The sequence below is a fragment of the Streptomyces sp. NPDC046349 genome (assembly GCF_055587885.1).
Genome location: NZ_JBVJFK010000011.1, coordinates 1 through 54829, shown reverse-complemented (window position 1 = coordinate 54829; position 54829 = coordinate 1). Strand labels below are relative to the sequence as shown.

At 72.0% G+C, this 54829-nt stretch carries 59 protein-coding genes (1 of these 59 cut by a window edge); 36 read left to right on the top strand and 23 right to left on the bottom strand.

Features of this window, described 5'->3' with window-relative positions; translation table 11 throughout:
• From ACZ6JS_RS25215 to amaP, 8 genes are all read left to right on the top strand, one after another.
• Positions 1-1149: the 3' portion of an ABC-F family ATP-binding cassette domain-containing protein gene (locus tag ACZ6JS_RS25215; protein WP_469301165.1), read on the top strand. The gene continues 450 nt to the left of window position 1, outside the view; 1149 of the gene's 1599 nt are visible here — the last part of the coding sequence; its start codon lies off the left edge, out of view; the stop codon is at positions 1147-1149.
• Positions 1150-1544: 395 nt separating this feature from the next.
• A complete protein-coding gene (locus ACZ6JS_RS25210) occupies positions 1545-1766 on the top strand; it encodes a helix-turn-helix domain-containing protein (protein WP_030010789.1) in 222 nt (73 codons plus the stop codon).
• Positions 1767-1922: 156 nt separating this feature from the next.
• A complete protein-coding gene (locus tag ACZ6JS_RS25205; protein ID WP_469301163.1) occupies positions 1923-2702 on the top strand; it encodes an enoyl-CoA hydratase/isomerase family protein in 780 nt (259 codons plus the stop codon).
• A 137-nt stretch (positions 2703-2839) separates the two neighbouring features.
• Positions 2840-3265: an Asp23/Gls24 family envelope stress response protein gene (locus ACZ6JS_RS25200; RefSeq protein WP_469301161.1), complete on the top strand. Its 426-nt coding sequence runs from the start codon at positions 2840-2842 to the stop codon at positions 3263-3265.
• Between the two features lie 17 nt (positions 3266-3282).
• The gene (locus tag ACZ6JS_RS25195; protein WP_469301160.1) at positions 3283-3465 is read left to right on the top strand and encodes a hypothetical protein; all 183 of its coding nucleotides are present in this window, start codon (positions 3283-3285) and stop codon (positions 3463-3465) included.
• A 6-nt stretch (positions 3466-3471) separates the two neighbouring features.
• Positions 3472-3894 (top strand): Asp23/Gls24 family envelope stress response protein, encoded by a 423-nt coding sequence (locus tag ACZ6JS_RS25190; RefSeq protein ID WP_469301158.1) that lies wholly within the window; start codon positions 3472-3474, stop codon positions 3892-3894.
• Positions 3891-4454, top strand: coding sequence for a DUF6286 domain-containing protein (locus tag ACZ6JS_RS25185; protein ID WP_469301156.1), 564 nt, complete (start codon positions 3891-3893; stop codon positions 4452-4454). The genes ACZ6JS_RS25190 and ACZ6JS_RS25185 overlap by 4 nt, the downstream gene beginning before the upstream one ends.
• A complete protein-coding gene (gene amaP / locus ACZ6JS_RS25180; protein ID WP_469301154.1) occupies positions 4451-5008 on the top strand; it encodes an alkaline shock response membrane anchor protein AmaP in 558 nt (185 codons plus the stop codon). The genes ACZ6JS_RS25185 and amaP overlap by 4 nt, the downstream gene beginning before the upstream one ends.
• Positions 5009-5053: 45 nt before the next feature.
• Here the strand turns inward: amaP and ACZ6JS_RS25175 are convergent, their stop codons facing one another.
• From ACZ6JS_RS25175 to ACZ6JS_RS25150, 6 genes are all read right to left on the bottom strand, one after another.
• Positions 5054-5809: an SDR family oxidoreductase gene (locus ACZ6JS_RS25175; RefSeq protein ID WP_469301152.1), complete on the bottom strand. Its 756-nt coding sequence runs from the start codon at positions 5807-5809 to the stop codon at positions 5054-5056.
• A gap of 10 nt (positions 5810-5819) precedes the next feature.
• Positions 5820-6611 (bottom strand): SURF1 family cytochrome oxidase biogenesis protein, encoded by a 792-nt coding sequence (locus ACZ6JS_RS25170; protein WP_469301150.1) that lies wholly within the window; start codon positions 6609-6611, stop codon positions 5820-5822.
• A 78-nt stretch (positions 6612-6689) separates the two neighbouring features.
• Positions 6690-6923: a hypothetical protein gene (locus ACZ6JS_RS25165; protein ID WP_469301148.1), complete on the bottom strand. Its 234-nt coding sequence runs from the start codon at positions 6921-6923 to the stop codon at positions 6690-6692.
• A gap of 110 nt (positions 6924-7033) precedes the next feature.
• Positions 7034-8005: a DEDDh family exonuclease gene (locus ACZ6JS_RS25160; RefSeq protein WP_469301146.1), complete on the bottom strand. Its 972-nt coding sequence runs from the start codon at positions 8003-8005 to the stop codon at positions 7034-7036.
• A gap of 48 nt (positions 8006-8053) precedes the next feature.
• Positions 8054-10651 carry an MXAN_6230/SCO0854 family RING domain-containing protein gene (locus ACZ6JS_RS25155; protein ID WP_469301144.1) on the bottom strand — a complete coding sequence of 866 codons (2598 nt, stop codon included), beginning with the start codon at positions 10649-10651 and terminating at the stop codon, positions 8054-8056.
• A 155-nt stretch (positions 10652-10806) separates the two neighbouring features.
• Positions 10807-11451 carry a TetR/AcrR family transcriptional regulator gene (locus ACZ6JS_RS25150; protein WP_469301142.1) on the bottom strand — a complete coding sequence of 215 codons (645 nt, stop codon included), beginning with the start codon at positions 11449-11451 and terminating at the stop codon, positions 10807-10809.
• Between the two features lie 112 nt (positions 11452-11563).
• Between ACZ6JS_RS25150 and ACZ6JS_RS25145 the strand changes: the two genes are divergently transcribed.
• The 7 genes from ACZ6JS_RS25145 to ACZ6JS_RS25115 all read left to right on the top strand — a co-directional run bounded on the left by ACZ6JS_RS25145 (position 11564) and on the right by ACZ6JS_RS25115 (position 19063).
• Positions 11564-12361 (top strand): acetoacetate decarboxylase family protein, encoded by a 798-nt coding sequence (locus ACZ6JS_RS25145; protein WP_469301140.1) that lies wholly within the window; start codon positions 11564-11566, stop codon positions 12359-12361.
• A gap of 1 nt (position 12362) precedes the next feature.
• Positions 12363-13247 (top strand): SDR family NAD(P)-dependent oxidoreductase, encoded by an 885-nt coding sequence (locus ACZ6JS_RS25140; protein WP_469301138.1) that lies wholly within the window; start codon positions 12363-12365, stop codon positions 13245-13247.
• A 12-nt stretch (positions 13248-13259) separates the two neighbouring features.
• Positions 13260-14552, top strand: a complete 1293-nt coding sequence (locus tag ACZ6JS_RS25135; protein WP_469301136.1) for an amidohydrolase family protein — start codon at positions 13260-13262, stop codon at positions 14550-14552.
• Complete coding sequence (locus ACZ6JS_RS25130) at positions 14549-15772, top strand: amidohydrolase family protein (protein ID WP_469301134.1); 1224 nt, start codon at positions 14549-14551, stop codon at positions 15770-15772. Before ACZ6JS_RS25135 ends, ACZ6JS_RS25130 begins: the two co-directional genes overlap by 4 nt.
• A gap of 561 nt (positions 15773-16333) precedes the next feature.
• The gene (locus tag ACZ6JS_RS25125) at positions 16334-17281 is read left to right on the top strand and encodes a sterol desaturase family protein (RefSeq protein ID WP_469301132.1); all 948 of its coding nucleotides are present in this window, start codon (positions 16334-16336) and stop codon (positions 17279-17281) included.
• The gene (locus ACZ6JS_RS25120) at positions 17278-17964 is read left to right on the top strand and encodes a lysoplasmalogenase (protein ID WP_469301130.1); all 687 of its coding nucleotides are present in this window, start codon (positions 17278-17280) and stop codon (positions 17962-17964) included. The genes ACZ6JS_RS25125 and ACZ6JS_RS25120 overlap by 4 nt, the downstream gene beginning before the upstream one ends.
• Before the next feature lie 55 nt (positions 17965-18019).
• Positions 18020-19063 carry a zinc-dependent alcohol dehydrogenase family protein gene (locus ACZ6JS_RS25115; RefSeq protein WP_469301128.1) on the top strand — a complete coding sequence of 348 codons (1044 nt, stop codon included), beginning with the start codon at positions 18020-18022 and terminating at the stop codon, positions 19061-19063.
• Between the two features lie 78 nt (positions 19064-19141).
• On the opposite strand, the gene ACZ6JS_RS25110 is transcribed toward ACZ6JS_RS25115, so the two are convergent.
• A complete protein-coding gene (locus ACZ6JS_RS25110; RefSeq protein WP_469301126.1) occupies positions 19142-20683 on the bottom strand; it encodes a S8 family serine peptidase in 1542 nt (513 codons plus the stop codon).
• 257 nt (positions 20684-20940) lie between these two features.
• On the opposite strand from ACZ6JS_RS25110, the gene ACZ6JS_RS25105 reads away from it, so the two are divergent.
• From ACZ6JS_RS25105 to moaA, 3 genes are all read left to right on the top strand, one after another.
• Positions 20941-21306, top strand: a complete 366-nt coding sequence (locus tag ACZ6JS_RS25105; RefSeq protein WP_469301124.1) for a DUF485 domain-containing protein — start codon at positions 20941-20943, stop codon at positions 21304-21306.
• A complete protein-coding gene (locus tag ACZ6JS_RS25100) occupies positions 21303-22931 on the top strand; it encodes a solute symporter family protein (RefSeq protein WP_469301123.1) in 1629 nt (542 codons plus the stop codon). Before ACZ6JS_RS25105 ends, ACZ6JS_RS25100 begins: the two co-directional genes overlap by 4 nt.
• Positions 22932-23108: 177 nt before the next feature.
• Positions 23109-24098 carry a GTP 3',8-cyclase MoaA gene (moaA, locus tag ACZ6JS_RS25095; protein WP_469301121.1) on the top strand — a complete coding sequence of 330 codons (990 nt, stop codon included), beginning with the start codon at positions 23109-23111 and terminating at the stop codon, positions 24096-24098.
• A gap of 105 nt (positions 24099-24203) precedes the next feature.
• Here moaA and ACZ6JS_RS25090 read toward each other — a convergent pair whose 3' ends face one another.
• Entirely contained in the window at positions 24204-24455 is a 252-nt protein-coding gene (locus tag ACZ6JS_RS25090) for a hypothetical protein (protein ID WP_469301119.1), read from the bottom strand.
• Positions 24456-24591: 136 nt separating this feature from the next.
• Positions 24592-24924: a DUF3099 domain-containing protein gene (locus ACZ6JS_RS25085; RefSeq protein ID WP_469301117.1), complete on the bottom strand. Its 333-nt coding sequence runs from the start codon at positions 24922-24924 to the stop codon at positions 24592-24594.
• A 185-nt stretch (positions 24925-25109) separates the two neighbouring features.
• Between ACZ6JS_RS25085 and ACZ6JS_RS25080 the strand changes: the two genes are divergently transcribed.
• Complete coding sequence (locus tag ACZ6JS_RS25080) at positions 25110-25388, top strand: GlsB/YeaQ/YmgE family stress response membrane protein (protein ID WP_469301115.1); 279 nt, start codon at positions 25110-25112, stop codon at positions 25386-25388.
• Between the two features lie 93 nt (positions 25389-25481).
• Here ACZ6JS_RS25080 and tyrS read toward each other — a convergent pair whose 3' ends face one another.
• The 3 genes from tyrS to ACZ6JS_RS25065 all read right to left on the bottom strand — a co-directional run bounded on the left by tyrS (position 25482) and on the right by ACZ6JS_RS25065 (position 29845).
• The gene (gene tyrS, locus ACZ6JS_RS25075) at positions 25482-26750 is read right to left on the bottom strand and encodes a tyrosine--tRNA ligase (RefSeq protein WP_469301113.1); all 1269 of its coding nucleotides are present in this window, start codon (positions 26748-26750) and stop codon (positions 25482-25484) included.
• 52 nt (positions 26751-26802) lie between these two features.
• On the bottom strand, positions 26803-28194 hold the full coding sequence (locus tag ACZ6JS_RS25070; RefSeq protein ID WP_469301112.1) for a metallopeptidase TldD-related protein: 1392 nt from the start codon (positions 28192-28194) through the stop codon (positions 26803-26805).
• A gap of 88 nt (positions 28195-28282) precedes the next feature.
• Positions 28283-29845, bottom strand: coding sequence for a TldD/PmbA family protein (locus ACZ6JS_RS25065; RefSeq protein ID WP_469301110.1), 1563 nt, complete (start codon positions 29843-29845; stop codon positions 28283-28285).
• Positions 29846-29990: 145 nt separating this feature from the next.
• Between ACZ6JS_RS25065 and fabG the strand changes: the two genes are divergently transcribed.
• The 3 genes from fabG (at position 29991) to ACZ6JS_RS25050 (ending at position 32142) form a co-directional block, all read left to right on the top strand.
• On the top strand, positions 29991-30710 hold the full coding sequence (fabG, locus tag ACZ6JS_RS25060; RefSeq protein WP_469301108.1) for a 3-oxoacyl-[acyl-carrier-protein] reductase: 720 nt from the start codon (positions 29991-29993) through the stop codon (positions 30708-30710).
• 5 nt (positions 30711-30715) lie between these two features.
• Positions 30716-31486, top strand: a complete 771-nt coding sequence (gene fabI / locus ACZ6JS_RS25055; RefSeq protein ID WP_031148968.1) for an enoyl-ACP reductase FabI — start codon at positions 30716-30718, stop codon at positions 31484-31486.
• A 275-nt stretch (positions 31487-31761) separates the two neighbouring features.
• The gene (locus tag ACZ6JS_RS25050; RefSeq protein ID WP_469301106.1) at positions 31762-32142 is read left to right on the top strand and encodes a hypothetical protein; all 381 of its coding nucleotides are present in this window, start codon (positions 31762-31764) and stop codon (positions 32140-32142) included.
• Here ACZ6JS_RS25050 and ACZ6JS_RS25045 read toward each other — a convergent pair.
• Positions 32123-32869 (bottom strand): FadR/GntR family transcriptional regulator, encoded by a 747-nt coding sequence (locus ACZ6JS_RS25045; protein ID WP_469301104.1) that lies wholly within the window; start codon positions 32867-32869, stop codon positions 32123-32125. The genes ACZ6JS_RS25050 and ACZ6JS_RS25045 overlap by 20 nt on opposite strands.
• 102 nt (positions 32870-32971) lie before the next feature.
• On the opposite strand from ACZ6JS_RS25045, the gene ACZ6JS_RS25040 reads away from it, so the two are divergent.
• From ACZ6JS_RS25040 to ACZ6JS_RS25025, 4 genes are all read left to right on the top strand, one after another.
• A complete protein-coding gene (locus tag ACZ6JS_RS25040) occupies positions 32972-34273 on the top strand; it encodes a CynX/NimT family MFS transporter (RefSeq protein WP_469301102.1) in 1302 nt (433 codons plus the stop codon).
• A gap of 5 nt (positions 34274-34278) precedes the next feature.
• Positions 34279-34398 (top strand): SGM_5486 family transporter-associated protein, encoded by a 120-nt coding sequence (locus ACZ6JS_RS25035; RefSeq protein WP_257855467.1) that lies wholly within the window; start codon positions 34279-34281, stop codon positions 34396-34398.
• Positions 34399-34563: 165 nt separating this feature from the next.
• Positions 34564-34785, top strand: coding sequence for a hypothetical protein (locus ACZ6JS_RS25030; RefSeq protein ID WP_469301100.1), 222 nt, complete (start codon positions 34564-34566; stop codon positions 34783-34785).
• 83 nt (positions 34786-34868) lie between these two features.
• Positions 34869-35390 (top strand): SixA phosphatase family protein, encoded by a 522-nt coding sequence (locus tag ACZ6JS_RS25025; RefSeq protein ID WP_469301099.1) that lies wholly within the window; start codon positions 34869-34871, stop codon positions 35388-35390.
• A gap of 94 nt (positions 35391-35484) precedes the next feature.
• Here ACZ6JS_RS25025 and serB read toward each other — a convergent pair whose 3' ends face one another.
• The gene (gene serB, locus ACZ6JS_RS25020; protein WP_469301097.1) at positions 35485-36684 is read right to left on the bottom strand and encodes a phosphoserine phosphatase SerB; all 1200 of its coding nucleotides are present in this window, start codon (positions 36682-36684) and stop codon (positions 35485-35487) included.
• A gap of 80 nt (positions 36685-36764) precedes the next feature.
• Complete coding sequence (locus ACZ6JS_RS25015; protein WP_469301095.1) at positions 36765-38309, bottom strand: streptophobe family protein; 1545 nt, start codon at positions 38307-38309, stop codon at positions 36765-36767.
• A 232-nt stretch (positions 38310-38541) separates the two neighbouring features.
• On the opposite strand from ACZ6JS_RS25015, the gene ACZ6JS_RS25010 reads away from it, so the two are divergent.
• Positions 38542-41070 carry an ABC transporter ATP-binding protein/permease gene (locus ACZ6JS_RS25010; protein ID WP_469301094.1) on the top strand — a complete coding sequence of 843 codons (2529 nt, stop codon included), beginning with the start codon at positions 38542-38544 and terminating at the stop codon, positions 41068-41070.
• Between the two features lie 89 nt (positions 41071-41159).
• On the opposite strand, the gene ACZ6JS_RS25005 is transcribed toward ACZ6JS_RS25010, so the two are convergent.
• The 3 genes from ACZ6JS_RS25005 to ACZ6JS_RS24995 all read right to left on the bottom strand — a co-directional run bounded on the left by ACZ6JS_RS25005 (position 41160) and on the right by ACZ6JS_RS24995 (position 44049).
• Positions 41160-41849 (bottom strand): transglycosylase SLT domain-containing protein, encoded by a 690-nt coding sequence (locus ACZ6JS_RS25005; RefSeq protein ID WP_469301092.1) that lies wholly within the window; start codon positions 41847-41849, stop codon positions 41160-41162.
• Between the two features lie 296 nt (positions 41850-42145).
• Positions 42146-43222, bottom strand: coding sequence for an S-adenosylmethionine:tRNA ribosyltransferase-isomerase (locus ACZ6JS_RS25000; RefSeq protein WP_469301574.1), 1077 nt, complete (start codon positions 43220-43222; stop codon positions 42146-42148).
• Positions 43223-43287: 65 nt separating this feature from the next.
• A complete protein-coding gene (locus ACZ6JS_RS24995; RefSeq protein WP_469301091.1) occupies positions 43288-44049 on the bottom strand; it encodes an SDR family NAD(P)-dependent oxidoreductase in 762 nt (253 codons plus the stop codon).
• Positions 44050-44243: 194 nt separating this feature from the next.
• Here ACZ6JS_RS24995 and ACZ6JS_RS24990 point away from each other — a divergent pair, with 194 nt between their 5' ends.
• From ACZ6JS_RS24990 to ACZ6JS_RS24975, 4 genes are all read left to right on the top strand, one after another.
• A complete protein-coding gene (locus tag ACZ6JS_RS24990; protein WP_469301572.1) occupies positions 44244-45392 on the top strand; it encodes a GAF domain-containing sensor histidine kinase in 1149 nt (382 codons plus the stop codon).
• Positions 45385-46044, top strand: coding sequence for a response regulator (locus tag ACZ6JS_RS24985; protein WP_469301090.1), 660 nt, complete (start codon positions 45385-45387; stop codon positions 46042-46044). Before ACZ6JS_RS24990 ends, ACZ6JS_RS24985 begins: the two co-directional genes overlap by 8 nt.
• 149 nt (positions 46045-46193) lie before the next feature.
• Positions 46194-46439, top strand: a complete 246-nt coding sequence (locus ACZ6JS_RS24980) for a chaplin (protein ID WP_469301571.1) — start codon at positions 46194-46196, stop codon at positions 46437-46439.
• A 128-nt stretch (positions 46440-46567) separates the two neighbouring features.
• Positions 46568-47056 carry a YncE family protein gene (locus ACZ6JS_RS24975; RefSeq protein WP_469301088.1) on the top strand — a complete coding sequence of 163 codons (489 nt, stop codon included), beginning with the start codon at positions 46568-46570 and terminating at the stop codon, positions 47054-47056.
• Between the two features lie 185 nt (positions 47057-47241).
• Here the strand turns inward: ACZ6JS_RS24975 and ACZ6JS_RS24970 are convergent, their stop codons facing one another.
• Complete coding sequence (locus tag ACZ6JS_RS24970; RefSeq protein ID WP_469301086.1) at positions 47242-48015, bottom strand: hypothetical protein; 774 nt, start codon at positions 48013-48015, stop codon at positions 47242-47244.
• Between the two features lie 133 nt (positions 48016-48148).
• On the opposite strand from ACZ6JS_RS24970, the gene ACZ6JS_RS24965 reads away from it, so the two are divergent.
• The 4 genes from ACZ6JS_RS24965 to ACZ6JS_RS24950 all read left to right on the top strand — a co-directional run bounded on the left by ACZ6JS_RS24965 (position 48149) and on the right by ACZ6JS_RS24950 (position 51399).
• A complete protein-coding gene (locus tag ACZ6JS_RS24965) occupies positions 48149-48943 on the top strand; it encodes an ABC transporter ATP-binding protein (RefSeq protein WP_030849799.1) in 795 nt (264 codons plus the stop codon).
• A 94-nt stretch (positions 48944-49037) separates the two neighbouring features.
• Complete coding sequence (locus ACZ6JS_RS24960) at positions 49038-49466, top strand: NfeD family protein (RefSeq protein ID WP_469301085.1); 429 nt, start codon at positions 49038-49040, stop codon at positions 49464-49466.
• 84 nt (positions 49467-49550) lie between these two features.
• A complete protein-coding gene (locus tag ACZ6JS_RS24955) occupies positions 49551-50537 on the top strand; it encodes an SPFH domain-containing protein (RefSeq protein WP_030849804.1) in 987 nt (328 codons plus the stop codon).
• A gap of 91 nt (positions 50538-50628) precedes the next feature.
• Entirely contained in the window at positions 50629-51399 is a 771-nt protein-coding gene (locus ACZ6JS_RS24950) for a sulfite exporter TauE/SafE family protein (RefSeq protein ID WP_469301083.1), read from the top strand.
• Positions 51400-51436: 37 nt separating this feature from the next.
• Here the strand turns inward: ACZ6JS_RS24950 and ACZ6JS_RS24945 are convergent, their stop codons facing one another.
• From ACZ6JS_RS24945 to ACZ6JS_RS24935, 3 genes are all read right to left on the bottom strand, one after another.
• Positions 51437-51940, bottom strand: coding sequence for an HNH endonuclease (locus tag ACZ6JS_RS24945; RefSeq protein WP_469301081.1), 504 nt, complete (start codon positions 51938-51940; stop codon positions 51437-51439).
• 149 nt (positions 51941-52089) lie between these two features.
• A complete protein-coding gene (locus ACZ6JS_RS24940; RefSeq protein ID WP_469301079.1) occupies positions 52090-52626 on the bottom strand; it encodes a YbhB/YbcL family Raf kinase inhibitor-like protein in 537 nt (178 codons plus the stop codon).
• Positions 52627-52867: 241 nt separating this feature from the next.
• Positions 52868-53650, bottom strand: a complete 783-nt coding sequence (locus ACZ6JS_RS24935; RefSeq protein WP_030829451.1) for a sporulation protein — start codon at positions 53648-53650, stop codon at positions 52868-52870.
• A gap of 108 nt (positions 53651-53758) precedes the next feature.
• On the opposite strand from ACZ6JS_RS24935, the gene ACZ6JS_RS24930 reads away from it, so the two are divergent.
• Complete coding sequence (locus tag ACZ6JS_RS24930) at positions 53759-54400, top strand: DNA-3-methyladenine glycosylase (protein ID WP_469301077.1); 642 nt, start codon at positions 53759-53761, stop codon at positions 54398-54400.
• A gap of 193 nt (positions 54401-54593) precedes the next feature.
• Here the strand turns inward: ACZ6JS_RS24930 and ACZ6JS_RS24925 are convergent.
• On the bottom strand, positions 54594-54829 hold a 236-nt coding region (locus ACZ6JS_RS24925; protein ID WP_469301075.1), incomplete at its 5' end, for a hypothetical protein.

Below are 54829 nucleotides of genomic sequence, written 5' to 3'. Positions count from 1 at the left end.
GTCCTCGGGCAGCCCCTGCACACTCTCTCCGGCGGTCAGCGCCGACGCGTCGAGCTGGCCCGGATCCTCTTCTCGGACGCCGACACCCTGCTCCTCGACGAGCCCACGAACCACCTCGACGCCGACTCGATCGTCTGGCTGCGGGACTACCTGAAGAGCTACCGCGGCGGCTTCGTCGTGATCTCCCACGACGTCGACCTCGTCGAGACCGTCGTGAACAAGGTGTTCTACCTGGACGCCAACCGGTCCGTGATCGACGTCTACAACATGGGCTGGAAGCTCTACCAGCAGCAGCGCGAGGCCGACGAGAAGCGCCGCAAGCGCGAGCGCCAGAACGCCGAGAAGAAGGCCGCGGCCCTGAACTCCCAGGCCGACAAGATGCGAGCCAAGGCCACCAAGACGGTCGCCGCGCAGAACATGGCCAAGCGGGCCGAGCGGCTGCTGTCCGGCCTGGAGGCCGTCCGCGTCTCCGACAAGGTCGCCAAGCTGCGCTTCCCGGACCCGGCACCGTGCGGGAAGACCCCGTTGACCGCCGAGGGCCTGTCGAAGTCGTACGGCTCGCTGGAGATCTTCACCGACGTCGACCTGGCCATCGACAAGGGCTCCCGCGTGGTCATCCTCGGCCTCAACGGTGCCGGCAAGACCACCCTGCTGCGCCTGCTCGCGGGCACCGAGCAGCCCGACACCGGCCAGGTCACGCCCGGCCACGGCCTCAAGCTCGGCTACTACGCCCAGGAGCACGAGACCCTGGACCCGGACCGCACGGTCCTCGAGAACATGCGCTCCTCCGCGCCCGACCTGGACCTGGTCGACGTGCGCAAGACGCTCGGCTCCTTCCTGTTCTCCGGGGACGACGTCGACAAGCCCGCGGGCGTGCTCTCCGGCGGTGAGAAGACCCGTCTGGCCCTGGCCACGCTGGTCGTCTCCTCGGCGAACGTGCTGCTCCTCGACGAACCCACGAACAACCTCGACCCGGCCAGCCGCGAAGAGATCCTGGGCGCGCTGCGCACCTACAAGGGCGCCGTCATCCTCGTCACGCACGACGAGGGCGCCGTGGAGGCGCTGGAGCCCGAGCGCATCATCCTGCTCCCGGACGGTGTCGAGGACCTGTGGGGACCGGACTACCGGGACCTGGTGGCCCTCGCCTGACCTTCTCCCGGCCGTGCCGGGGAGGTGCGCGAAGGGCGCCGGATGACGCCCCGGCGCTGATCCAGTTCCTTATGGATCATTCGGCTCAGGGGTGATCCATCATCTGAGTGAGACGGTCTCGTACCGTTGCGCGTCGTACGACGGCCCCGGCCGCCCCCGCGAGGGTGCGCGACCGGGGCCGTCGCCTTTCCGCGGTCCGGCCCCTGACCTGGCGATTCCCGGGGAGGTTGGCGAGGTGTGACGGAAGTCATGCGGCGGAAGAGGGGATTCCGTTCTGCTCGGGTGTCCACGGCTCGGGAAATGCCGCCGTACCGACCTTGCTGAATGGGTGGCCAGGAAGCCGGGGAGGGGTGATCATGAGAAGTCCAGAGCGCACTTCCCATGAGGAGGCACGGGTGGCCGAGACTCTGAAGAAGGGCAGCCGGGTTACCGGCGCCGCGCGCGACAAGCTCGCGGCAGACCTGAAGAAGAAGTACGACTCCGGTGCGAGTATCCGGGCGCTGGCCGAAGAGACCGGCCGGTCCTACGGATTCGTCCACCGGATGCTCAGTGAGTCCGGGGTTTCGCTGCGTGGCCGCGGTGGCGCGACGCGCGGCAAGAAGGCGGCTACGGCCTGACCCCGGTCCATCGGATCCAACGCTCCAACGGCTTCAAGGCTCACATGATCCGCCGTCCCCTTCGGTGACCCCCGGTCGGCCTTCCGGTCGACCGGGTGGTTACTGTGCAGTCACTTAGGCCGGGCTTGCGGCCGACTGCACACCGGAGGCACACGGATGGCTCTGCTCGACAAGGACGGCGTACGACTCACCGTCGACGACACGGTCGCCACGGTGACACTGACCAATCCGGCCAAGCGAAATGCCCAATCCCCCGCGCTCTGGCGGGCTTTGGCCGAGGCGGGCAGGTCGTTGCCGGGCACCGTCCGGGTCGTCGTGCTGCGCGGCGAGGGCAAGTCCTTCTCCGCCGGGCTCGACCGGCAGGCGTTCACCCCCGAAGGCTTCGAGGGCGAGCCGTCCTTCCTCGATCTGGCGCGCGGTTCGGACGAACTGCTCGACGCCACGATCTCCGAGTACCAGGAGGCGTTCACCTGGTGGAGGCGTAACGACATCATCTCCGTCGCCGCCGTGCAGGGGCACGCGATCGGCGCCGGTTTCCAGCTCGCACTCGCGTGCGACCTGCGCGTGGTCTCCGACGACGTGCAGTTCGCCATGCGCGAGACGAGCCTGGGCCTGGTCCCCGACCTGGCCGGCACTCAGCCGCTGGCCTCCCTGGTCGGGTACGCCCGCGCGCTGGAGATCTGTGCGACGGGCCGCTTCGTGCATGCCGAGGAGGCGGAGCGCGTCGGCCTCGCCAACCTGGTGGTCCCGGCGGACGAGCTCGACGCCGCCGTCCAGGACCTGACCACCGCCCTGCTGGCCCCGCCCCGCGACGCCGTGATCGAGACCAAGACCCTGCTGCGCGGTGCCCAGGCCCGCACCTACGACGACCAGCGCGCCGCCGAGCGCGCGGCCCAGGCCCGTCGCCTGCGGGACCTGGCGGGCCTCTCGGACTGACCCCACCCCACCCCCCCCGCAGCGTGCCGCAAAGGCGCCCCTGGGCTACGCCGGCCGGCGTAGCCCCGGGGCGCCTTTCTGTCTCCGGGGGCCTAACGTGGAGCGGAGTGAGTCCGTTACACGTGAAGGGACACGCGATGACCGACACCGCATCAGGGGGATCCCACAAGGCACCCGGCGACCGTGGGCGCACGACCATCGCCGACGGGGTGGTCGAGAAGATCGCCGGACTGGCAGCACGCGAGGTGGTCGGCGTGCACGCCCTGGGCAGCGGCCTCTCCCGTACGTTCGGCGCCGTCCGGGACCGGGTTCCCGGCGGCGACAAGGCCGCGGTCACGCGCGGGGTCAAGGCCGAGGTCGGCGAGGTCCAGACAGCCCTCGACCTGGAGATCGTCGTCCACTACGGCGTGTCGATCCGTGACGTGGCACGGGCGGTCCGTGAGAACGTCGTCTCCGCCGTCGAGCGCATGACCGGCCTGGAGGTCGTCGAGGTCAACATCGCCGTGGGCGACGTCAAGCTGCCCGATGAGCCCGACGAGGAGCCGGAGTCCCGACTCCAGTAGCCGAGAGGAGCCTCCACATGAGCATGGCAGCCGCTTGCATGTTGGCGGGCATGGCCCTGGGATTCGCCGGCTATTTCGGCGGATTCGGCGCCTTTCTGCTGGTCGCGGCCCTGGGAGCCGTCGGCTTCGTCGCCGGCCGCTTCCTCGACGGGGACCTGGAGTCCGGGGACCTGTTCCGTCGCCGCGACCGGCGGAGGTGAGCCGCGATGAGCCCCCTGCCGCAGGCCACCCCGCCGGGTCGGACCCCGCCGGACCCCAACGACCCGCTCGTCGGCGCACGGCCCACCCCGGCCGCGGTGGCCGCCGCCGACCGAGGGGCCACCCGCATCGCCGACCGGGTCGTCGCCAAGATCGCGGCGCAGGCCGCCCGGGAGGCCCTCGCCGGCAGCTCCGGCGCGCCCCCTCACGCCACCGTCACCGTGCACCACGACATCGCGAGGGTCCGGGTGGGAGTGGAGCTCGACTACCCGTCCGACCTCGCCGCCCACTGCGCCGCCGTACGCAGCAAGGTCGTACGCCGGGTCGAGGAGTGCGCGAACATGTCCGTGCCCGAGGTGGACGTCGACATCGAGCGCCTGCACTCCACCCACACTCGCACCGGTGCCGGGCGGGACCGGAGACTGCGGTGACGGCACACCGCTTCCGGTCCGCCCGCCGCATCCCCGCGGCCATCGTCGCCCTTCTCGTGATCGGCGTGGCCGGACTCTTCCTGTACGACCTGGCCGCCGTACGGGCCGGGCGTCCCGCCATGGCCTGGCGCCGCGAACTCGCCCGCCGACTGGAGATCCACACCCCGGCCGACCTGTGGGTGCAGGTGGCCGGCGGGATCCTGGTCCTCGCCGGTGCGGTGCTCCTGCTGCTGGCCTTCACCCCCGGCATCCGCCGGATCCTGATGATGCGGGTCCCCGGCCAGGACGGCGAGCCGGACGCCGGCCCGCAGCTGCGCGCCGGCATCGGTCGCAAGGACGCCGCCCAGGTACTGCGGGACCGGGCCATGGAAGTGCCCGGTGTGCGGTCCGCCCGGGTCCGGATGGGCCGTTCCCGCGTCCGGGTGCGGGCCACGTCCCACTTCCGCGAGCTGGACGAGGTACGGGCCGACCTGGCCGCGGTGATCGCCGTCGGCATCGAGGAACTGGGCCTCGTGCATCCGCCGCGGCCGCGTCTGAGGGTCAGGAGGCGAGCGGATTGATCGGGATCGTGAACCGGACCCTGCTGGCGGTGGCCGGCGCGGTGCTGCTGGCGGCCGGGGTCGTCCTGCTGACGGCCACCCGCCCGCTGAAGGGCCGCGCCGAGCCGCTGCTGACCGCCGCCGACCGGCGCCGGTACCTGCATGCCGAGGCTTGGGCCTGGTGGGTGCTGGCCGCCGCCCTCGTCGTGTGCCTGCTGCTGGCCCTGTGGTGGCTGCTGGCCCAGCTGAAGCGCGCCCGGCTGCGGACGGTCACCGTGGACACCCGGGACGGTGCCTTCGCCCTGCTCCGCGGGCACGCCCTGTCCGACGTCGTCGCCGCGGAAGCCGGATCCATGGACGGGGTCGCCGGCTGCCGGGCCGTCCTGCGCGGGCGGCGCGGCTCGCCCGCCCTGCGGGTGGCGGTGGAGCTGGAGCCCCACGCCGTCCCGGCCGACACCCTGGCCGGATTGGCGGGGCCGGTGCTGACCCACGCCCGGACCTCCGCGAACCTCCCCGAACTACCGGCGGAAGCCCGCTTCAAGGTGACCTCCCACCGCGCCCGCCGCGTCAGCTGAGGGCCGAAGCGGCAGCCGCCACAGGGCGGCTGCCGCAACGGACGCTCAGAAGCCGTGCCGGGAGCCGCCGTCGACCGGGAGCATCACGCCCGTCAGGTACGAGGCGGCCGGCGAGAGCAGGAACGCGGCCGCGCGGCCGAACTCCTGCGGAGAGCCGTACCGGCGCAGCGGGATGCGCGACTCGTTGCCCGCACGGGCGGCGCCGGCGTCGCCGGACAGCGCGTCCAGCTCCCGCACCCGGTCGGTGTCGATGCGGGCCGGCAGCAGGCCGATGACGCGGATCCCCCGCGGACCGAGTTCCACCGAGAGGGACTTCGCGAAGCCGGCCAGGCCCGGGCGCAGCCCGTTGGAGATGGTCAGGCCGGGGATCGGTTCGTGGACCGAGCCCGACAGGACGAAGCCGATGACCCCGCCCTCGCCCAGCACGGCGGCGGCCGCCCGGGCGAGGCGCACCGCACCGAGGAAGACCGACTCGAAGGCGTCCGACCACTGCTCGTCGGTGCTGTCGACGGCGAAGCCCGGGACGGGGCCGCCGACGCTGATGAGGATGCCGTCGAAGCGGCCGAAGCGCTCGCGCGCCGTGGCGATGAGCCGCCCGGCAGCCGCCGGGTCCGCGTTGTCCGCGGCCGCCCCCACGGCGTTCGGGCCGAGTTCGGCGGCAGCGTCGGCCGTCCGCTTCTCGTCCCGGCCCGTCACGAGGACCTTCGCGCCGTCGGCGATCAGTTCCCGGGCAGTGGCGAAACCGAGGCCGCGCGTGGCCCCGGTGACGATGTAGACACGGTCTTTCAATCCAAGATCCATGCCCGACACGCTACGCCGTCGCGGGCTCCTGTTCGGCCGCTTCGGCCCGGGCCGCGGCCTCCTCGCGGTCGCGCTTCTCGCGCCGCACGAGGACCAGCCAGCCCACCGGTACCGCGGAGGCGAACAGCCACCACTGGACCGCGTAGGCCATGTGCGCGCCGATCGAGTCGTGGTCGGGGTCGGCGACGGTCTCGGGGCTGCCGTCCGCCGGAGCCGGATCGGTCAGTTCCAGGTACCCGCCGAGGACAGGACGGCCCAGGGACTCGGCCTGCTGCTCGCTGTTGATGAGCATCACCTGTCGGTCGGGCAGGCCCTTGCGGTCCTTGATGCCGCTGCCGCCGCTCGTCTCGTCGGCCTTCAGCCGGCCGGTGACCGTGACCTCGCCCGCGGGCGCGGCCGGCACCGGCGGGTAGGCGCGCGGGTCGCCGCCGCCCGCCACCCAGCCGCGATCGACCAGCACCACCCGGCCGTCGGCGAGGACGAGGGGGGTCAGGACGTGGAAGCCGACCTTGTCGTCGTTCGAGGTCCGCATCCGCACGACCACCTCGCGCGCGGAGTCGTACGTGCCGGTGGCGGTGACCGCGCGCCAGAAGTCGGCACGGGGGACCTTGTGGCCGGGGGAGGTGACCTCCGTCATCGGGACCGGCTTCGCCCGCAGGTTCGCCTCGATCAGCTGGTTCTGCGCGACCCGGTGCACATGGCGGTGGTACTGCCAGAACCCGAGCTTGATCATCACGGGGATGAGGACGAGGCCGATGAGGGTGAGGGACACCCACTGCCGGGTCAGCACAAAGCGGTACACGCCCACGACGGTACCCCGGCCGGCGAGGACCCCGGCGGCCGGGTGGCCCTCCGGGGTCGCGGGGAGAGAAGGAACCGGTCAGACGTGGTCGACGATGCCCACCTTCCCTTCCGCGCGGGCGCAGTGCGCGCCGCAGAACCAATGGCCCTCGACCTCGACGCCCTGTCCGATGATCTGGACCCGGCAGTGCTCGCAGATGGGCGCCATGCGGTGGATGGCGCAGGAGAAGCAGTCGAAGACGTGCACGGCGCCCTGCGCGTGCACCTCGAAGGACATGCCGTAGTCGTTTCCGCAGACCTCACAACGTGCCATGCGCCGCATGCTGCGCACGGCGGAGCAGCAGAACAAGATCCACCCTGGTGAGTCGCCGCGCGGACACCCGCCCGGACCAACGGCCGGCGGCCGGTCCGCTCACCCGCCGGTCATTCTCCGGCCGGGGCCACGTCCCGCAGCAACTGCGTGAAGGCCGCCTCGTCGACCACCGGCGTGCCGAACGACTTCGCCTTGACCGTCTTCGAGGTCGCCGAGTCCGGGTCGTTCGTCACCAGGAGGCTGGTGAGCCGCGACACGCTCGTCGCGATGTGCAGGCCCGCCTCGATCGCCCGGTCCTCCAGCAGCTCCCGCTCCACCGAGGTGTCACCGGAGAAGGCGATCCGCATGCCCTGCTTCAGCGGCTTGCCGTCCTCGAAGCGCCCCGGGTTGGGGTGCGGGCAAGGCGGCCGCCTGCGCGAGGGCCGCCAGCTGCTGCCGCGGTACGACGCCTGGTGGCCCACGCGCGGGGTGGCGGCAGAGTCCGACCACTCGGTCAGCGGCCGGCATTCCAGCAGGGGCAGCCGTACGCCGCCCTGCGCCGCGGCGTGCAGCGACGGGCGGAAGGCCTCCGCGAGCACCCGGGCGTCGTCGAGGGCGTGGTGGGCGCGCTGCTGGACCACGCCGAAGTGCGCGGCGAGCGACTCCAGCTTGTGGTTGGGCAGCGGGAGGTTCAGCTCCTTCGACAGGGCGATGGTGCACAGCCGCTGACGGACCGGCGCGGTCGTCTCGGCACGCGCGTACTCCCGGGCGATCATCTGCCAGTCGAACATGGCGTTGTGCGCGACCAGCACGCGGTCCGCGAGCCTGACGGCGAACTCCTCCGCGATGTCCTCGAAGAGCGGCGCGCCCTCGAGCACATCACTCGTCAGACCGTGGATCCACACCGGCCCCGGGTCCCGCTGCGGGTTGACCAGGCTGTACCAGTGGTCCTCGACGTTGCCCTGTGCGTCGAGCCGGTAGACGGCGGCGGAGACTATCCGGTCGTCGCGAGCGAGCCCGGTGGTCTCCACGTCGACGACCGCGTACCCCTGTGGGTACGCGGTCGGCCACGTCGTCTTTGCGGTCGTACGGTCGTCGAGCATGGTCACAGAGGATATCGGCACGGACTGACACCGCGGCCCCACCCTCGGTCAGCCCAGGGCGGAGACCAGGTCCCCGGCGGCCAGCTGTTCGAGCCCGCAGCCGTCAACGGGCCCCGGCAGCAGCCGGTATACGGACCCCCGCGCACCGGCCGGCGCCACGTCGCCGTCCACCAGTGCGAGCAGCGCCGACCGCCCCGAGGCCGCCGCGCCCGCGAGGGCCTCGACATCGGGCGACGGCAGCGCGGAGTCCGGGTCCTCCAGCCCGAGCAGCCGCCCGGCGAAGGCCTCGGTGTCCTCGTCCGGTCGGCGCCGGTAGGTCCACAGCTCGTCGGGGTCGCTCGGCCGGGGCGTCCGGCGCAGCACGACCACCTCGCCGCAGCGCGCCGCCGCGTGCCAGCCCGCCAGCTCCCACAGCGTGGTGCGGCCGGTGGAGAAGTACTGGAAGAGGTCGCGGCCGATCCGGCCCAGGTCGTCCCGGTGGGCGTGCACGCTGTGGTAGCCCTCGTCGTCTGGCAGGTGCACGTCGGTCCACAGGAAGCCGCGCCGCTCCAGGTCGACGAGCAGCGGCACGTGGATCCGGGAGTTGCCGACCAGGTCGTAGCGCTGCCGGACGGTCCGCGGGTCGTAGCGCGCGGTGCGCCCGGAGCGGCTCGGCAGCGACATGAAGCCGGCGAAGGCGTCGGGCAGCAGCTCGAAGGGGATGTTGTTGTAGCTGAAGACGACCGGCATCGCGAAGCGGACGCCGGTGTCGGCGAGGGCGTCGAGGTCGATGTCCACGTACTCGCTCGCCCCGGCGGGCGCGGGGGCTGAGGTGAGGTCGCCGGAGTGGACCACGGCCCGTCCGCCGTACACGAGGTTCGTGTAGTCGCACAGGCCCGCGTAGTTCCAGTCGGAGTCGAACAGCACCACCGACAGGTCGAGGTCCACCGTCTTCTTCGGCGGCTCCGTCCAGTGCAGGAACATCCGCAGCACCTCGCCGTCGGGCAGTGCCTGGAAGCTGCCCTTGGGGACGGTGACCAGGCCCTTGGCCGCCGCCCGCTCGGCCGAGGGGACGTGCAGATGGGCCAGGCGCGAGTCGAGGACCGCCACGTCGTACGGCTCGGCCGAGGCCAGCCGGCGCAGCAGCTCCCGCTCGAACAGGCCGGTCACCGCACGGGTCACCGGCTCGGCGAGGGGCGGCCGGGTGTCGTCCACGGTGTGCGAGTGTGCGACCTGGCCGCGCGGGAAGAACACCCGCCGGGTGCCGGGCAGATGGCGGATCCGCAGGCGTCCCAGCGCGGACAGCACCGGCCCCGGCCCCGCCTTCGGCAGCCGCTCCGCCAGCACGGCCGCCACCCGCTCGGGCAGGGCCTCGGCCGCGTACCGGCGCAGCAGGTGGTCGAGGCGCCGTACGAGCTCCCCGGGCCGCTCCGCGAGGACCGCGAGGGCGAGGTCCGGGTCCGCCCCGCGCAGGGCCTCCTCCGCTCGGCCCGTCCAGGTGGCTGCCCGGATGCGGGAGCCGTCGACCCGTACGGCCTCCGGGTGTTCGGCGGCCGTGGCCAGCAGGGCCTCGCCCAGAGCGGTGCCCCGGACATCGGTCTCGCGCAGCACTGCGAACGCCAGGGCCGCCCGCGGGTGGCGACCGTACTGCTCGAAGGGGTGCAGGATCTCGGCGGCCCGCTTCCAGGGATCGGGGTGGCGCAGCACGTCCTCGACGAGCAGGGCGGGGTCCAGGGCGTCCAGCAGGGCGAGCAGTTCTCGGCGCAGCGGGCGCGGCAGGGACCGCATCCGGGGCGGCGCCAGCAGATCGGCCTCGCCGCCGGACCAGACGGCCAGGAGCCGCAGGACGTCGGTGGCGGTGGTCAGCCGCTCGGGGAGCAGGGCCCGTACGGCCTCCCGGGTGCGGCGCTCGCGCAGCAGGGTGCCGAGCACCATGGCCTTGGTCGCCCGCACCGGGATGGCCTCCGGCAGCCAGTCGAGTCCGGCCGGTGCTGCGGCGAGCAGCACCCGGGCCTCCTCGGTGTCCTGGGCCGACAGCGGGGTCCGGCGGGCGAGCAGCCGGCCGAGGGCGGTGACGCAGTCGCCCGCGCGGTCGGTGCCCAGGACCAGCAGCCGCAGCGGGCCCGCGCCTTCGCCGGGCGCGGGCCGGCCGGGCCGCTCGGCGGCCGGGTCCAGGAACGGGTCCGCGAGGTCGATCCGCCGGTGGCAGATCGGGCAGCCCGTGTAGACGGCGCCGTCCCAGCAGGCCCGGCAGACCAGGTGTGCGCAGGGGGAGACCGGGTGGACGCTGCCGACGGTCGCGCACAGCACGCACGGCTGGGCGGGCCACTGCAGGAGCAGTGCGAAGACGCGGTCGAGCCACAGGGCGTGGGTGTCGTCGGGCACGGAGGCCGGGAAGGTGCGGAACAGCGGCATGTGGGTGCGGTCCGCGCCCAGCAGGGCGTCGATGTCGCGGACGAGGGAGGTGCCGGCGTCGGCGAGCCCGGCGGGGCCGAGCCAGGCGAGTGCGGAGCGCAGCGGCGCCGTCAGGGCGAAGCCCCGGTCGAGGAGTTCGGCCTCGAGGGCGGTCAGGCCCTCGGCCGTGGACGGATCGCCGGGGCGCGGCCCGGCCTGGTCGACGTACACGGTGTGGAGACGGCGCAGCAGGACGGTCGACAGCTCGGGCAAAGGGGGGAGTCCTCCGGAACCGGGGAGAGGAGAGATGAGGCGGGGGCGGAGAGGGGACGCGCTGCGTGGTCATCGGAGAGGTGAGAAGGAAGCACGTCGCGGAGCCGCCCCCGCGCAGCAGATACAACCACGGCGGGGCCGCGGCGCAAACCGATTTACGGACCGGTCCTCGGTGCGGGCGCCGGTGCCGCCAGCAGGGACGTCACCAGGGCCCGTACGGACAGCAGGAAGAGCCGTTCCGGATCCGCGGGCCGGGCCAGCGCACGGGCGAGGGCCGGGTCGTGGGGTGCCGCGGCCGGGTCCCACAGCTCGCTCTCGGCCGGGGACTGGACGGGGGAGCGCTCGCGGTTGCGCTCGACCAGCAGGAACCCGACGATCTGGAACTGCACGGCGCGCACGGCGTCGGCCGCCCGGCCGCCGCGCAGGCCCGCGGCGTGCACCTCGTGGACGAGCGCCTGCTGCGCGGGCAGGAACATCCGCTCCGTGAGCCCGCGTTCGTGGACCATCGCGATCAGGTGCGGGCGCTCGCGCAGCTCGCGGCGCAGGGTCCGGGCCACCGAGAGGATCCGCTCGGCCGGGGTGCGCCCCGCGGGGGAGATCGCGCCCAGCTCCTGGACGGTCCGCTCCACGAGGGCGTCGAGGAGCGATTCGCGGTTGCCGACGTGCCAGTAGATCGATGTCACCGCGGTGCCCAGCTCGGCGGCGAGCCCCCGCATCGTGAGGGCGGCCGGACCGCGCTGCTTGACCAGGGACGCGGCGGCCTCCAGCACCTCGTCCCGGGTCAGCGAGGATCTGGCCATGTCGGGGTCCTGCCGATCTGTCGGAGCGTCAGTTCCTGTGTGCACGGGGGTTCACCCTTCATCGGCCGCGGTGTAACTGTGTTACAGACCGAACCGAGAGGTGGTGCGAGACATGGCACGCGTACGGTACGGAGCGCGCACCGAGGCCGAGATCGCCGCGTCGCGCGAGAAGAGTTCCAAGCTTCCCGACATCTGGTCCACCGGTGTGGTGGCCGTCTGGGAGACCGATCCGGACGTGGTCGCCGCGGTCCTCCCGCCGCCGCTCGAACCGGCCGACCGGCCCCTCGTGCGGGCGAACATCAGCAAGGTCGACCTGCCCGGCTACCCGCTCGGCGCCGGCTCGGTGGCCGTCGCGGCCCAGCACGACGGCGTGGAGGGGTGGTACCCGCTGGTCATGCCGATGACCCACGAGCGCGCTCTGACCGGCGGCCGCGAGGTCTTCGGCGAACCGAAGAAGCTGGGCGAGGTCACCGTCGAGCGCGAAGGCCTCGTCGTACGCGCCGCCCTCGCCCGGCACGGGATCGCCTTCGTCGAGGTGCGCGGCGCCGTGGACCGCCCGCTCCCCCTGCCGGAGCCCACCCGGAAGACCGACTTCTACTTCAAGTACCTTCCTGCCGTGGACGGTTCGGGCCTGGAAGCGGACCCGGTCCTCGTGCACTGCGTCCGCAACGAGAAGGTCCGCAAGCTGGAGCACGTCACCGGCGACGTCGTCCTGCGCGAGTCGATGTTCGATCCCGTAGCCGACCTACCCGTCCGCCGGATCGTGGAGATCACCATCGGGGAGAAGACCACCGACCAGCAGGGCCGGGTCGTCGAGCGGGTCAGCGCGCAGGCCCTGCTCCCGTACATCCACCAGCGCTACGACGACCCCCTCCAGATCCTCGACGGCCCGCCGGAAGGGAGCCTGTGAGGTGCGGCTCGAACCGGGACAGACGGCCGTCGTCACCGGCGCGGCGAGCGGCATCGGCCTCGCCATGGCACACCGCTTCGCCGCCGAGGGGCTGGCAGTGGTCCTCGCCGACATCGAGGAGGCCGCCCTGCGCAAGGCCGCCGGCGGACTCGCCGCCGACGGGGCACAGGTGCTCGCCCGAACCGTGGACGTCAGCGACCGCGACTCGGTGCTCGCCCTCGCCGACGCGGCCTACGACACCTTCGGCGCCGTCCACGTCCTCTGCAACAACGCGGGCGTCGGCTCCGGCGCCGAGGGCCGGATGTGGGAGCACGAGCCGAACGACTGGAAATGGGCCTTCTCCGTCAACGTGTGGGGCGTCTTCCACGGCATCCAGGCCTTCGTTCCCCGCATGATCGCCGGCGGCGCCCCCGGCCACGTGGTCAACACCTCCTCCGGCGACGGCGGCATCGCCCCGCTGCCCACCGCCTCCGTGTACGCCGTCACCAAGGCCGCCGTGGTCACCATGACCGAGTCCCTCTACGCCCACCTCAAGGCGGAGGGCGCGGCCGTCGGCGCCTCCGTGCTCTTCCCCGGCCCGCACATGCTGCGCACCGGCCTGTGGGAGTCGCACCGCAACCGGCCCGAGCGGTACGCGAAGCAGCGCCCGCGCAGGACCCCGTACCGCAGCCTCGACCAGTACGAGGCCGCGATGAAGCAGGCCGGCCACGAGGTGAACTTCACCCCGGTCGAGGAGGTCGCGGAGCACGTCGTCGACGGCATCCGCGCCGACCGCTTCTGGATGCTGCCGCCGAGCGAGCACAGCGACCGGCAGATCCGCGCCCGGTCGCAGTCGATGCTCGACCGCGCCGACCCCGCCTACCTGGAGAGCTTCATCCTCGACTGAGGAGCGTCCGCAGTGAGTGACACACCGTACGAAGACCCGTACCTGATCATCTCCTCCGACTGCCACGCGGGCCTGCCCACCGAGCAGTACCGCCCCTACCTCGACTCCCGCTTCCACCGCCAGTTCGACGAGTTCCTCGGCCAGCGCGAGGCCCGCCGCGCTGAGGCCACCCGGCTGGGCGTCCGCAACGAGGCCTTCGCCGAGAAGTGGTTCCACGACCACGAGGAGGGCCTGCGGGGAGGCTGGGACACCGGGCAGCGGCTGAAGGAACTCGACGGCGACGGTGTGGCCGCCGAGGTCGTCTTCCCCGACGCGGACGCCGTCGACAGCCGGACCGCGGCCCCCTTCGGGGTGGGCCTCGGACTCTCCGGCGACCAGGACCCCGAGCTCGGCATGGCGGGCGCGCAGGCGCACAACCGCTGGCTGGCCGAGTTCGTCTCGCGGACTCCCGAGCGCCACTGCGGCGTCGCCCTGCTGCCCATCACCGGCGAACCGGACAAGGTCGTCGCCGAGGTCCACCGGGCCAAGGAGTCCGGGCTGGGCGCGCTGATGATCCCCGCCATGTGGGTGGACAAGGCGCCCTACCACGACCGCCGCTACGACCCCGTCTGGGCGGCGGCGGCCGAGACGCACATGCCGATCGTCACCCACTCCGGGTCCTCGCCGCGCCACGAGTACGGCGACCACCTTGGCATCTTCGTCTCCGAGGTCACCTGGTGGCCGGCCCGCCCGCTGTGGTTCCTGCTCTGGTCGGGGGTGTTCGAGCGGCACCCCGGGCTGAAGTTCGGGGTCGCCGAGTCGGGCTGCTGGTGGCTGCCGAACCAGCTGTGGTTCATGGACCGGCTCTACCTCGGCGCGCACGGCGGCAAGAAGCTCTCGCCCTTCGAGGAGCTGAAGCGGCCGCCGAGCGAGTACCTGGACCGCCAGGTCTTCGTCTGCGCGACGAACACCAAGCGGCGGGAACTGGCCCAGCGCTACGAGATCGGCGTGGACAACATCCTGTGGGGCTCGGACTTCCCGCACCCCGAGGGCACCTGGCCTGACACCCGGACCTGGCTGAGGAGCACCTTCCACGACATCCCGGTCGGCGAGACCCGCCGGATGCTGGGCCTCGCCGCGGCGGAGGTCTTCGGCTTCGACACCGCGAAGCTGGCCCCGATCGCCCGCCGGATCGGCCCCACCCCTGCCGAGCTGGGCCAGTCCCCGGACCAGGCGGCGGTGGCGGCGTCCTGGGCCCGCTCGCGCGAGGTGGGCCGGCACTGGCTGACCGAACACGACTTCCCCGTACTGGGGGTGGCGCAGTGACCGGCGGCGACCGCTACACGGTGATCTCGGCCGACTGCCACGCGGGCGCCGACCTCCTGGACTACAAGCCGTACCTGGAGAAGCGGTACCACGACGACTTCGACGCCTGGGCCGCCACCTACGTGAACCCCTACGAGGACCTCCTCGCGGACACGGCGGACCGCAACTGGAACTCGGCGCGGCGCCTGGCGGAACTGGAGGCTGACGGCATCGTCGCCGAGGTCGTCTTCCCCAACACCGTCCCGCCGTTCTTCCCCGAGGCCTCCCTGATGGCGCAGCCGCCGACCACCGCGGAGTTCGCGATGCGCTGGGCCGGCCTGCAGGCCCACAACCGCTGGCTGGCGGACTTCTGCGCGGACGCCCCGGGCCGGCGGGCGGGCGTCGCGCAGATCCTCCTCAACGACGTCGACGCGGCGGTGCGGGAGATCCGCCGCACGAAGGCGGCGGGCCTGACGGGCGGCGTCCTGCTGCCCGGAGTGCCGCCCGGCTCCCCGGTTCCCGAGCTGTACTCGGCGGCCTACGACCCCATCTGGGCGGTGTGCGACGAGCTGGACGTCCCGGTCAACCACCACGGCGGCTCGGCATCGCCGCCGCTCGGCGACGAACCGGCGGCCCGGGCCGTCTTCATGGTGGAGACCACCTGGTTCTCGCACCGGGCCCTGTGGCACCTCGTCTTCGGCGGGGCGTTCCGGCGCCACCCGGGCCTGAAGCTGGTCCTGACCGAGCAGGGCTCCGGCTGGATCCCGGGAGTGCTGGAGATGCTGGACTACTACCACGGCCGGCTGGTCGCGGCCTCGGCCACGGCCGAGTCCAAGTTCGGAGCCGGCCTCGCCGAGGCGATGGGCCGGGGCCCGAGCGAGGTCTGGCGGGACAACTGCTTCGTGGGGGCCAGCTTCATGCGCCCCCACGAGGTCCCGCTGCGGGACCGGATCGGCCTCGACAAGATCATGTGGGGCAGCGACTACCCCCACGACGAGGGCACGACACCGTACTCCCGCGAAGGCCTCCGCATCGCCTACGCGGGCCTTCCGCGGGAGGAGGTCGCCGCGATGGCCGGGGGCAACGCGGCCCGCGTCTACGGCTTCGACCTCGCCCTGCTGGACGCCCTCGCGGCCGAGCACGGCCCGCTGGTGTCGGAGATCGCAGAACCCCTGACGCAGATCCCGCCCGAGGCCACCAGCCCGGCCTTCGCCAAGGGCGGCTCGGTCCGCGTCTGGTGACGGGCGGCTCGCGCCGGGCGGCTCGGACCTCGTACACCGCGAGCCGCTCCGGCGGAAACCGCACCGTGCCGGTGAGCCGGGTGCGGGCCGACGCGAGGACCGCGGGCGCGACAGGCCGGCCGGCGGCCCGAAGCCGATGAGGGGGAGGCGGTCCGTCAGCTCCACGCGTTCCGGCTCGGGCGCTCCACGCAGCGGCCCGAGCGAGCCGGCCCGCTCGCAGGAGCCCGGGCGGAGTTCCGTCAGGGGCCTGGTGCCTCGCCGGGCTTCGCCGGTCCGGCTCCGGCCGGGCCCGACTGCAGGACGGCCGGCGGCGCAGGTGTCGGCCTGCCGGCCGGCGTGCGCGCCTGCCAAGTCCTGCGCGTCCGGCGGGCCCGGCCCGCGCCGGAGGCCCGGGAGAGGCCGGATCCGACCAAAACGGTCGCCGCCGCCCCCGCCATCCGGCGAGGAACGGTCGCGAATCCCGTCATTCCCCACCCTCTCCGAACCGACGGTAACCCCCGATGGATACCGATCGGTAACAACCCCTAGCGGCAGCGCCGAAGGCGCCTCTATGGTGCGGACATGCCGAACCTGCCCGATGTCGTGCTGTGGTCCATACCCGCCTTCGTGCTGCTCACCGTCATCGAGCTGGTGAGCTACCGCCTCCATCCCGACGACGATGCGGCCGGCTACGACACGAAGGACGCCGTCACCAGCATCAGCATGGGGCTCGGCAGCATCGGCTTCGACCTGCTCTGGAAGATCCCGGTGGTCGCGGTCTTCACCGCCGTCTACGAACTCACCCCGCTGCGGGTGCCGTTGCTGTGGTGGACCATTCCGCTGATGCTGCTCGCCCAGGACTTCCTCTACTACTGGCAGCACCGCGGCCACCACGTCATCCGCATCCTGTGGGCCTGCCACGTGGTCCACCACAGCAGCCGGAAGTTCAACCTCACCACCGCCCTGCGCCAGCCCTGGACCAGTGCCACGACCTACTGGTTCTACCTGCCGATGGTGGCCGTCGGGGTGCACCCGGCCGTGATCCCGTTCTGCTACGGCATCAACCTGCTCTACCAGTTCTGGGTCCACACGGAGCGCATCGGAAAGCTGCCCCGGGCCTACGAGTACGTCTTCAACACCCCGTCCCACCACCGCGTCCACCACGCGTCCCAGGGCGGCTACCTCGACCGCAACTACGGCGGCATCCTGATCATCTGGGACCGGATGTTCGGCTCCTGGGTGGGGGAGACCGACAGGCCCGTCTACGGGCTCACCAAGAACATCGACACCTACAACCCGCTGCGCGTCGCCACCCACGAGTACGCCGCCATCGCGCGGGACGTCCGCGCCGCCCGGAGCTGGAGCGAGCGGGCCGGCCGGGTCTTCCGCGGCCCCGGCTGGCAGCCCGCGGCTCCGGCCCAGCCCGCCCCCGCCGCCACGGCCCCCGCCGCGACGGCCCCCGCCTCCCCGGCGCCCGGCGCCGGTCCCGCCGCCGACCCGGCCGCCGCCGTACAGGAGACCACCGCGTGAGCACGGCAGAGTCCACCGGCCGCCCCGGCCCCTCCTGGGCGGCCGACCGGGCGGTGCCCGGCCGGGACCGGCTCGGCCGGATCGCCCTCGCGTCCTTCGCCGTGGCCGTCGCCGCCGACCTCGGGTCGCTGCTGGCCGACTGGCACCTCGGACACATCATCGCCAAGCCGCTGCTGATGCCGCTGCTCGTCGCCCACGTGATCACACGCGGCGCGCCCCGCCTGCTGGTCGCCGCCCTGCTGTTCGGCTGGGGCGGGGACCTCGCCCTGCTCTTCGACGCCGAGGCCGCCTTCCTCGTGGGGATGGGCTCCTTCGCCGTCGGGCACGTCTGCTACCTCGTCCTGTTCGGGAAGCGCCGCGCGAACGCCCTGCTCGGCGGCGCCTACGCCCTGGCGCTCCTCGGGACCGTCGCCCTGCTGTGGTCCGATCTGCCCGCGGACCTGCGGATCCCCGTGGCCGGCTACAGCCTGTTGCTGACCGCCATGGCCTTCCGCTCCAGCTCCCTCGGCCTGCGGGCCGGCATCGGCGGCGCGCTGTTCCTGCTGTCCGACACCCTGATCGCCGCCGGCGTCGCCGAATGGCCCCAGCTGCCCCGCCCCGACTTCTGGATCATGGCGACCTACCTGGCAGCGCAGTACCTGCTGGCCACCGGCGCGACCACCCGCGAGGCAGGCGTACCGTAGGACGGCCACTCAGTCGTACAAGACTGAACAACCCGAGCCGGAGGACTGCACCACCATGCGCGCCACCGTCATCCACGCCCCGCACGACATCCGTGTGGAGGAGGTGCCCGACGCTGCGATCCAGCGCCCCGAGGACGCCGTCGTCCGCGTCCTGCGGGCCTGCATCTGTGGCAGCGACCTGTGGGCCTACCGAGGCGAGGCCCCGCGCCGGCCGGGCCAGCGCATCGGCCACGAGTTCCTGGGTGTCGTCGAGGAGACCGGCCCGGCCGTGTCCGGCGTACGCGCCGGCGACCTGGTCGTCGCGCCCTTCATGTGGTCGGACGGCACCTGCGAGTACTGCAAGGAGGGCCTCTACACCTCCTGCGACCACGGCGGCTTCTGGGGCTCGGTCGGCCACGACGGTGGACAGGGCGAGGCCGTGCGCGTCCCGCACGCCGACGGAACGCTGGTGAAGCTGCCCGCCGAGGCGGTCTCCGACGACCACCTGCTCACCGGCCTGCTCGCCCTCTCCGACGTCATGGGCACCGGGCACCACGCCGCGCTGGGCGCGGGGGTGCGCCCGGGCTCGACGGTCGCCGTCGTCGGTGACGGCGCGGTCGGCCTGTGCGGCGTCCTCGCCGCCAAGCGCCTGGGCGCCGAGCGGATCGTCGCACTGGGCCGCCACACCGTCCGTACGGACATCGCCAGGCTCTTCGGGGCCACCGACGTCGTCGCCGAGCGCGGCGAGGCCGCCGAGGCGGCGGTGCGCGAACTCACCGGCGGCCGCGGCGCGACGTGCGTCATCGAGGCGGTCGGCACAGAACAGTCCATGCGCACCGCGGTGAACATCACGCGCGACGGCGGGGCCATCGGCTACGTCGGCGTCCCGCACGGCAGCGGCACCGGTCTCGACCTCGGCGTCATGTTCGACCGCAACATCACCCTGCGCGGCGGTGTGGCCCCGGTCCGGGCCTACATCCCGGAGCTGCTGGAGGACGTGCTCAGCGGGGTGATCGATCCGGCGCCCGTCTTCGACCGCGCCATGTCCCTGGACGAGGTCCCGGACGGCTACCGCGCGATGGACGACCGCAGCGCGCTCAAGGTGCTGATCAAGCCCTGACCCACGGCGGGCGCAAGCGCGGACGGGCCGGGCGGGGACGATCCCCGCCCGGCCCGTCCGTCCGTTCGCCGCGTCGGACTACTTCACGGCCTTGAGGGCGTCCACGACGCCGTAGCCGTAGTAGCCGGTCTGGCCCCACTTGGCCTGGCAGGTGGTGGCGTTGATCAGCGCGCCCGTGGCGTCGTATATCTGGGCCGGGCAGGCCGCCTTGGTCGACTGCGCCTTCAGCATCGACTGGAGCTGCGACGGCGTGGCCGACGGGTGGGCGCTCTTGAGCAGCGCTGCGACGCCCGCGACGTGCGGGGCGGCCATCGAGGTGCCCTGCTTGTAGCCGTAGCCGCCCGGGACGGTCGACAGCACGCGCCCGTTGGCGTCCGGGGTGGCCGGGACCTGCCACTTGTCGCCGCCGGGGGCAGCGACGTCCACGACCCCGAGGCCGTAGCTGGAGTAGTAGGAGCGCAGACCCTTGTCACCGGTCGCGGAGACGGTGACCACGCCCGGCAGCTGCGTGGGCAGGTCCAGGCAGACCTTCGGGTCGATGGTGCGGGTGACCGGGGTGGTGTCGTTCGGGCTGGTGGTGTCCTCCAGGGAGGCCGCGGCCAGGTCCTGGTTGGAGTTGCCGGCCGAGGCCACGTGCAGCGTGCCCTTGCGCTCGGCGTACTTGGTCGCCCGCCCGATGGCCTCCACCAGCGCCTTCTGGTCGTCGTCGGTCTTGCAGTTGAAGAGCCACGGGTCGACGTAGTAGCTGTTGTTGGTCACCTCGATCCCCTTCTCGGCGGCGAACATGAAGCCACAGACGACCGCCTCGGTGTAGAAGAGGCTGGTCCCGGGCTCGCTCACCTTGATCGCGGCGATCTTCACGCCGGGCGCCACACCGCTGATGCCGACGCCGTTGCGCGGGGCGCCGATGGTGCCGGCCACGTGGGTGCCGTGGTCGCTGCCGTCCGGGTACGGGCGCCAGGCGCCCTCGGTGGTGTCCGCGACGCCGCCGACGCAGTTGGCCGACTGGCCCTTGGAGAAGTTCGGGGCGAGATCGGGGTGGGTGTCGTCCACGCCCGTGTCGATGATGCCCACGGTGACGTCCTGGCTGCCATCGTTGATCTTGTGAGCCTCGTCGGCCTTGATCGTCCGCAGGTCCCACTGGTTGGGCTCGAGCGGTTCCTGACCCTCCTGGGCCTGCGCCGCCGCCTTGATGGCGTCCGCCTCGCTCAGCCGCTGGGTCGCGCCCTCCTCGGTGGTCTGCACGGCCGACATCGGGGCCGTCCGGGTGGCGCCGACCGACACGAACAGCCCACGCTGGGCGCGCAGCTGCTGGGCGAAGTCCGGGTTCTGGGAATGTGCGACGACGACCCCGATCTGCTCATAGGCCGTCACCACCGTTCCGCCGGCCCGCTCGATCGCCTTCTTCGCCGCCTTCACCGTGGCGTACGCGTTCAGGTTCGCCACGTAGGACAGCTTGGGGCCGTCGGTCGCGGCCTTCGGAGCCGTCGCCGCGTCCACGGTGCCGGCCAGCGGAGCGGCGGAGGCCGACACCGAGGGCAGCAGGGCGAGCGAGGCGGTGAGCGCCAGGCCGACCGGCACGGCCAGGGCGCGCCGGCGGACGGGTCCCAGATGAGCCATGGGTTCTCCAGATCATCGTGAAAAAGCCGTCCGCACGCGGTCGCGTCGGACGGGTCCATGACAAGTGAACCTAGTGCCGCCGTTCCCCTTTCCGCCATCAGTTCGAGAAAAGAGTTCCTGAAGATTCCAGGGGTGTTGAACCGTCCCGACACACCGGCCGTGCCGTTGACAGAGGGGGGTCAGCGCCGTCGACCCGCCACACGGAGGTTGTTTTGTCCGTCGTCCCCACCGCACCTGCGTCACAAGGAGATTCCCCCGTGACCACCGAAGCAGCGCCGCCTCCGGGCAGCACGGGAACGCCCCCGGCGGGCCCCACGGCCGAAGAGTTCGTGAGCGTCCAGCAGAGCCCCGAGTTCGCCGAACTCCGCCGCTCCTACCGCTCTTTCGCCTTCCCGCTCACCGTGGCCTTCATCGCCTGGTACCTGCTCTACGTCCTGCTGTCCAACTACGCGGGCGGCTTCATGGGGACCAAGGTCTTCGGCAACATCAACGTCGCCCTCGTGCTCGGCCTCGCCCAGTTCGCGACGACCTTCCTCATCGCCTGGCTGTACGCGCGCCATGCCGCCGCCAGGCTCGACCCCAGGGCGGCGGCCATCAAGGCGCGGATGGAGGCCTCCGAATGAGCGGTACGCACCACCTGACGACGCTCGCCGCAGGCGCCTCCGAGCACCGTCCCCTCATCATCACGCTCTTCGGACTGTTCGTCGTCGCCACCCTGATCATCACGGTCCGGGCCGGTCGGCAGACCAAGGGCGCCGCGGACTTCTACGCGGGCGGCCGCCAGTTCACGGGCTTCCAGAACGGGCTCGCCATCTCCGGCGACTACATGTCCGCCGCGTCCTTCCTCGGCATCGCCGGAGCCATCGCCCTCTTCGGCTACGACGGCTTCCTCTACTCCATCGGCTTCCTCGTGGCCTGGCTGGTCGCCCTGCTGCTCGTCGCCGAGCCGCTGCGCAACTCCGGCCGCTACACGATGGGCGACGTGCTCGCGTACCGGATGCGCCAGCGGCCCGTGCGCACCGCCGCCGGCACCTCCACCATCGTGGTCTCGATCTTCTACCTGCTCGCCCAGATGGCCGGGGCCGGCGTCCTGGTCTCGCTGCTCCTGGGCATCACCAGCGACGGCGGCAAGGTGGCGGTCGTCGCGCTCGTCGGCGTGCTGATGATCGTCTACGTGACCATCGGCGGGATGAAGGGCACCACCTGGGTCCAGATGATCAAGGCTGTCCTGCTGATCGCGGGCGCCCTGCTGATCACCTTCCTGGTGCTGGTGAAGTTCAACTTCAACGTCTCCGACCTGCTGGGCAAGGCGGCCGAGAACAGCGGACAGGGCGCCAAGTTCCTCGAACCGGGCCTCAAGTACGGCAAGGACTCCACCTCGAAGCTGGACTTCATCTCCCTCGGCCTCGCCCTGGTCCTCGGTACCGCCGGCCTCCCGCACATCCTCATCCGCTTCTACACCGTGCCCACCGCCCAGGCCGCCCGCAAGTCCGTGAACTGGGCCATCGGCATCATCGGCGCCTTCTACCTCATGACCATCGCCCTCGGCTTCGGGGCCGCGGCCCTGCTGGAGCGCGCGGACATCCTGGCCTCCAACAAGGCAGGCAACACCGCCGCACCCCTGCTCGCCCAGGCGGTCGGCGGCGGCGCCGGCTCCACCGGCGGCGCCGTCCTGCTCGCCGTGATCTCCGCGGTCGCCTTCGCCACCATCCTCGCCGTGGTCGCGGGCCTCACCCTCGCCTCCTCCTCGTCCTTCGCCCACGACCTGTACGTGAACGTGATCCGCAAGGGCAAGGCCACCGAGCAGGAGGAGGTGCGCGCCGCACGCTGGTCCACGGTCGTCATCGGAGCCGTGGCCATCGGCCTGGGCGCGCTCGCCCGCGACCTGAACGTGGCCGGACTCGTCGCGCTCGCCTTCGCGGTCGCCGCCTCCGCCAACCTGCCGACGATCCTCTACAGCCTCTTCTGGAAGCGCTTCACCACCCAGGGGGCGCTCTGGTCCATCTACGGCGGACTGGCCTCGGCGGTCGTCCTGGTGCTGTTCTCCCCGGTCGTGTCCGGCAAGCCGACGTCGATGTTCAAGGACGCGGACTTCTTCTGGTTCCCGCTGGAGAACCCGGGCATCATCTCGATCCCCCTCGGTTTCCTCCTGGGATGGCTGGGAACCGTCCTCAGCAAGGAGAAGGCGGACCCCCAGAAGTTCGCCGAGCTGGAGGTGCGCTCCCTCACCGGAACCGGGGCGCACTGACATCGTCCGAACACTCAGCGTGGCCGTGTCGTAGGTCCCTACGACACGGTCACGCCACGTCTCGTTCATTCGGGGATCACGGAACGGCATGCGCGTCCCGTAGTCTCGAAATAGAACGCGTGAAGTAGATCCAATTTCGCGCGTATGTCTACTTCCGGACAGGGGAGGGGGCCCACAGTGCTTCTCGACACCTATGGCCGCGTGGCCACTGACCTGCGCGTCTCGCTCACCGACCGGTGCAATCTGCGCTGCACGTACTGCATGCCCGAAGAAGGTCTGCAATGGCTCGGCAAGTCCGACCTGCTGACCGACGAGGAGATCGTCCGGCTGATCCGCATCGCGGTCACGCAGCTCGGCATCACCGAGGTCCGCTTCACCGGCGGCGAACCGCTTCTGCGACCCGGCCTGGTCGGGATCGTCGAGCAGTGCGCGGCGCTGGAGCCGCGCCCCAGGATGTCGCTCACCACCAACGGCATCGGCCTCAAGCGCACCGCGCAGGCCCTCAAGACCGCCGGCCTGGACCGGGTGAACGTCTCCCTCGACACGCTGCGCCCCGAGGTCTTCAAGTCCCTCACCCGCCGCGACCGGCACAAGGACGTCATCGAGGGCATGGCTGCGGCCCGCGAGGCCGGCCTGACCCCCGTCAAGGTCAACGCCGTGCTCATGCCGGGACTCAACGACGACGAGGCCCCCGACCTGCTGGCCTGGGCCGTCGAGAACGAGTACGAGCTCCGCTTCATCGAGCAGATGCCCCTCGACGCCCAGCACGGCTGGAAGCGCGACGGCATGATCACCGCCGGCGACATCCTGGAATCGCTGCGTACGCGCTTCACGCTCACCGAGGAGGGCGCCGACGAGCGCGGCTCCGCCCCGGCCGAGCGCTGGATCGTCGACGGCGGCCCCGCCACCGTCGGCGTCATCGCCTCCGTCACCCGGCCGTTCTGCGGAGCCTGCGACCGTACCCGGCTCACGGCCGACGGCCAGATCCGTACGTGCCTGTTCGCCACCGAGGAGTCGGACCTGCGCTCCGCGCTGCGCTCGGGCGCCCCGGACGAGGAGATCGCCCGCCTGTGGAAGGTCGCGATGTGGGGCAAGAAGGCCGGCTCCGGCCTCGACGACCCCTCGTTCCTCCAGCCCGACCGCCCCATGTCCGCGATCGGCGGCTGACCCGCGCCCACCGGCCCGTACCGGCGGCCGGTACGGGCCGGCCGCCGCACCGGGTCGGCTGCCGCACCGGGTCGGCTGCCGCACCGGGTCGGCAGCCGCACCGGGTCAGCGCAGGCGCTCGGAGCCTTCCGGCTGCACCCATGCCTCGAGCCTCACGACGTCCTTGAGGAAACCGCGCACCCCCAGGAACTGGGAGAGGTGCTCGCGGTGCTCCTCGCACGCCAGCCACGTCTTGCGCCGCTCCGGTGTGTGCAGCGTCGGGTTGTTCCACGCGAGGACCCAGACGGCCGCGTCGCGGCAGCCCTTGGCCGAGCAGGTGGGGGTTTCGTCAGGAGTGGGGGAGTCGGAGGAAGTCACGACCTCACCCTAGAACGGAAGGGCGACGCCGAGCAGCCACGGGGGGAGCTGCCCGGCGTCGGTCCGTCGCTCCGACGGGGGATGCGGAGCGCGTGAGCAGTATGTCACGCAGGACCCGGTGCGGTGCACCGGAACTTCATGATTGATCTGAGCTTTTCTTGAGGTTTCCCGCGTCCAGGGCCGGACGGACGGGAGCCGGGACGAAATGGGACGGCAGCGACGGCGTCGACTCGCGGCCCGCGTTGGCGATGACCACGGCCACATAGGGCAGGAGGGCGCCCGCGATGAGCGTCACGACGGCCACGGGGCGCGATACGTTCCACAAGAGCACGGTCGCGATGACCGACAGGGTCCTGACGGTCATCGAAATCACGTAGCGGCGCTGGCGGCCCCGCACGTCCTCGGCGAGCCCCATCCGGGCGCCGGTGATCCGGAAGACCTCGGCCCCGTTCCGCTTGTGTCGCTTCACCCGTTCCACGTCCTACCACCCGATTCGCCGGCCGGGCGTTTTCCGGCCCGGACACTTCCACGGTACGCGCCCCCCGCCGTTACGGGGACAGGGGGACCCCCATCGATGCCGCCCGAAATGCGCACTACGCGGTACGGGCCGACACTGGGCCCACGTGCGCACACCGCGCCAGGAGGAGGCTGGACATGAGCTGGTTGTGGGCGATCGTCGTCGGTTTCGTGCTGGGGCTGATAGCCAAGGCCGTCCTGCCGGGCAAGCAGCACCAGCCGCTGTGGCTGACCACGCTGATGGGCATCATCGGCAGCGTCCTCGGCAATGCCGTCGCCGCCTGGATCGGCGTCGCCGAAACCCGGGGTATCGACTGGACCCGCCACCTCCTGCAGCTCGCCGGAGCGGTCCTCTTCGTCTTCCTCGGCGAGATGGCCTACAAGGCGATGCGCGGAGGCAGTCGTCAGATGACCTGAGCCGCTCCCGCGGCACCCGCGGCACATGACGGAGGGGCCGGCCGGACCGTGAAGTCCGAACCGGCCCCTCCGCCGTGTGCCGTACGGGACGGGTCAGGCGCCGGTCACCTCGACGGCCGCCAGGTTCTTCTTGCCCCGCCGCAGGACCAGCCAGCGCCCGTGCAGCAGGTCCTCCTCCGCGGGGACCGCGTCCTCGGCGGTGACCTTCACGTTGTTCACGTAGGCGCCACCCTCCTTGACGGTCCGGCGCCCGGCCGACTTGCTCGCGACCAGACCCGTCTCCGCGAAGAGGTCCACCACCAGGGCCGGCTCCGCCACCTTGGCGTGCGGCAGCTCGGACAGGGCCGCGGCCAGCGTGGCCTCGTCCAGCTCCGCCAGGTCGCCCTGGCCGAACAGCGCCCGCGAAGCGGCGATCACGGCGGCACACTGGTCGGCGCCGTGCACCAGCGTGGTCAGCTCCTCCGCCAGCGCCCGCTGCGCGGCACGCGCCTGCGGCCGCTCGGCGGTCTGCGCCTCCAGCTCCTCCAGCTCCTCGCGGGACTTGAAGGAGAGGATCCGCATGTAGGTGGAGATGTCCCGGTCGTCCACGTTCAGCCAGAACTGGTAGAACGCGTACGGCGTGGTCATCTCCGGGTCCAGCCAGACGGCCCCGCCCTCGGTCTTGCCGAACTTCGTGCCGTCCGCCTTCACCATCAGCGGGGTCGCCATCGCGTGGACGTGCGCGTCCGGCTCGACCCGGTGAATCAGGTCGAGGCCGGCCGTCAGGTTGCCCCACTGGTCCGAGCCGCCCTGCTGCAGGGTGCAGCCGTGGCGCCGGTACAGCTCCAGGAAGTCCATGCCCTGCAGCAGCTGGTAGCTGAACTCCGTGTAGCTGATGCCCTGGTCCGACTCCAGCCGCTTGGCGACCGAGTCCTTCGTCAGCATCTTGTTGACGCGGAAGTGCTTGCCGATGTCCCGCAGGAACTCGATGGCGGACATGCCCGCCGTCCAGTCCAGGTTGTTGACCATGACCGCGGCGTTCTCGCCCTCGAAGGACAGGAACGGCTCGATCTGCGAGCGCAGCCGGTCCACCCACTGAGCGATGACCGCGGGGTCGTTCAGGGTGCGCTCGGCGGTCGGACGGGGGTCGCCGATCTGACCGGTGGCCCCGCCGACCAGCGCGAGCGGCCGGTTGCCCGCCAGCTGCAGCCGCCGCATCGTGAGCACCTGCACCAGGTGGCCGACGTGCAGCGAGGCGGCGGTCGGGTCGTAGCCGCAATAGAACGTGACCGGACCGTCCGCGAAGGCCTTGCGCAGCGCTTCTTCGTCGGTGGACTGGGCGAAGAGCCCGCGCCACTTCAGTTCGTCGACGATGTCCGTCACGGTCTCTCGACTCCTTACGTTTTGTGGAAATGCCGTGTTCAGTCTAGGTGGGTCAGACGCCCTTGCTCACCGAACTCATGTTGAAGTCCGGGATGCGGACAGCCGGCATCGCGGCCCGCGTGAACCAGTCGCTCCACTCGCGCGGCAGGGTCTTCTCCGTGCGGCCCGCCTCGGAGGCCCGCGACAGCAGGTCCACGGGGGACTCGTTGAAGCGGAAGTTGTTCACCTCGCCCACGACCTGCCCGTTCTCCACGAGGTAGACGCCGTCCCGGGTCAGGCCCGTCAGCAGCAGCGTGGCCGGGTCCACCTCGCGGATGTACCACAGGCAGGTCAGCAGCAGGCCCCGCTCGGTGTCGGCGACCATCTCGTCGAGGGACTTCTCGCCGCCGCCGTCCAGGATCAGGTTCCCGAAGCCGGGGGAGACCGGCAGGCCGGTCAGGCCGGCCGTGTGCCGGGTCGTCGACAGCCGGGCCAGCTCCCCGTCCCTGATCCACTCGGTGGCCGGGACCGGCAGGCCGTTGTCGAAGGCCGAGAGATCGTCGCCGGAGCTGTGGGCGATGACGAACGGCGCGGACTCCAGGCCCGGCGCGTTGGGGTCGCTGCGCAGCGTCAGCGGCAGGTCGGTCAGCTTCTCGCCGAGCCGGGTGCCGCCGCCGGGCTTGGAGAAGACCGTACGGCCCTCCACCGCGTCCCGGGCCGACGCCGACCACATCTGGTAGATCAGCAGGTCCGCCACGGCCGTCGGCGGCAGCAGCGTCTCGTACCGCCCGGCGGGCAGGTCGATCTTCCGCTCCGCCCAGCCCAGCCGTACGGCGAGCTCCGCGTCCAGCACGGTCGGATCCACGTCCTTGAAGTCCCGGGTGGAGCGGCCGGCCCAGGCCGAGCGCAGGCGGTCCGGGGACTTCGCGTTGAGCTCCAGGGTGCCGTTGGGCTGGTCGTGGCGCAGCCGAAGTCCGGTCGAGGTGCCGACGTAGGTGGAGACCAGCTCGTGGTTGGCGAAGCCGTACAGCTCCCGGCCGCCCGCCCGGGCCCTGGCGAAGGCCTCACCGAGGGCCGGGGCGAAGTCCGCGAACACCGCGGAGCCGGTTTCGGCGGGAGCGTCGGTGAAGTCCGGCGACGCCGGGGTCCCGGTGACCAGCGGCTGGGCGTCCTCGGCGGGACCCGCGCCCCGCGCGGCCGCCTCGGCGGCCCGCACGAGGGGCTCGAGGTCCTCCGCGGTGACGGCGGAGCGCGACACGACCCCCGAGGCCGTGCCCTCCCTGCCGTCGACGGTGGCGATGACCGTCAGGGTCCGGCCGCGGGTGACGCCGTTGGTGGTCAGGGCGTTGCCGGCCCAGCGCAGGTTGGCGCTCGACTCCTCGTCGGCGATGACGACGCATCCGTCGGCGGTGGACAGCTCCAGGGCCCGCTCGACGATCTCGTGCGGCTTGGTCGATCGGCTCATCGGCCGGCCTCCTGCGTGGTGTTCAGACTGTGCAGTCCCGGGTGGCGACCCCCGGACCCCCGGCAGATCCCGTGGTGATCGTGCGTCGTCATCGGCCCGCCTCCTGCGTGGTGTTCAGGATGTTCACGTCGCGGAACAGCGCGGACGGGCAGCCGTGCGAGACCGCAGCGACCTGCCCCGGCTGGGCCTTGCCGCAGTTGAAGGCGCCGCCCAGGACATAGGTCTGCGGCCCGCCGACCTTCTCCATCGAGCCCCAGAAGTCGGTGGTGGTGGCCTGGTAGGCGACGTCGCGCAGCTGCCCGGCCAGCCTGCCGTTCTCGATCCGGAAGAACCGCTGCCCGGTGAACTGGAAGTTGTAGCGCTGCATGTCGATCGACCAGGAGCGGTCGCCGACCACGTAGATCCCGCGCTCCACGCCGCCGATCAGGTCCTCGGTCGACAGCCCGCCGGGATCCGGCTGGAGGGACACGTTCGCCATCCGCTGCACGGGCACGTGCCCGGGGGAGTCGGCGAACGCGCAGCCGTTGGAGCGTCCGAGGCCGGTCAGCTTCGCGATCCGCCGGTCGGTCTGGTAGCCGACCAGGGTGCCGTCCTTGACCAGGTCCCAGCTCTGCGCCTGGACGCCCTCGTCGTCGAAGCCGACGGTGGCCAGCCCGTGCTCGGCGGTGCGGTCGCCCGTCACGTTCATGATCGGGGAGCCGTACTTGAGCTTGCCCAGCTGGTCGAACGTGGCGAAGGAAGTCCCCGCGTACGCCGCCTCGTAGCCCAGCGCCCGGTCGAGCTCCGTGGCGTGGCCGATGGATTCGTGGATGGTGAGCCACAGGTTGGACGGGTCCACCACCAGGTCGTAGCGCCCCGCCTGCACGCTCGGCGCCCGCATCTTCTCGGCGAGCAGGCCCGGGATCTCCTCCAGCTCGGCGTCCCAGTCCCAGCCGGTGCCCGTCAGGTACTCCCAGCCGCGGCCGGCGGGCGGGGCGATGGTGCGCATCGAGTCGAACTCGCCGGTGGTGCCGTCCACGGCGACCGCCGTGAGCTGCGGGTGGATGCGGACCCGCTGCTGCGTCGTCGTGGTCCCCGCCGTGTCGGCGTAGAACTTGTTCTCGTGGACTGCGAGCAGTGAGGCGTCCACGTGCGCCACGCCGTCGGCCGCCAGCAGCCGGGAGCTCCAGTCCGCGAGCAGCGCCGCCTTCTCCGCGTCCGGCACCTCGAAGGGGTTGACCTCGTAGGCGGAGATCCACGTCTTCTCCGCGTGCACCGGCTCCTCGGCGAGCTCCACGCGCTCGTCCGAACCGGCGGCCTTGATCACCTGGGCGGACAGCTTCGCCATGGCCACGGCCTGCGAGGCCACCTTGGCGGCGCCGTCCATGGTCAGGTCGACGCCGGAGGCGAACCCCCACGTGCCCGCGTGCACGACCCGGACCGCATAGCCGAGGTCGGTGGTGTCGGACCCGCCGGAGGGCTTGGCGTCGCGCAGCCGCCACGAGGCGCTGCGGATCCGCTCCAGCCGGAAGTCGGCATGCTCGGCGCCCAGCGCGCGGGCCCGGGCGAGCGCCGCGTCGGCGAGCGCCCGCAGGGGCAGCGCGGTGAAGGCCGCGTCGATGGAATGGGGCACGGAAGTCCTCCCGGGGTCGGGGACGGTCGCCCCGATCATGTCGTGATCGGGGCGCTTGTGCCTACATCTTTCTGTAGGGACTCGACAGAGCCCGCTGCGAGGCCCTGTCGGGGCTCGATTCTCCGTACGGGCGACGCGACCTATAGGTTTTCGGTATTCAGACCGCTAGCGAAAGGGTGATCCGTTGAGCCGCTCGGTTCTCGTCACCGGAGGAAACCGGGGCATCGGCCTCGCCATCGCCCGAGCCTTCGCGGAGGCGGGCGACAAGGTCGCGATCACGTACCGGTCGGGTGAGCCGCCGCAGGCCCTCACCGATCTCGGTGTCCTGGCGGTGCGGTGCGACATCACCGACTCCGAGCAGGTGGAGCAGGCCTACAAGCAGATCGAGGACGCGCACGGCGCGGTCGAGGTGCTCGTGGCCAACGCCGGCATCACCAAGGACACGCTGCTGATGCGGATGTCCGAGGAGGACTTCGCCTCGGTCGTCGACACCAACCTCACCGGCACCTTCCGGGTGGTCAAGCGCGCGAACCGCGGCATGCTCCGCGCGAAGAAGGGCCGCGTCGTCCTGATCTCCTCGGTCGTCGGGCTCCTGGGCTCGGCGGGGCAGGCGAACTACGCCGCCTCCAAGGCGGCTCTGGTCGGCTTCGCCCGCTCGCTCGCCCGCGAGCTGGGCTCCCGCAACATCACCTTCAACGTCGTCGCGCCCGGGTTCGTGGACACCGACATGACGAAGGTGCTCACCGACGAGCAGCGCGCGGGGATCGTGGCGCAGGTGCCGCTCGCCCGCTACGCGCAGCCCGAGGAGATCGCGGCAGCCGTCCGCTTCCTGGCGTCCGACGACGCCGCGTACATCACCGGAGCCGTCATTCCCGTTGACGGCGGATTGGGCATGGGTCACTGATCACCATGAGCGGAATTCTCGAGGGCAAGCGCATCCTCATCACGGGTGTGCTGATGGAGTCCTCCATCGCCTTCCACACGGCCAAGCTGGCGCAGGAGCAGGGCGCCGAGGTCATCCTCACCGCGTGGCCGCGCCCGTCGCTGACGGAGCGCATCGCGAAGAAGCTGCCCAAGCCGGTCAAGGTGATCGAGCTCGACGTCACCAACGACGAGCACCTGGCCCGTCTGGAGGGCCTCGTCCGCGACGAGCTCGGCGGCCTCGACGGCGTCGTGCACTCCATCGGCTTCGCGCCCCAGGACGCCCTCGGCGGCAACTTCCTGAACACGCCGTTCGAGTCGGTCGCCACCGCCATGCACGTCTCGGCGTTCTCGCTGAAGTCGCTCACCATGGCCTGCAAGCCGCTCTTCCCGGCGGAGGGCGGTGCCGTCGTCGGCCTCACCTTCGACGCGCAGTTCGCCTGGCCGCAGTACGACTGGATGGGCCCGGCCAAGGCCGCCCTGGAGGCCACCAGCCGCTACCTCGCCCGCGACCTGGGCAAGGAGAACATCCGCTGCAACCTGGTCTCGGCGGGTCCGATCGGCTCCATGGCCGCGAAGTCCATCCCGGGGTTCGGCGAGCTGGCCGAGGTCTGGAACACCCGCTCCATGCTGGAGTGGGACATGAGCGACCCGGAGCCGACCGGCCGCGGCGTCGTCGCCCTGCTGTCGGACTGGTTCCCGAAGACCACCGGTGAGATCGTCCACGTGGACGGCGGCGTCCACGCGATGGGTGCCTGACCCCAGGTCAGAACCGGGTGTCCGTACGGCGGCCGGACCGCCGGGCAGGGAGAGCCGGGGCGGAGCGGGGCGGGGGCCGGGCGGGGGCCGGGGCGGGCCCGCGGGGGTGCCCTTCGCTCGGATGTTCACCGGCCGACCGGATCTTCCCGAGTCGAAAACCGGAACAGATGCCTGCAAACTGGCCAGGTCGGGATCTTCCCGGCTCCGGCGGGGAGGAGGCAGGGGTGCGCACCAGGCCGAGCCGAGCAGTATCGATAGTGGTCACATCGGTGATCGTGACCGGACTCCTGATCCCGGCCGTGGCCGCGCAGACCTCCGGAGAAGATGCGGCCACCGGCCCCGAGGTGGCGGCCCCGGCCGTCGTGGACCTCTCCGACATCCCCGCCGAACCCCCCGCGCAGCCCTCGCGCCCCGCCGCCCGCGAACTCTTCGGCGCCGACTGCGCCACCACGATCGAGGGCTCTCGGGTGACCGCGCACTGCCACAACGCCTATCCGGAGACCGACCTGGTGAGCCTGCACGTCGAGTGCGACCGCTGGTGGGACCTGGACGGCGACGGCGCGGCCGTGGCGGTCGGCCCGGCCGCCCGGGCCGAGCTCGTCGGCCGCTGCTGGAAGGAGGTCCGCGCGGCCAGGGTCAGCCACCGGCGGCCGTGACCGGATCTGCCTGCGCCCCCTCGGCCCCCTCGGCCCTGGCGTCCGCGACTCCGCCGACTTCCCCACCGAGGCAGACGAAGGGGTAGCCGGCGGCCTCCGAGGCTGCCGCCGCCCCGTCCCCGCGCCGGATCGCCTCGATCAGCCTGGCGTGGTCGAGATGGGCCGCAGGGTCGAGCACGGTGCCCACGTCGGCCCGCAGCCAGTCGGCCACCAGCTCGCCGAGGTCGGCGTACAGCTCGATCAGCACGTCGTTGTGCGAAGCCGTCACCACAGCCATGTGCAGGCTCACGTCCGCCGCCACGAAGACCTCCGCGTCCCCGCTCGCCCAGGCCTCCTCCCGGCGCGCCAGCAGGGCGTCAAGCTGGAGCAGGTCCCGTTCCGTGCGCCGCTCCGCCGCCAGCCGGGCCGCCGAGGACTCCAGGGTGGAGCGCAGCTCGGCGATGTGCCTCGGCTCCGCCCCCGCGAAGCGCCGGTGCATGACGCCGGCCAGCTCGCTCGTCGCGATGACGTACGTGCCCGAGCCCTGCCGAATGTCGAGCAGGCCGTTGTGCGCCAGCGCGCGCACGGCCTCGCGCACGGTGTTGCGGGCGACGCCCATCAGTTCCACGAGCTCCGGCTCGGTGGGGATGCGCGACCCCACCGGCCACTCCCCGGAGGTGATCTGGTTGCGCAGCTGGGCGATCACCTGATCGACGAGCGCGGAGCGCCGGGGCGAGGTCAGCGGCATGGGTTCCTCTCAGGTGCGGCTGCGCCCGCGGGTGCGGCGCGGATGCCAGTGTGACGGGCGGCGTCTGGACAACCAATCATCCCATGATTCTATGATGGCGGAATGTCCGACGAAGAGACCACGACGCTCCACCGGCCCGCCACCGACCGAACCGCGGTCGCCACCCCGCACACGACGGTGCAGCCGCCCTGGCTCGGCCCGGTGCTCATCGTCGGAATCGTCCTGGCCGCCCTCAACCTGCGCCCCGCCATCACCAGCCTCGGCGCCCTCTTCGAAGAGACCCGCACCGGTCTGGGCATGAGCGGCAGCGTCGCCGGACTGATCACCTCCGTGCCGGCCCTGTGCTTCGCCGTCTTCGGCGTCACCGCGCCCCGGCTCTCCCGCCGCTTCGGCCCGGTCGCCGTCGTCTGCGCCGGCATGGCCGCCGTCGCCGCCGGACTGCTGATCCGGCCCTTCGCCGGCGGCGCCGCCGGCTTCCTCGCCGCCAGCGCCCTCTCCCTGGCCGGCATAGCCCTCACCAACGTCCTGCTCCCGGTGATCGTCAAGCGCTACTTCCCGGACCGGGTCGGCACCATGACCGGCCTCTACTCCATGGCCCTGGCCGCCGGCACCTCGCTCGCCGCCGCCGCGACCGTCCCGCTCACCGACGCCCTCGGCGGCAGCTGGCGCACCGGCCTGCTGATGTGGGCCGCCCTCGCCGTGGCCGCCGTACTGCTGTGGCTGCCCATCACCCGCGCCGCCCGCCGCGCCGACCGGGCCCGGGCCGCAGCCGCCGCCTCCGGCGAGGGCGCCCCCGTACGGGCCGACGCGGGCCCGCGGGTCGTCCGCAGCCGCACCGCCTGGGCCCTCGCCTGCTACTTCGGCCTCCAGGCCACGGGCGCGTACATCACCATGGGCTGGCTCCCGCAGATCTTCCGCGACGCCGGGGTCTCCGCCTCCACCGCCGGTGTCCTCCTCGCCGTCACCATGGTCATGGGCGTCCCGCTCGCCTTCGTGATCCCTGGCCTCGCCGGCCGCATGAGGAACCAGGGCGCCATCGCCGTCACCCTCGGCGTCTTCGGCCTCACCGGCTACCTGGGGCTCTACTTCGCCCCGGCCGCCGGAGCCTGGGCCTGGGCCCTCCTGCTCGGCGTCTCCAACTGCGCGTTCCCCCTCGTCATCACCATGATCGGGCTGCGCGCCAAGTCCCCGGCCGGGGTGGTCAGGCTTTCCGCCTTCGCCCAGAGCACCGGCTACCTCATCTCCATCCCCGGCCCGCTCGTCATCGGCACCCTCTACCAGCACAGCGGCGGCTGGGACCTGCCCCTCGCCCTGATGGCGGGCCTGCTCGTCCCGCAGATCGCCCTCGGCGTCCTCGCAGGCAGGGACCGCACGATCGAGGACGAATGCGGCATGCGAGACTGACCGGCATGTCACCCGTACTCGAACCGAACCCGGAGGGCGGCCGCAGGAAGCTCGGCCTCGTCCTCGGCGCCATGCTCGTCGTCTCCGTGATCATCTCCGTGATCGCGACGATCGCCTCCCCGTGACCGCCGCGCCGACCGCCGCACGCGGGGGTGGGGATATCCCCACCAACCCCTAGGGGGTCGGGCTCAGGGTGAAGTGGGGTGTGGCCCGGATGGGAACCGCCGTCCCGAATCCATAGATTCGAAGGGCAGCGAGCCAGTCCGGTCCACACACCCACGGAGGCGGCCATGTCGGCCCCCATGCACACCCCCTCCCTCCCGTCCGCCCGCCGGACGCGCGCCGCGACCGCCGCGAGCACCCGGCTGCACTGGTGGGCGCCGGCCCTGCCCGCAATCGCCTTCGGCCTCCTCCTGCTGCTCCTCGCCGGATCCGGCGACGCACACGCGGCCACCGGCGAGGTCTCCGCTCTCGTACAGGTCGCCGAACAGCTCCTGCGCGTGGTCGGCTGACCTCCCGAGCGCCCCTCACCACCCGGAACGAGCCCCCTCAACACCCTGCGCCCCGTACCCCGTTTCATGCGAAGCTGGGAGCCATGAGCGCAGACACACCCCGCAGGATCGCCCTCCTCAGGCATGCCAAGGCCGACTGGCCCGACGTGTCCGACCACGACCGCCCGCTGGCGGAACGGGGCCGCAAGGACGCGCCGGCCGTCGGTCTGAAGCTCGCCGAGACCGGCATCGTCTTCGACCTGGCCCTCTGCTCCACCGCTGCCCGCACCCGCGAGACCTGGAAGCTCGCCGTGCAGGAGATGCCGCACCGGCCGAAGACCCACTACGAGGAGCGGATCTACGACGCCTCGCCGGGCGAGCTCATCGCCCTGCTGAACGAGGTCTCCGACGAGGTCTCCGACCTCCTCGTCATCGGCCACAACCCCGGCATGCACGCCCTCGCCGACGCCCTCGCCGGGCGGGCGGAAGGAGACACCCTGGCGCGGATGACCCGCACGGGATTCCCGACCGCCGCGCTCGCCGTCGTCTCCTTCACCGGCTCGTGGAAGTCCCTGGAGCACGGGGTCGGCACCCTGCTGGACTACTGGACCCCCAAGGGGCACTGACCGGCACGGCGCGCGAAGGGGCCCCGGCAGCCGCACCGGCCGCCGGGGCCCTCGTGTCCGGGGAGGATCGGAGTGCCTCGCGCACCCGTGACGGTCAGGCCAGGTCCGCGGCCTCGATCTCCTCACGGGTGATTCCCAGCAGGTACAGCACCGCGTCGATGAAGGGCACGTTCACCGCCGTGTGCGCGGCCTCGCGCACCACCGGCTTGGCGTTGAAGGCCACGCCCAGCCCGGCCGCGTTCAACATGTCCAGGTCGTTGGCTCCGTCGCCGATCGCCACCGTCTGGGACAGCGGTACGTCGGCCTCGGCGGCGAAGCGCCGCAGCAGCCGGGCCTTGCCCGCCCGGTCCACGATCTCGCCGGTCACCCTGCCCGTCAGCTTCCCGTCGACGATCTCCAGGGTGTTGGCGGAGGCGAAGTCCAGCCCCAGCCGCTCCCGCAGGTCGTCCGTCACCTGGGTGAAGCCGCCGGAGACCACGCCCACCTGGTAGCCGAGCCGCTTGAGCGTACGGATCAGGGTCCGCGCACCCGGGGTCAGCTGCACCTCGGCGCGGACCTTGTCGACGACGGACGCGTCCAGGCCCGCCAGCAGCGCCACCCGCGCGTGCAGGGACTGCTCGAAGTCCAGCTCGCCGCGCATGGCCCGCTCGGTGACCTCGGCGACCTCGGCCTCGCACCCGGCGTGGGCGGCGAAGAGCTCGATGACCTCGTCCTGGATGAGGGTCGAGTCCACGTCCATGACGACCAGGCGCTGCGCCCGGCGGTGCAGACCCGCCGACACCACGGCGATGTCCACGCCGATGTGCGCGGCGGCCGTGGCCAGCGCGGTGCGCAGCGGCTCGGTCTCCACGCCGGAGACGGCGAACTCCACCGCGGTCACCGGGTACTTGGCGAGCCGGAAGATACGGTCGATGTTGCCGCCGGCCCCGGTGATCTCCGCGGCGATGGCGGCCGTGGACTCCGCGGTGAGCGGATGCCCGAGCACGGTGACGTGGGACCGGCCGCTGCCGCGCGGCCTGTTGTCGCCCGTGCCGGAGAGGATCTCGGCCTGCAACTTGAGCGATTCGGCCCAGCTGTGGACGGTGGCCCGCAGGTCGCCCTCGGTGCCGCCGACGGGCTTGGTGACGAGGGCGCACAGGACGATGCGGCCACGGGTGACGACCTGCTCGATGTCGACGACGTCGACGGAGTAGGCGGCGAGGGTGTCGAACAGCCCGGCGGTGATCCCGGGACGGTCCTTGCCGAAGATCTTGACGAGGAGGGTGGGGACGTCGGAGGTCTGCGATGCGCTCATGGTGCCCTCACCGTATCTTCCCGGCTCCCGCGACAGGACCCCCGTCCCACTTCCTGAACGTGCCGCGTCCCGCCCGGCCGTCACCGTGGCGGCGCCGGGGGCCCCGGCGGTTTCGGCGGCGGCGGCGCCTCCGGCGGGGGCGGCGGGGTGAAGGGCGGCCGCTGCGGGGGACGGGTGCGCCGCGGTGGATGCGGCGGGATGCCGGTCATCGTCACGTCCCAGGAGACGTCCGGATCCAGGTACGGCCCGGCCCACCCCGGCGGCCCGGCCGGGCCGCCCGGACCCGCCCCGTACGGGGCCGCGGGCGTAGCGGGATCCACGGGGGCGGGCCGGCCCGCACCGCCCGCGGCCGGGCCCCCCGGCGTACCGCCCGCGGGCCGGCGCCGGCCCGCCAGAACCGCGCCGGCCCCACCGGCCAGCGCGCCCCACACCGAGCCCAGCAGGAGGGCGTACGGCACGTCCCCCCGCAGCTCCACCCCGGCCTCCACCATGTCCACGCCCAGCACCGCCGACGAGGCGTCCGCCGACAGCCGCGTCAGCCGCACCAGCACCGCCAGGGCCACCGCGGTCACCGCCCCCAGCCGCACCGCGCACCCCGCGACGCCGCGCCCGGGAGTCCGCACGGCCGCCAGCACGCCCGCGGCGAGCAGCAGCAGGGACACCCCCGCGACCAGCAGCCAGACCCGCTCGTCGTACTCCGCGAGCCGGGCCACCGTCACCGGCTCCCGCGTGGAGGCGGACAGGAGGTCGTCCCACGGAGGGGGCAGCAGCCGCGCCGGCTCGCCCGCGGCCCCGCCGCGCAGCGGTACGAACAGCCCCAGCAGCACCCCCAGCCAGCTCCCGTTCGGAGCACCCAGCAGCGCGGCGCCCAGCACCCGCCGGGGATTCTCGTCCCCCGCCGCCGCCCACACCGCCGCGGCCACTCCCGCCGCCACCGCGACCAGCAGCGCCGTCACCACCGCCGAGGCGGCGGGCCGCACCAGGGCGAGCAGGGCAGGCCCGCGCCGAGAGACCAGCAACGCCACCGCCAGCACTGCGAGCGCCCACACGCCAGCGCCCAGCAGGGTCGGCGCGGGCTCGACGGAGAAACCCACCCGGACCCGCGCCTCGACGAGGTCCTCCACGCGGTCCGGGAGGAGCCCGCCGATGTCTCCGATCCCCGGGACCTCGACCCGCACCGGGGTGCTCGGCAGCGACGTGCCGTCGAGGGTGACCACGTCGTGCCCGGCCCACGCCAGCCCGCCCGCCGTCGCAACGAGCAGCGCCGTGAACGCCACGACCCTGGCCGCCGTCTCGCCCGGACCCGCTCCGGCCCGCAGCGAGCGCAGGAACACCCCGGCCAGCACCAGGGCGCCGGCCAGGGACACCCCCAAGGGCATGACGTCCAGGGAGGTTTCGGCCCCCGCCCCGGCAACTCCGAACACCGAGACGTCACCCGAGGGGTCCACGGTTCCCCCGAGGGCGAGGACCACCACGGCGGCCGTCATCGGCCCGAGCGAGCCCCCGTCGGCGTCCGCGCCCAGCAGGTGCAGCCCCAGGCCGGCCACCGCCGCCATCACGATCAGGGCCCAGCCCACGGCGGCCACGGCGGACAGGAACACGTCTCCCCAACGGATGCGGCGCACGCGGTGAACCCCCGATGCATGCCGAGCGGTACGCGACGGGACCTCCGGGCGAGAAGTCCCGTATCTCACTCTCCGGGTGACTTTCGACCCCGTCAACGGGCAGACGTAGACGCCCGGGCAAGGCCCGGATTCCACATACGGCTGCAGGCCTGAAATAGTTCCCCCGGATGTTCGCCATCCCTAGACTCCCTGACGTCATGGGGGATTCTCGGGGGACTTAAGTGGGGCTGGAGTGCCGGAACTCGTACTGGAATTGAATGGCAGGACCTGGACGCTCGATCCGTCCAGGTCGTACTCACTGGGGCGCGACCCCCAGGGGGATGTGGTGATCGACGATGCGCGGGTGTCGTGGCGGCACGCCACCATCGCCTGGAACGGCCAGGGTTGGGGGCTCGAGGACCACGGCAGCACCAACGGCACCTACGTGCAGGGGGCGAGGGTCCAGCAGACCGCGCTGGTGCCCGGCACGCCGGTCCACCTGGGCAACGCCACCGACGGCCCGCGGCTGAATCTGAGCGCCGCCGCCGCGCCGCAGCCGGCCGTGGCACAGCAGCAGGCGCAGCAGGCCCCGGCGCAGGCGTACGCCCAGCCTCAGGCGGCGGCCTACCAGGCTCCGCAGCAGCCCCAGCAGGCCTGGAACCAGCAGCAGCACCAGCCGCAGCAGCCGCAGGCCCACCTCCCGCACCAGCAGGGCGGCGGCGCCGCGCCCCGCCAGGCGCAGGGCGGAGCGCCCGGCTACGGCGGCGACCGCAGCCCGACGACGTTCCACCAGCTCTCGCTGGGCCACGTCATGCGGATCGGCCGTGCGCTGGAGAACGAGCTGGTGGTCTCCGACCTCCAGGTCTCGCGCCACCACGCCGAATTCCGCTCGATGCCCGGCGGCCGCTTCGAGATCCACGACCTCGGCAGCCACAACGGCACCTACGTCAACGGTCAGCCGCTGCCCAAGTCCGGCACCCAGCTCCTCGGCCCGAACGACATCGTCGGCGTCGGCCACTCGACGTTCCGTATCGTCGGCGACCGCCTCGAGGAGTTCGTCGACACCGGTGAGGTCTCCTTCTCGGCCCGCCACCTCACGGTCACGGTCGACGGCGGCAAGCAGATCCTCAAGGACGTCACCTTCGGCGTCCCGGAGAAGTCGCTGATCGGCGTCATCGGCCCGTCCGGCTCCGGCAAGTCCACCCTGCTCAAGGCGCTGACCGGCTACCGGCCCGCCGACCAGGGCGACGTCCTGTACGACAACCGCAACCTGTACAAGCAGTTCGCGGAGCTCCGCCAGCGCATCGGCCTGGTCCCGCAGGACGACATCCTGCACAAGGAGCTGAGGGTCAGCACCGCGCTCAAGTACGCGGCCAAGCTCCGCTTCCCCGGCGACACCGCCGAGGCCGAGCGCGCCGCCCGCATCGACGAGGTGCTGCGCGAGCTCAAGCTCGACATCCACAAGGACAAGAAGATCACCGCGCTCTCCGGTGGTCAGCGCAAGCGCGTCTCCGTCGCCCTGGAGCTGCTCACCAAGCCCTCGCTGATCTTCCTGGACGAGCCGACCTCCGGCCTCGACCCGGGCATGGACCGCGACGTCATGCAGCTGTTGCGCGGCCTGGCCGACGACGGCCGCACGGTCCTCGTCGTCACCCACTCCGTCGCCGAGCTGTCGCTCTGCGACAAGCTGCTGGTCATGGCCCCGGGCGGGTCCGTCGCCTACTTCGGCCCGCCGGACGAGGCGCTGAACTTCTTCGGCTACAGCACGTGGGCGGACGTCTTCTCGGCCTTCGAGAACTACCGCGACTACGACTGGGCCGGCCGCTGGAAGGGCTCGCAGCACTACCAGCTCTACGCCGCCGAGCTCGACGCGGTCGCCCCGCAGCCGGTCGTCATGCCGTCGGCCCAGCAGATGCGCCCGACCAAGCCGCAGGGCTGGGGCTCGCAGCTGTGGACGCTGATCCGCCGCTATGTCTCGGTGATCGCGTCGGACAAGGGCTTCATGGGCCTGATGCTGATCCTGCCGGCCGTCCTGGGCGTGGTCTCCACGGTCATCCCCGCGACCTTCGGCCTGGCGCCGCCGACCCCGCCGTCGCGCTTCAACGGCGACGCGGGCACGATCATGCTGATCCTCGCGGTCGGCATGTGCTTCTCCGGTGCCGCCAACTCGGTCCGTGAGCTGATCAAGGAACGCGTCATCTACGAGCGAGAGCGCGCGACCGGTCTCTCCCGGTCGGCGTACCTCATGTCGAAGGTGATCGTCCTCGGCTTCATCACGGCCGTCCAGGGCGTGATCATCTGCGCGATCGGCTTCGCCCCGCGCGACCTGCCCACCGAGGGCCTGCTGATGCCGCCGGCCGTCGAGCTGTGCGTGTCGGTCATCGCGCTCGGATTCACCTCGATGATGTTCGGCCTGGTGATCTCCTCGCTGGTGAAGACCGCCGAGAAGACCATGCCGCTGCTGGTCATGTTCGCGATCGTCCAGGTCGTCTTCACCGGCATCCTCTTCCAGGTCTACGACTCCCCGGGCCTGGAGCAGTTCGCCTGGCTGATGCCGTCACGCTGGGCCGTCGCCGCCGCCGGCACCACGCTGAACCTCGGCAAGCTCATGCCGCCGTGGGACCACGACAACCCGACCAACACCGACCCGCTCTGGGACGCCACGGTCGGCCAGTGGAGCCTGAACATCATCATCCTGCTGGCCCTCGGCATCGCCTGCGGGTTCCTGGTGCAGCGCCTGCTGCGCCGCCACGAGCCCGAGGTCATGCGCGCGGGCAAGTAGCACCGGACGGCAGACACGCCGAAGGGCGGCACCCGGGACACGGGTGCCGCCCTTCGGCGTGCGAGGGTGGGGCGAGGAGCGCCGAAGGCCTAGTAGGCGCTGTTGACGTTGTCCATCGAGCCGTACCGGTCGGCCGCGTAGTTGCAGGCGGCGACGATGTTGGCGACCGGGTCGTACTGGTCGAACTTGGTGCCCTTGACGTGGTACGCCTTGAAGGTCGGAAGGATGACCTGGAGCAGGCCCTTGCTGGGAATGCCGTTCTTGGCGTTGATGTCCCAGTTGTTGATCGCCATCGGGTTGCCGCTGGACTCGCGCATGATGTTGCGGTGAATACCGGCGTAGGTGCCCGGAATGCCTTCCTTCTTCATGATGAAGAGGGCTTCCTTGATCCAGCCGTCCAGGTTGTTCGCGAACACCGGGGTGCGGGCGGCGGAGCGGCTCGCGGCGGCCTTCTGCGCGCGGGCCTTCTTCGCGGCGGCCTCGGCCTTGGCCTTGGCGTCGGCGTCGGCCTTCGCCTTGGCGGCGACGGCGGCGGCCTTGGCGTTCGCCTTGGCGATGACCTGCTGCGCGGAGAGGTGCCCGTACAGCGCCTTGGTCTGCGTGCCGTTCACGGCCTGGGTCCAGGCGACGGGGGCGGCCGAGATGGTGTCGGCCTCGGCGGCGTCGGCGGGGACGAGGGAGAAGGCGACGGCGGCGGCGCTCAGGGTGGCGACGCCGGCGATGGACAGCTTGTGTGCCTTCGTCAGACGACTGTGACCGGGGGTGCGGGAAGCAGACATGGCGGGGCAACCTCTTCGAATAGCGGGGGCCGCAGGAAGGCGCCTTGCGGATCCGGGATCCGCGGCGCCTGGCGACGGGAGCAATTCTTAGCGGCGGCAAAATCCTGTGGCAAAGGTGTGACGTACGATCCCGCTTAGTGGATCAGGGCCGGGCGCGGAGGGTCTACTTCCGGCCTCGGCGCTGGCCCTGCCCGCGCTGATGGGACATGCACCCTTCCACTAGGGAGCTTCGTAAGTGATGTGGGTCCTATGCCGGGGCTCACACCGCCCTTACGGCGTTCTCACCATGCGTTGCTTCAGCAATGCGTTCCGTGACGGTTGTCATCCTTGAGGAGGAGGTGGACGTCGCCGAACTCGTGCCAGAGGCAGAGCCCGGCCAGCGCCTGCGCATACCCGAGCCGTACGGCGGCACGTCCCGCCACCGCCTCCAGCATCAGCAGGTGCGAGGCCTCGGGCTCGTGCAGGCCGGTCAGCAGGCCGTCCACCGCCCGCACCCCGCGCTCGGGCGTCACCACCAGCTCGGTCCACCCGCCCGCCGCGCGAACCACCCCGCGCGGGTCCGCCGCCGACTCGAGCGCCCGTACCGCGGTGGTCCCCACCGCGATCACCCGCCCGCCTCCGGCGCGCGCGGCGTTCACGAGCGCCGCCGTCGCGGCCGGCACCGCGTACCGCTCCGGGTACGGCGGCTCGTGCGCCTCCTGCGAAGCCACCCCCGTGTGCAGGGTCAGCGGCGCGAACTGCACGCCCCGGCTCACCAGCCGCGCCACCAGCTCCGCCGTGAAGGGCCGGCCCGCGCTCGGCATCTCGGCCGACCCCGACCCGTCGGCCGCCGGCACCGCGAACACCGTCTGGTAGGCCGCCAGCGGCTGGTCCCGCTCCGTGTAGGCGTACCGGATCGGCCGCCCGTGCTCCCGCAGCAGCTCCGCAACCGCGTCCGCACCGGGGGAGGGCCGCGCCCACCACAGCCGGTCCGCGTCCGAGGCGAGGGGCTCCTCCAGGACCAGGCGGCGGCCCCCGGGCAGCTCCACCACTGCGCCGGGCGGGCCGCCGCGGTGCGGTCGGGTCGTCCCGCGGCCCGCCGGGGCCCGCAGCTCCACCGCCCAGCGGCCGTCGTCCCCCCGGGTCGAGAAGTGCACCACCAGGTCCTCGCCGCCCAGTCGGGCGTCCACGGCCGCCGCGAGGGTCGCCGAGGTGTTCACGACCAGCACGTCACCGGCCCGCAGCAGGTGCGGCAGTTCCCGGAAGCCGTGCAGTGACACCCGGGTGCTGCCGTGGGACACCAGGAGGCGCACGGCGTCCCGCCCCAGCCCCGGCCCCCGCTGCTCGGCCGGAATCCGCGCCAGCAGTTCGCGAGGAATGTCCGGTATATACAGTCCTCCTTCCTCCTCCGGCACTGCGCCCTTCCGCAGCGCCTGCTCGCGCAGACCCCGGCCCCCGCTCACCGTCCGACCCCCACGCCCTGTCCGGCGCCGGCTTCCTGCCCGGCGCCTTGCCAGGCCCCCGCGCCCCCGGCCAGTCCCTCCGCCGTGTACCGGCCGCTCGGCAGGCCCCGCTCCAGCAGCCGCAACAGCACCGGAGCCACCTCCTCCGGCGCGGGCAGCCCCGCCAGGTCCTCGCCCGGCTCGGCCGCCGCCATCATCCGCGTCCGCATCGAGCCCGGATCCGCCCACCACACCCGCAGCCCCGGCTCCTCCACCGCCAGCACGGCCGACAGCAGGTCCAGCGCCGCCTTGGTCGCCCCGTACGCACCCCACGTGGCGTACGGAACGACCGCGGCGTCCGAGCTGATGGTCAGCACGGCCCCCGCCGCCGAGGCCCGCAGCAGCGGCAGCCCCTCCTGGACCAGCCCCAGCGGCGCCGCCACATTGACCTCGAACGCCTCCCGCAGGCCGGCCGGCGGCTGGGCCGCCAACGGCACCAGCGGCTCGGCCCCCAGCACCCCCGCGTTGTTCACCAGCAGGTCCAGCCCGCCGAGCCCCCGCGCGGCCGACACCAGCGCCGCCCGGTGCGCCTGCGAGGCCACGTCCCCGGCCACCGCCACGACCCGCGCCCCCTCGACCCTCCCCGGCCCGGCCGCAGCCTCCTCCAAGGCCGCCGCGTCCCGCGCGCTGAGCACCAGGTCCCAGCCCCGTACCGCCAGCTCCCCGGCCAGCGCCCGGCCGAGCCCCCTCGACGCCCCCGTCACGATCGCCACCGACATGACAGCACCCTCGCATTCGTCCCGATCAGCAGATGACCTCAACCTAGGAACGCGCGCGCCCCCGCCGCGTCGGCCGCCGGCCCCACTCCCACAGGTCCCTTGGACCTACGCCCTGCGGCGTGCCCCGGGTCCCCCCACCGCCCGATCCCGCAGGTCACGACCGCCGGTACGGTGAGGCCATGACCGCAAGTCCCCTGCAGGGCGGGCCCCGCAGCCACCTGGCCGCCGTCAGCACCGCACTGCTGGCCATGAGCCGCCGCCTGGAGGTCCGCGACGTCCTGCGCACGATCGTGGTGTCGGCCCGCGAACTGCTGGACGCCGAATACGCGGCCCTGGGCGTCCCCGACGACCACGGCGGCTTCGCCCAGTTCGTCGTGGACGGCATCAGTGCCGAACAGTGGCGGCAGATCGGCCCGCTGCCCCGGCAGCACGGCATCCTCGCCGCGATGCTCCACGAGAACGGCCCGGAGCGACTGGCCGACGTACGCAAGGACCCCCGCTTCGGCGGCTGGCCCTCCGCCCACCCCGAGATGTCCGACTTCCTGGGCATGCCCGTACGCGACGGCGACGAGATCCTTGGAGCGATCTTCCTCGCGAACAAGCGGAGCGCCCCCGACGGCGCCGACCGCGTCTTCACCGACGAGGACCAGGACCTCCTCTCCCTGCTCGCCCAGCACGCGGCGATCGCCCTCACCAACGCCCGGCTCTACGAACGCAGCCGCGAGCTCACCATCGCCGAGGAGCGCTCCCGCCTCGCGCACGAACTGCACGACGCCGTCAGTCAGAAGCTCTTCTCCCTGCGCCTCACCGCCCAGGCCGCCGCGACCCTCGTCGACCGCGACCCGGCCCGGGCCAAGGGTGAACTCCAGCAGGTGGCCGCCCTCGCCGCGGAGGCCGCCGACGAACTGCGCGCCGCCGTGACCGAGCTGCGCCCCGCCGCGCTGGACGAGGACGGCCTGGTGGCCACCCTGCGCACCCACGTCCACGTACTCGACCGCGCGCACACCGCACACGTCACCTTCGCCTGCGCGGGGGTACGGGCCCTTCCCGCCGCCCAGGAGGAGGCGGTGCTCCGCGTCGCCCAGGAGGCCCTCCACAACGCGCTGCGCCACTCGGACGGAGACCGCGTCGAGGTCACCCTGGCCCGCACGTCCACCGGGGGCGCGGTCTTGAAGGTCACCGACTCCGGCAAGGGCTTCGACCCCCGGGCCGTCCGCCGGGCGGGCCGCCATCTGGGGCTGGTCTCCATGCGCGACCGCGCGAGCGGCGTCGGAGGCAGCCTCGCCGTGCACTCGGAGCCCGGTCGGGGCACCACGATCGAGATGGAGGTCCCCGGTGGCTGACAGCACCGGCCGAAGCGGCGCCCGCATCCGTGTCCTGCTGGTGGACGACCACCAGGTGGTCCGCCGGGGCCTGCGCACGTTCCTGGAGGTCCAGGAGGACATCGAGGTGGTCGGGGAGGCCTCCGACGGCGACGAGGGCATCGCCGGAGCCGAGGAACTGCGGCCCGACGTGATCCTCATGGACGTGAAGATGCCGGGCACCGACGGCATCGAGGCCCTGCGCCGCCTGCACGAGCTGGCGAACCCCGCGCGGGTGCTGGTCGTCACCAGTTTCACGGAGCAGCGGACCGCGGTCCCCGCCCTGCGGGCCGGCGCGGCGGGATACGTCTACAAGGACATCGACCCCGACGCTCTGGCCGCGGCGATCCGCTCCGTCCATGCCGGTCACGTCCTGCTCCAGCCGGAGGTGGCGCAGGCCCTGCTCTCCCAGGACCAGGGCTCCCCGGCGGGCCGCCCCGGCTCGCTGACCGACCGCGAGCGCCAGGTCCTCGGCCTCATCGCGGACGGCCGCTCCAACCGGGAGATCGCCCGCGCCCTGGTGCTGTCCGAGAAGACGGTCAAGACCCACGTCTCGAACATCCTGATGAAGTTGGACCTTTCCGACCGGACCCAGGCCGCATTGTGGGCGGTCAGGCACGGAATCGCCGAGTAACGAGCCCGAATCGGACCGTCTCGTTCCGGGATGAGATTCATACGGTCGGGTGTATGTAGCCCACATGGCGTATCCGCGGGGGCGGACCGGCCGTTCTCCATGGCGTGCCGCGACGGCTGGTCGCGGCAGACGTACTGGAGGACGAGAACGTGAAGAACTTCAAGAAGGCCGCAGCCGTCACCATGATCGCGGGCGGCCTCCTCGCCGCCGGCGCCGGTGTCTCCTCGGCGCACGGCGGTGCGTCGGCGGAGGGCGAGGCCCTGAACTCGCCCGGCGTGGCCTCCGGGAACCTGGTCCAGGCCCCGGTGCACGTCCCCGTGAACGTGGTGGGCAACACGGTCAACGTGATCGGCCTGCTCAACGGTGCTTTCGGCAACAGCGGCGTCAACGCCTGACCCGCCCCGACCTGCGGCCCCGCTTCCCCCTTCTCCCCTGGAAGCGGGGCCGTATCGGCGTGCCGGTCGGGCGATCCGCGCACGAGCCCCGGCTCGCCGCCCCGCCGCCACGCCCAGCGTGACCCCGTATGAGGATGAACCGGAACATCACCGGACGAACCGCCGCCGTGCCCTGCGCGGCGGCGGCCCTGACGGGACTGACGGCCGCACCGGCCGAGCGGCCCGGCCGCTGGGTCTACGCCGCGAACCTCCGCTCCGACCCGGTCCCGGTCGTCGACACCCGCTCCGGCACCGTCGTGTCCGGCGTTCCCGTGAGCGACGGGCCCGACAGCGCGGCCCCCGGCCACGACGGCTCCCGCCTCTACGTCACCGACTCCGCGGCGGACACCGTGGCGGACGCCGTGGCCGTCTCCGGCGGCGGCCGACCCCCCGCTCCGGCCCCCGCCCCGACGGCCGTCACCCCTACGCCTTCGACCTGGCCCCGGGCGACGTGTCGGTGGTCGCCACCCCGGGCCCGCACGGAGACGGAACCGGGGACCAGCGCGCGGACATCGGGTTCCGGTCGGACGACAGCCGCGTCCACACCCCGAACATCGGGACGGGCGACGGCTCCGTGACCACCCGTGCTGCCGGTGATCGACAGGACCGTGAGGACCACCGTCGCGGACGGCGCCGGCCCGACCGGCGTCGCCGTCCGGGCCCCGCCGGCGCTCGAGGTGCACCCCCCGGCCAGTCCCGAGCTCGAACGCGGCGTGCGGCGGTGCCCCGCGGAGTCCGGGGGGCAGCCCAGGGGTGACGGGGCCTAGTACCGCTCCACCGCCGAGTTGTACGCCGCCACCAGCGCCCGCCGCGCGACCCGCTCCACCGGCCGCAACGCCTCCGCCCGCGCCGCCATCTCCGAGGCGGCCACCGCACCCCCGTGCCCGCTCTCGTACGCCAGCGACACCATCAGGTCCACCCGCTGAGCCAGCGCCAGCACGCGCACCGCCCGCGGCGGATACCCCGGCGCCAGCGCGTCCTGTCCCGCCTCCGCCCGCGCCCGGTACGCCGACAGGGCCGCCTCCGCCACCGGACCGGACCCCGCCACGTCCAGCCGGGTCAGCACCGCTGTTGCCTCGCGCAGGGCCTCCGCCAGCTCCCGCTCCGCCTCGCCGAGCGACGGCACGTCCGCCGGCGGCGCCTCCCGTCCGGGCAGGCAGTGCCAGGTCACGGACACGTGCACGTCCCCGGCCGGACCGGCCTCGGCCACCTCGGGGACCAGCCCCAGCGCCGCGCCCACCGCGACGACGGCCTCCTCGGCCTCCAGTGCCCGCGCGTTGAACTCCGGGGGGCCGCTCAGCCCCAGCGGGTGCCCCGGCGCCGGCAGCGCCACCCTCAGCCCGCTCACCCCCAGCGCGCGGAGCCGGCCGAGCGCCAGCGTGAGCCCCACCGGACCCGACTCGCCCGGCAGTCCCTCCACCCGGTGCACGGCGTCCTCGCCCACGATCGACATCGCGGCCTCGTCGGGCGAGACCAGACCGGCCAGCAGCGCGTTCCCCCAGGCGGCCAGCCGCCCTGAACGTGGTTCGAAAAGCATCCCCCCACTTTACGGATCGCCACCCGCACCGGGCCCCGGCCCCGGACCCCTTCCCGAGTGGCGTAGGTTTTCCCCTGGGGCTGCGTCTACCGGCGCACAGTGAACCGTGACTGCAAGGGGTGACAACACGCTCATGAGCGATGTTCTGGAGCTGGTGGACGTATCCGTGGTCCGCGAGGGCCGGGCTCTGGTGGACCAGGTCTCCTGGTCGGTGAAGGAGGGCGAGCGCTGGGTGATCCTCGGCCCCAACGGCGCCGGCAAGACCACACTGCTGAACCTCGCCTCCAGCTACCTCTTCCCCACCAAGGGCTCCGCCACCATCCTCGGCAGCACCCTCGGCAAGGTCGACGTCTTCGAGCTGCGCCCCCGCATCGGCATGGCCGGCATCGCGATGGCCGACAAGCTCCCCAAGCGGCAGACCGTCCTGCAGACCGTCCTCACCGCCGCCTACGGAATGACGGCGACCTGGCAGGAGGAGTACGAGGCGGTCGACGAGCAGCGCGCCCGCGCCTTCCTGGACCGGCTCGGCATGACCGAGTACCTCGACCGGAAGTTCGGCACCCTCTCCGAGGGTGAGCGCAAGCGCACGCTGATCGCCCGCGCGCTGATGACCGACCCCGAGCTCCTGCTCCTCGACGAGCCCGCCGCGGGCCTCGACCTCGGTGGCCGCGAGGACCTCGTACGCCGCCTGGGCCGCCTCGCCCGAGACCCGCTCGCCCCCTCCATGGTCATGGTCACGCACCACGTCGAGGAGATCGCCCCCGGCTTCACCCACGTCCTGATGATCCGCCAGGGCAAGGTCGTCACCGCCGGTCCCATCGACCTGGAACTGACCTCCCGCAATCTCTCGCTCTGCTTCGGCCTCCCCCTGGTCGTCGAGCGCAACGGGGCCGACCGCTGGACCGCCCAGGGCCTCCCGCTCGGCTGACACCCCCCGACACGGACAACCGGAGCCGGTCACCCTCCGGGTACGGCCGCCCGCACCCTGTCCCGACCGCGCCCACCCGACCTACCATGACCACGTGGACATCGACGCGTGGGTGTGGTGGCTCATCGGCGCGGTCGGACTGGGCATCCCCCTGGTCCTGACCGCCATGCCGGAGTTCGGCATGTTCGCCGTCGGGGCGGTGGCGGCAGCCGCCACGGCGGCCCTCGGCGGGGGAGTGGTGGCCCAAGTCCTGGTCTTCGTGGTCGTGTCGGTCGCGCTCATCGCCGTCGTCCGGCCCATCGCCAACCGGCACCGCGACCAACGCCCCCAACACCGCAGCGGCATCGACGCGCTGAGGGGCAGAACCGCCGTCGTCCTCGAGCGGGTCGACGGCGGCGGCGGGCGGATCAAGCTCGCCGGCGAAGTCTGGTCCGCCCGCGCCCTCGACGCGGACACCAGCTTCGAACCCGGGCAGTCCGTCGACGTGGTGGAGATCGACGGGGCGACCGCCGTCGTGATGTGAGAAGCAGCCTGCTCGCGGCCCCCAGGTCTGCGAGACTCCGATCAACGGGGCAGCACAGACAGCCGGAAGGGCACGGGGAACCGCATGCAACCGATCATCATCGTCCTGATCATTCTGGTGGTTCTGGTCTTCATCGCACTGGTCAAGACGATCCAGGTGATCCCGCAGGCCAGCGCCGCCATCGTCGAGCGGTTCGGCCGCTACACCCGCACCCTCAACGCGGGCCTCAACATCGTCGTCCCGTTCATCGACTCGATCCGCAACCGGATCGACCTGCGCGAACAGGTCGTCCCCTTCCCGCCTCAGCCCGTCATCACCCAGGACAACCTCGTCGTCAACATCGACACCGTCATCTACTACCAGGTGACCGACGCCCGGGCGGCGACGTACGAAGTGGCCAGCTACATCCAGGCCATCGAGCAGCTCACCGTCACCACGCTGCGCAACATCATCGGCGGCATGGACCTGGAGCGGACCCTCACCTCCCGCGAGGAGATCAACGCGGCCCTGCGCGGAGTCCTCGACGAGGCCACCGGCAAGTGGGGCATCCGCGTCAACCGCGTCGAGCTCAAGGCCATCGAGCCGCCGACCTCCATCCAGGACTCGATGGAGAAGCAGATGCGCGCCGACCGCGACAAGCGCGCCGCGATCCTCCAGGCCGAAGGTGTCCGGCAGTCCGAGATCCTGCGCGCCGAGGGTGAGAAGCAGTCCTCCATCCTCCGCGCCGAGGGCGAGGCCAAGGCCGCCGCGCTCAAGGCCGAGGGTGAAGCCCAGGCCATCCGTACCGTCTTCGAGTCCATCCACGCCGGCGACGCCGACCAGAAGCTCCTCGCCTACCAGTACCTGCAGATGCTCCCGAAGATCGCCGAAGGCGACGCCAACAAGCTCTGGATCGTGCCCAGCGAGATCGGCGACGCACTCAAGGGCCTTTCCGGTGCCATGGGCAACTTCGGCCCCCTGGGCGGCGGTTCGGGCTTCAACCCGCAGAACTCCGGCAAGGACGGCGGCGGTATCCCGGCGGCACGCGACAAGGACAGCGCCGAACGCCGCGAGCAGCCCCCCATCGACTGACCGCGCAAGCCCCCTGATGCATGATCAGTGAGGCCCCTCGACCTTCATGGCGGGGAGGCGACTCACTCATGCAAAGGGGATGGCACAGTCCATGTCCATCTGGGAAGCACTCGCGGTCCTCGCCGCCGGCATCGGCGCGGGCACGATCAACACCATCGTCGGCTCCGGCACCCTCATCACCTTCCCGGTGCTGCTGGCCACGGGCCTGCCGCCGGTCACCGCCAACGTGTCCAACACCCTCGGCCTGGTGCCCGGGTCCATCAGCGGGGCCATCGGCTACCGCAAGGAACTCCAGGGTCAGCGCGCCCGCATCCTGCGACTCGGCTCGGTCTCCGCCGTCGGAGGACTCGCGGGTGCGGCCCTGCTGCTCGCCCTGCCGTCGGAGTCCTTCGACACGATCGTGCCCGTCCTGATCGGACTGGCGCTCGTCCTCGTCGTTCTCCAGCCCCGGCTCGCCGCAGCCCTGCACCGACGCCAGGAAGCCGCCGGAGGCGACGCCGGCCACCCCGACGGCGGCCCGCTCCTGCTCGGCGGCATGCTGTTCTCCAGCGCCTACGGCGGCTACTTCGGCGCGGCCCAGGGCGTGCTCTACCTCGGTCTGATGGGCCTGCTGCTCCACGACGACCTGCAACGCATCAACGCAGTCAAGAACGTCATCGCCGCGATCGTGAACGGCATCGCGGCCGTCTTCTTCCTCTTCGTCGCCGAGTTCGACTGGACGGCCGTGCTCCTCATCGCCGTCGGCTCGACGATCGGCGGCCAGATCGGCGCCAAGGTCGGCCGCCGCCTCCGGCCGACCGTCCTGCGCGGAGTCATCGTGACGGTCGGGCTCCTCGCGATCGTCCAACTCCTGGTCCGCTGAGCGGCGTAGAGGAACTACGTCGCTCAGCGCAGGTGTCCTAGGCGGAACGCTCCAGCCACTCGGGCAGCCCCTCCCGACCGGCCACCCCCAGCGCGAGGAGCATGGCGTCCGCCGGCGACGGTACGAACGGCTTCCGGAGGAGCGGCATCCCGGCCTCCTCCGGAGTCCGGGCCGCTTTGCGGTGGTTGTCCTCGGCGCAGGAGGCCACCGTGTTCAGCCAGGTGTCCCCACCGCCCTGGGCCCTCGGCAGTACGTGGTCCACCGTGGTCGCGCGCCTGCCGCAGTACGCGCACCGGTGCTGGTCCCGGACCAGCACCCCCCTCCGCGACCAGGGAGCATGTCTTCGGAACGGCACCCTGACGTACCTGCAGAGCCTGATCACCCGCGGCATCGGAAGATCCATGGTGGCGGCGCGGACACGCAGCTCGGGGTGCGACTGTTCGACGACGGCCTTGTCCTGGAGGACCAGGACCACGGCCCGGTTCAACGTCACCGTCGACAGCGGCTCGAAGCTCGCATTCAGCACCAGCGTGTCCCGCATCTCGCCCACCTCCCGTGTGCAGGCCCGCGACCACCATGGCGGCAGGACCCGGAACCACTCTGGCCGCGCGCGCCACGCGGGACAACGCAATAAAAATGCCCGGTCCCAGGCTTCTTTAGACCAGGACCGGGCAAACTGCGGGCGAACGATCAGGGTGCGGCGGGCGCCTCGTACTGGGCGACGAGCTGCGCGCGTCCCAGGGCATGGAACCGCAGGTGGAAACCGACGACCGCCGGAGACGAGTCCTCGTCCGGACCGAGCTGCTCCCGGTCCACCGCGTACACGGTGAACACGTAGCGGTGCCGCTCCCCGCGCGGCGGGGCCGCGCCCCCGAAGTCCCGCGTCCCGTAGTCGTTCCGCGCGTGCACGGCGCCCTCCGGCAGACCGGGGAAGTCCCCGCTGCCCGCCCCGGCCGGCAGCTCCGTCACGGAGGCGGGCAGGTCGAAGAGGACCCAGTGCCAGAACCCGCTGCCCGTGGGCGCGTCCGGGTCGAAGCAGGTCACGGCGAAGCTCTTCGTCCCCTCGGGGAAGCCCTCCCAGCGCAGGTGCGGCGAGACGTTCTTCCCCGTGAGGACCTGGGCGGCATGCAGGTCGGCTCCGTGGGAGACGTCCTCACTCGTCACGGTGAACTCGTGCACGTCGGGGTGGAAATCGTGGGGGAGCGGCGCCCTGTCACGTTCGGACACGTCGAAACCTCCTGGTCGGAATGGAAACCCCTGCAAAGACGGAGCCTAGGCCTCCAGCAAGATCGTTGATTGCCCCGCGGGGCGCGAAACCCGCAAGATCATCTATTTCGGGTCCGACATCAACCGCCCCCGGCCAGGCCGCCCCACCCTGTCATCGCCCGGGTATACGGCGGCGGCCCGGCCGAACGCCGGCTGTGGCTGCGCCCCGACGCGGGCACGGGCCGTCCCGTCTGCACTCAGGTCAGAACCAGTTGCGCTGCGAGCCGACCGAGGCGATCCACTGGTTGAGGTAGGCGGCCCAGTCCGTCCCCTGGTACGACTGCAGACCCACCTGGAAGCAGCGGTAGGTGTCGCTGCCCTCGCTGAACAGCCCGGGCTTCTTGTCCATCTCCAGGACGACGTCCATTTCCCGGCCGTCGGAGACGAAGGTCAGCTCGACCTGGTTCAGCCCGCGGTACTGCGACGGCGGAAGGAACTCGATCTCCTGGTAGAAGGGCAGCGTCTGCCGCGTCCCGCGGATGTGTCCGCGCTCCATGTCCGCGCTGCGGAAGGTGAAGCCGAGCTGGCGGAACGCGTCCAGGATCGCCTGCTGCGCCGGCACCGGGTGCACGTTGATCGCGTCCAGGTCGCCCGCGTCCACCGCACGCGCGATCTCCAGCTCCGTGCTGACCCCGATGTTCATGCCGTGCAGGTGCTGACCCGCGAAGTGGGTGATCGGCGTCTCCCAGGGGATCTCCAGCGCGAACGGCACCACATGCAGCGCGCCGGCCTGCACCTGGAAGGCACCGCCGAGGCGCTGCTTGGTGAAGACGACGTCCTGCTTGTACTCCTGGTCACCGCCCTCGACCTCGACCCGTGCCTGCAGCCCGACGGACAGACCCTCGATCTGCTGCTCCACGGATCCGCCCTGGATCCGCACCTCGCCCTGGACGATCCCGCCCGGAACCACGTTCGGCTCGGTGATGATCGTGTCCACCGAAGCGCCACCGGCACCCAGGCTCGCGAACAGCTTCTTGAAGCCCATGCTCAAACTCCCCTTGAACGTTCTGGCGACTACGCCGCGACTACCCCGTACCAACGCGGAACCTTAGGCCCCGGTTGCAGGTCGGCGCGGTCCACTACGCTCGACCGGATGAGCGCACGTCCCGACCGTACGCCCCTTGCCCGGTCCTTCTTCGACCGCCCGGTCCTCACCGTGGCCCCGGACCTCCTCGGCCGCACCCTGGTCCGCCGTACCGAGGAGGGCCCCCTGGAACTGCGCATCACGGAGGTGGAAGCGTACGAGGGAGAGTCCGACCCGGGCTCGCACGCCTACCGCGGGCGCACCGCACGGAACGCGTCGATGTTCGGCCCGCCCGGACACGCGTACGTCTACTTCATCTACGGCATGTGGTTCAGCCTCAACCTGGTGTGCGGCCCGCCGGGCCACGCGAGCGGGGTCCTGCTGCGCGCGGGCGAGATCACGGTCGGCGCCGATCTGGCCGCCAAACGTCGAGTCTCAGCCAGAAATCCGCGAGAACTCGCCAAAGGGCCGGCCCGCCTGGCCACTGCCCTGGCCGTGGACCGCTCGTTGGACGGGACCGACCTCTGCGGGGGGACCGATTCCCCCCTGTCCCTCCTCGCGGGCACTCCCACCTCGCCCGACCTGGTGAGCAGCGGTCCCCGCACGGGTGTCGGCGGAGCGGGCGCCGACCACCCGTACCGCTTCTGGATCACTCACGACCCGACGGTGAGCCCGTACCGCGCCCACGCGCCGCGCCGACGCTCAACTTGACTCGCCCCTGCCGGACGCCTAACGTTGCTCGAGCCGCTTTTACGGGGCACTGCCATCGGCAGACCTCGAGCGGCCAACCCACTACCTACGACTTGCCCCTGGCGGGGTCCTGTTCGGCATGCCCGAATTCCCGGCCGGTGACCCGATTATGCGTCACAAGGGAAAAGCGCTAACGTAGTGGAACGCCGAAAGGCTAAAGACCGCCAACGGTCACCGAATTCAAATCCGAACCGCCTGCGACTTTCGAGAAGCAGGGCGCGGAAATGATCTGGTAGAGTTGGAAACGCAAGACAGCAGAACGAAAGCCCGGAGGAAAGCCCCAGCCAGTGTTGCTGAGGGTGAGTACGAAGGAAGCGTCCGTTCCTTGAGAACTCAACAGCGTGCCAAAAATCAACGCCAGAAGTTGATACCCCGTCCACTTCGGTGGAT

Coding starts and splice junctions, on each gene's coding strand:
- ACZ6JS_RS25195 (WP_469301160.1), top strand. CDS start 3,283: ATGAGCATGGCAGCCGCTTGCATGTTGGCGGGCATGGCCCTGGGATTC.
- ACZ6JS_RS25100 (WP_469301123.1), top strand. CDS start 21,303: ATGAGCGGTACGCACCACCTGACGACGCTCGCCGCAGGCGCCTCCGAG.
- ACZ6JS_RS25165 (WP_469301148.1), bottom strand. CDS start 6,923: ATGGCACGTTGTGAGGTCTGCGGAAACGACTACGGCATGTCCTTCGAG.
- ACZ6JS_RS25175 (WP_469301152.1), bottom strand. CDS start 5,809: ATGGATCTTGGATTGAAAGACCGTGTCTACATCGTCACCGGGGCCACG.
- ACZ6JS_RS25080 (WP_469301115.1), top strand. CDS start 25,110: ATGAGCTGGTTGTGGGCGATCGTCGTCGGTTTCGTGCTGGGGCTGATA.
- ACZ6JS_RS25190 (WP_469301158.1), top strand. CDS start 3,472: ATGAGCCCCCTGCCGCAGGCCACCCCGCCGGGTCGGACCCCGCCGGAC.
- ACZ6JS_RS25040 (WP_469301102.1), top strand. CDS start 32,972: ATGTCCGACGAAGAGACCACGACGCTCCACCGGCCCGCCACCGACCGA.
- ACZ6JS_RS25035 (WP_257855467.1), top strand. CDS start 34,279: ATGTCACCCGTACTCGAACCGAACCCGGAGGGCGGCCGCAGGAAGCTC.
- ACZ6JS_RS25150 (WP_469301142.1), bottom strand. CDS start 11,451: ATGGCCAGATCCTCGCTGACCCGGGACGAGGTGCTGGAGGCCGCCGCG.
- ACZ6JS_RS25025 (WP_469301099.1), top strand. CDS start 34,869: ATGAGCGCAGACACACCCCGCAGGATCGCCCTCCTCAGGCATGCCAAG.
- ACZ6JS_RS25005 (WP_469301092.1), bottom strand. CDS start 41,849: ATGTCTGCTTCCCGCACCCCCGGTCACAGTCGTCTGACGAAGGCACAC.
- ACZ6JS_RS25125 (WP_469301132.1), top strand. CDS start 16,334: ATGCCGAACCTGCCCGATGTCGTGCTGTGGTCCATACCCGCCTTCGTG.
- fabI (WP_031148968.1), top strand. CDS start 30,716: ATGAGCGGAATTCTCGAGGGCAAGCGCATCCTCATCACGGGTGTGCTG.
- ACZ6JS_RS25205 (WP_469301163.1), top strand. CDS start 1,923: ATGGCTCTGCTCGACAAGGACGGCGTACGACTCACCGTCGACGACACG.
- ACZ6JS_RS25030 (WP_469301100.1), top strand. CDS start 34,564: ATGTCGGCCCCCATGCACACCCCCTCCCTCCCGTCCGCCCGCCGGACG.
- ACZ6JS_RS24935 (WP_030829451.1), bottom strand. CDS start 53,650: ATGGGCTTCAAGAAGCTGTTCGCGAGCCTGGGTGCCGGTGGCGCTTCG.
- ACZ6JS_RS24930 (WP_469301077.1), top strand. CDS start 53,759: ATGAGCGCACGTCCCGACCGTACGCCCCTTGCCCGGTCCTTCTTCGAC.
- ACZ6JS_RS25115 (WP_469301128.1), top strand. CDS start 18,020: ATGCGCGCCACCGTCATCCACGCCCCGCACGACATCCGTGTGGAGGAG.
- ACZ6JS_RS25070 (WP_469301112.1), bottom strand. CDS start 28,194: ATGAGCCGATCGACCAAGCCGCACGAGATCGTCGAGCGGGCCCTGGAG.
- serB (WP_469301097.1), bottom strand. CDS start 36,684: ATGAGCGCATCGCAGACCTCCGACGTCCCCACCCTCCTCGTCAAGATC.
- ACZ6JS_RS25045 (WP_469301104.1), bottom strand. CDS start 32,869: ATGCCGCTGACCTCGCCCCGGCGCTCCGCGCTCGTCGATCAGGTGATC.
- ACZ6JS_RS24950 (WP_469301083.1), top strand. CDS start 50,629: ATGTCCATCTGGGAAGCACTCGCGGTCCTCGCCGCCGGCATCGGCGCG.
- ACZ6JS_RS25110 (WP_469301126.1), bottom strand. CDS start 20,683: ATGGCTCATCTGGGACCCGTCCGCCGGCGCGCCCTGGCCGTGCCGGTC.
- ACZ6JS_RS24965 (WP_030849799.1), top strand. CDS start 48,149: ATGAGCGATGTTCTGGAGCTGGTGGACGTATCCGTGGTCCGCGAGGGC.
- ACZ6JS_RS25065 (WP_469301110.1), bottom strand. CDS start 29,845: ATGATCGGGGCGACCGTCCCCGACCCCGGGAGGACTTCCGTGCCCCAT.
- ACZ6JS_RS25160 (WP_469301146.1), bottom strand. CDS start 8,005: ATGCTCGACGACCGTACGACCGCAAAGACGACGTGGCCGACCGCGTAC.
- ACZ6JS_RS25145 (WP_469301140.1), top strand. CDS start 11,564: ATGGCACGCGTACGGTACGGAGCGCGCACCGAGGCCGAGATCGCCGCG.
- ACZ6JS_RS24995 (WP_469301091.1), bottom strand. CDS start 44,049: ATGTCGGTGGCGATCGTGACGGGGGCGTCGAGGGGGCTCGGCCGGGCG.
- ACZ6JS_RS24945 (WP_469301081.1), bottom strand. CDS start 51,940: ATGCGGGACACGCTGGTGCTGAATGCGAGCTTCGAGCCGCTGTCGACG.
- ACZ6JS_RS24975 (WP_469301088.1), top strand. CDS start 46,568: ATGAGGATGAACCGGAACATCACCGGACGAACCGCCGCCGTGCCCTGC.
- ACZ6JS_RS24955 (WP_030849804.1), top strand. CDS start 49,551: ATGCAACCGATCATCATCGTCCTGATCATTCTGGTGGTTCTGGTCTTC.
- ACZ6JS_RS24970 (WP_469301086.1), bottom strand. CDS start 48,015: ATGCTTTTCGAACCACGTTCAGGGCGGCTGGCCGCCTGGGGGAACGCG.
- ACZ6JS_RS25200 (WP_469301161.1), top strand. CDS start 2,840: ATGACCGACACCGCATCAGGGGGATCCCACAAGGCACCCGGCGACCGT.